The organism is Streptomyces sp. NPDC053079, assembly GCF_044546695.1.
Lineage (GTDB): Bacteria > Actinomycetota > Actinomycetes > Streptomycetales > Streptomycetaceae > Streptomyces.
Genome location: NZ_JBITZJ010000002.1, coordinates 779,659 through 837,329 on the forward strand (window position 1 = coordinate 779,659; position 57,671 = coordinate 837,329).

Here is a 57,671-nt window from a genome sequence, read left to right on the forward strand (position 1 = left end):
ACGACAGCCGGGAGTTCGGGACGGTGCCGGAGGAGTTCGTGGTGGCCCGGGCCTGGGTGCGGCTGCGCCGGCCCCCGCGGGCGGGTCAGCGGTCGGCGGGGGCGCTGCTGTCCTGGGCGGCCTCGGCCGTACGGTCCGTACGCTCCGCCCCGTCGGCCGCGTCTCCCGGGCGCTCGCTCTCCAGGCGCTTGCGGGCGCGGTAGGCCGCGACGTTGGCGCGGGTGGCGCAGCGGTCGGAGCAGTAGCGCCGCGAGCGGTTGGTCGAGGTGTCCAGGTAGGCGTTGCGGCAGGGCGTGGCCTGGCAGATGCCCAGGCGGTCGACGCCGTACTCGGTGAGGTGGACGGCCAGACCCATGCTCGCGGTGGCGGTGTAGGTGGCTCCGGCGTTGGCGGCGTGGTCGGCGATGTGCATGTGCCACTTGGGGCGGCCGTCCTCGTCGCGGTACTCGTGCCCGGAGATCTGCGGGCTGACCGGGAACTCCATCAGCAGCGCGTTGAGCAGGTCCACCGCCCGTACCTCGTCGCCCTCGGCCGCCGCCTCGAAGACCGCGCGCAGCCGGCCCCGCACCGACCGCAGCCGGGTCAGGTCGCCGTCGGTCAGCCGGCGGGCGGACTGGGCCGCCGGGCCGAAGAGCTCGCGCGCCGCCTCCAGCGAGGTGAGGGTGTCGACGCCCCGGGCCGGCTGCTCGGTGTTGACCAGCCGCACGGCGAAGTCCGAGTAAGAGGCCAGTTCCACTGTCGGTCCTTATGCAGAGGCTGTGGTCGCGGAGAGCGGTCGGACGCGGCCGTTCCGTAATGCCCGTTCCTCCTTCGAGGGTATTACAAACCGGGGGTGGTTTGCTGCAAACGGAACGGCGCGGGGGCACGGCCGGTGAGGCCGTACCCCCGCGCCGCGGGGCTTCCGTGGAGCGCCGGTGCCGGTCAGAGCACCTTCGACAGGAAGGACTTCGTGCGCTCGTGCTGGGGGTTCGTGAGCACGTCGCGCGGGTTGCCCGACTCGACGACGACGCCCTGGTCCATGAAGACCACGGAGTCGCCGACCTCGCGGGCGAAGCCCATCTCGTGGGTGACCACGATCATCGTCATGCCGTCCTCGGCGAGGCCGCGCATGACGTCCAGGACGTCGCCCACCAGCTCGGGGTCGAGCGCCGAAGTGGGCTCGTCGAAGAGCATCAGCTTCGGCTCCATCGCCAGCGCCCGCGCGATGGCCACGCGCTGCTGCTGGCCGCCGGAGAGCTGGGAGGGGTAGTTGCCGGCCTTGTCGGCGAGGCCGACGCGGTCGAGCAGCTTCAGGGCCCGCTCCCGGGCCACGGCCTTCGTCTCGCCCTTGACCTGGATCGGCGCCTCCATGACGTTGGCCAGCGCCGTCATGTGCGGGAAGAGGTTGAAGCGCTGGAACACCATGCCGATGTCCCGGCGGTTGCGGGCCACCTCGCTGTCCTTGAGCTCGTACAGCTTGTTGCCCTGCTGGCGGTAGCCGACCAGCTGGCCGTCGACGTACAGCTTGCCCGCGTTGATCTGCTCGAGGTGGTTGATGCACCGCAGGAACGTGGACTTGCCGGAGCCGGAGGGGCCGATGAGGCAGAACACCTCCCGGGGGGCGACCTCGAGGTCGATGCCCTTGAGGACCTGGACCGCGCCGTAGGACTTGTGGACGCCCTCGGCCTTCACCATCGCGGTCATGCGCTGACACCTCCGGGGGAACGGTGGCTGAAGGTGGACAGGTTCTTCTTGACCTTCTGCCACGGGGTGAGCGGCAGGCTGCGCAGCGAGCCACGGGCGTAGTGCCGCTCGAGGTAGAACTGGCCGACGCTGAAGACGCTGGTCAGGATCAGGTACCAGGTGGCGGCCAGGAACAGCATCTCCACTGTCGCACCGGTGGTCTGTCCGATGTCGGACGTGGAGCGCAGCAGCTCGAGGTACTGGGCCGCGCTCGCCGCCAGCGACGAGGTCTTGAGCATGTTGATGAACTCGTTGCCGGTCGGCGGCACGATCACGCGCATCGCCTGCGGCAGCACGATCCGGCGCATCGTCTTGCTCTGGTTCATGCCCAGCGCGTGCGAGGCCTCGGTCTGTCCTTCGTCGACCGACTGGATGCCCGCGCGGACGATCTCCGACATGTACGCGGCCTCGTTGAGCCCCAGGCCGAGCAGCGCGGCCATGAAGGGGGTCATGAAGTCGCTCATCTCGTCCCGGTAGATCGGGCCGAGGTTGATGTACGGGAAGATCAGCGCGAGGTTGAACCACAGCAGCAGCTGGACGAAGACCGGGGTGCCCCGGAAGAACCAGATGTATCCCCAGGCGACCGATGAGGTCACCGGGTTCTTCGACAGCCGCATAACGGCCAGCACGATGCCGAGGACCAGGCCCAGCACCATGGCGAGGACCGAGATGAGGACGGTCTTGCCGAGGCCGGAGAGGACCGTGGAGTCGAAGAGGTAGTCCGGGATGGCGCTGTAGTTGACGTTCGCCGTGGCGAAGGCGTTCACCAGCAGGCCCAGCAGGGCCAGGACGACGACGGCGGAGGCCCACCGTCCGTAGTGCCGGACCGGGATCGCCTTGATCGCCTCGGGCGCGACGGAGGTCCTGGCCGGGGCCGGCTTGTCCGCCGGCTCCGCCTTGGAGGCCGCCTTTTCGGTGGAGACCTTCTTGGCGGCGTCCTTCTTGGCGGCGGCCTTCTCGGTCGAGACCTTCTCGGCGGCGGCCTTGTCGGCGGGCTCGGACTCGGGCTTGGCCTCAGGCTCGGCCTTGGCCTCGCGTTCCGGCTTGGCCTCGGCGGCCTTCTTCGCAGACTCGGGCTCGGAGTCGGGCTCGGAGTCGGAGTCGGAGTCGGACTCCGGCTTCGGCTCCGGCTCGGAGGCGGCCTTGTCAGCGGACTCCGGCTCGGACCCGGCCTTCTTCGCGGGCCCGGTCTCGGACTCGGGCTCCGGCGTGGACGCGGCCTCGACCTCGGGCTCCGGAGTGGACTCGGGCTCCGGCTTGTCGGGCTTGTCGGGGGAAGCAGTCACGGATGATGCCTTTCAGCGTTGCCGTACGAGGGGGGACAGGGAGGCAAGCGGGTCAGGAACCGCCGTTGATCTTGACTTCCTTGACGGCGCCGGCGTCGACGCCCCAGGTCTTGACGACCTTCTCGTACGCACCGTTCTTGATGATCGCTTCAAGGGCTTCCTTGAGCGCGTCCCTCAGCTGGGTGTTCTCCTTCGAGACGGCGATGCCGTACGGGGCGGCCTCCACCTGCTCGCCGACCGACTCGAAGTCGTTGCCGCCGCCGGAGGTCTTCACCGCGTAGGCCGCGACGGGGAAGTCGCTGGAGACGGCGTCGACGCCACCGGCCTTCAGGCGGGTCTGGGCCTCGAGGTCGGTGTCGAACGCCTCGATGGCGATCGTGTCCTTGTCGTCCTTCTCGCACTTCTCGGACTGGGACTTGGCCAGGTCGTGCGAGACGGTGCCCCGCTGTACGGCGATCTTCTTGCCGCAGAGGTCTTCCCAGCTCTTGATGTCCTTGGTGTCGCCCTTCTTGGTGTAGAGCGAGACACCGGCGTTGAAGTAGTCGACGAAGTCGACGCCCTCGGCGACCTTCTTCTTGGTCTTGGGGTCGATGCCTTCCTGGCGGTCCTTGGTATCGGTCATCGCGGACATGGCGATGTCGTACCGCTTGGAGCGCAGGCCCGTCAGCAGGGCGTCGAAGGTGCCGTTCTGGAAGTCGACCTTCACGCCGAGTTCCTTGCCCATGGCGGCGGCGATGTCGGGGTCGATGCCGACGACCTTGCCGTCCTTCTTGAACTCGACGGGCGGGTAGGCGATGTCGGAGCCCACCTTCAGGACGCCGGCGTCCTGGACCTTCTTCGGCAGCTTGCCGAACAGGGGGGCGTCGGAGCCCTTCGCGCTCGCGGCGCCGTTGCCGGAGGTCGTCTTGTCACGCTGGTCGCCACAGCCGGTCAGCAGCAGGGTGCCGGCGACCGCGATCGCGCCGGCCGCGGCCAAACGACTCCTGGCAGCGGTCGGGCGGGGGGTGGTGCTTGCGGTCATTGCTGGTCCTCCTGCGGGTGAGGGGGGATATCCGACTGGTAACGCTGCAATCACGCAATACACGGCCGAATGCCGCAGCACACTTCCTCGTGCGCCGCGACCTCGTGCGGTCTGCGCATCTTGCCATCCGGACTGCCCCATTCGGGGGGCCAGCCATGTCAAAATCGGATAACGGGTGATCGACAAGTCCTACACAACGGTTCGCACCCTTTTGCCTCCGGTGTCTCTTCTGTGCACCTTCTGATCACGAGACCCACATCACGTGCGCGCCGTCTCACTTCCTGGACACCCCGGCGCATCCGTCACCAGTTGACACGTTCCGGACGGCATCCGGGCCGGGGGGCGTGCCGCATCGAGCCGGAACTCACTCGTCGGCCGTAGCGCTCATTTGATAGAAATGCCAGCTACACCCCTCATCCGGGGCTCAGGGCGCGTGTGTGCGGCGCGTCCGGTGTCCGCACGCCCCCCGTGGTGGTCATCCGACCTCCCGGGCCGTGGACACGGTGCCCGACCCGTCCCCACACCTCAGGGGCGGCTACCCTCGACAGGAATTTCGACAAAGGGGTCAAAAGTGGCAGCGGAGATCGTGAATCCTCCCAGCGGCAGTGGTGCGGACGACGGAGCTCAGGAGGAGTTCTTCGATCCGGCCTTCGCTCTGCACCGTGGCGGAAAGATGGCGGTCCAGGCGACCGTCCCGGTGAGGGACAAGGACGACCTTTCCCTCGCCTACACGCCGGGCGTCGCCAAGGTGTGCAGCGCCATCGCCGAACAGCCCGAGCTCGTCCACGACTACACCTGGAAGTCCCAGGTCGTCGCGGTCGTGACCGACGGCAGCGCCGTCCTCGGCCTGGGGGACATCGGTCCCGAGGCGTCCCTGCCCGTGATGGAGGGCAAGGCGATCCTCTTCAAGCAGTTCGGCGGTGTGGACGCGGTGCCGATCGCGCTGGACTGCCGGGAGGTGGACGAGATCGTCGAGACCGTCGCCCGCCTCGCGCCGTCCTTCGGCGGCATCAACCTGGAGGACATCTCCGCCCCCCGCTGCTTCGAGGTCGAGCGCAAGCTCCAGGAGCGCGTGGACATCCCCGTCTTCCACGACGACCAGCACGGCACCGCCGTCGTCACGCTCGCGGCCCTGCGCAACGCCGCGCGGCTGACCGACCGTGCGCTCGGCGACCTGCGCGCCGTGATCTCGGGCGCGGGCGCCGCCGGAGTCGCCATCGCCCGGATCCTGGTCGGGGCCGGCATCGGCGACGTGGCGGTCTGCGACCGCAAGGGCATCGTGTCGCAGGACCGCGAGGACCTCACCGACGTCAAGCGCGAGCTCGCCGGCTTCACCAACAAGGCCGGCCTGTCCGGCTCCCTGGAGACCGCGCTGGACGGCGCGGACGTCTTCATCGGCGTCTCGGGCGGCACGGTCCCCGAGCCGGCGGTCGCGCGGATGGCGAAGAACGCACTGATCTTCGCCATGGCCAACCCCACCCCGGAGATCCACCCGGACGTCGCCCACAAGTACGCGGCCGTGGTCGCCACCGGCCGCAGCGACTACCCGAACCAGATCAACAACGTGCTCGCCTTCCCCGGCATCTTCGCCGGTGCCCTGCAGGTGCGTGCCTCGCGCATCACCGAGGGCATGAAGCTGGCCGCCGCCGAGGCGCTGGCCGCCGTGGTGGCGGACGAGCTGAGCGCGGAGTGCGTGATCCCGTCCCCCTTCGACGAGCGGGTCGCCCCCGCCGTGACGGCGGCCGTCGCCGCCGCCGCACGCGCCGAGGGCGTCGCGCGCCGCTAGCGCGCTGAGCCGCCCCCGGCGCCGGGGCGGTCGTACGGGGGCCGGACCGGCTGCGGTCCGGCCCCCGTCGCGTTCACCGCGGACGGCGCGCGAAGAGGTCGTAGACCTTGTTGGTGTCGCCCGGCACGAGGTTGTCCGCCCCGCTGCCGAAGACCACCGTGCGTCCGGCGAGGTCGACCGCGTCGACGCTCGAGTGGGCGTTGGCCTGCGCCCCGTCGTGCGCGACGCTGATCCGCTCGACGGCACCGGTCGTGAGGTCCCGGACGAACACGTCGTCGCTGCCGTTGGTGTCCCCCGGCACCAGGTTGGCGGCGCCCGAGGTGAAGACCACCCGGTTGTCGGCCGTCATGACCGCGCCGTAGGAGGCGCCGTCGGCCTGGGAGCCGTCGGCGGCGAGGCTCAGCCGCCGGGTGACGCCGGTGCGCAGGTCCCTGGCGAAGACGTCCGCCTTGCCGTTGGTGTCGTCCTTCACGACCTCGGCCGAGCCGCTGGAGAACAGGGCGTAACGCCCGTCGGGGCTCAGGCCGATGCTGTTGTCGGCCGCCGCGGGGCCGCCGTCGAGACGCCGGGCGGCCAGCTCGGTGCGCCCGGTGCGCAGGTCGTGCACGTAGAACGTGCGGGCCCGCGGCTTCCACAGCCCCTTCTCCGTCTCCGGGGCGAGGTCGGACAGGCTCTTGAAGCCGACCTTGCTGCCGTCCGCGCTGATCACGGGGGAGACGGAGAAGCCGTCCGCCTGACCGCCGTCGCTGGTGACGCTCACGCGCTCGGTCGTGCCCTTCACACGGTCGCGGACGAAGACGTCCGTCTGTCCGTTGGTGTCGCCGGGCACCAGGTCGTCGCGGTTGGACGCGAAGGCGACGTAGCGGCCGTCGGCGCTGATGGACGGGGACGCGCTGTGGGCGGGCTTCGTGCCCTTGTTCTCGACGAGGACCTCGGTCCGGCCGGTCTTCCGGTCGCGGATGAAGACGTCGTAGTACCCACCGGGGTTACGGTTCGGCGCCAGATTGGTCGCCTCCGAGTCGAAGGCGACGTAGCGGCCGTCTCCGCTGATCGAGGCCGTCCAGGACTGGTTGTCGGCCAGGGTCCCGTCGCTGGCGACGCTGGCCGGTTCGATCCGGCCGGTCCGCAGGTCCTTGACGTAGATGCGGCGGCCGGCCGTGGTCGTGCCGGGCACCAGCGTGGTCGCCAGGGACTCGAAGGCGACGTAGCGGCCGTCGGCGCTGACGCTCGCGCCGATGGTCTCGGCGTCCGCCTGGGCGCCGCTCGCGGCGACGTTCACCCGCTCGGTCCGCGGCGCGCGGTGCTCCGCGGACGCCGCCGCCGTGGGCAGTACGGCCACGCAGCTCGCCGCCGCTGTGGCCAGGACGACGCCGCGTCTCGCGGTGCGACGTGGACGGTCCGGTGTCACTTCAGCCTCCGCAGGAAGACGTCGGATGTCTTGTTGGTGTCGCCGGGCACGAGGTTGTCGGCGTAGCTGCTGAAGACGAGGTTGCGGCCCGCCAGGTCCACGCCGGGGCCGTAGCTTTCGGAGTTCCCCTGGGCCCCGTCCCCGGCCAGGCCGACGCGCTCGACGGCGCCGGTCGCGAGGTCCCGTACGAACACGTCGGCGCTGTCGTTGGTGTCGCCGGGTACGAGGTTGGACGCACGCGAGCTGAAGTACACCCGCCGGTTGTCGGCGCTCATGACCGCGTCGCCGGAGGAGTCGTCGTTGGCCTGGGTGCCGTCGGCCGCGACGCTGAGGCGCTGGGTGACGCCCGTCCGCAGGTCCCTGGCGAAGAGGTCGTCGACGCGGTTGGTGTCGTCCTTCACGACGCCGGTGGAGGCGGAGGCGAAGAGGGCGTGGCGTCCGTCGGGGCTGAGCCCGACGGGCCCGCTGACCGCCGCGGGCCTGCCGTCGAGACGCCGGGCGCCCAGTTCCGTGCGTCCGGTGCGCAGGTCGCGGACGTAGAAACCGCGGGGCCGCGGGGCCTGGGCCGACTCCCCGGCGGCGATGTCCTTGGGCGTCAGGCCGGGTATCGCGTTCTCGAAGCCCACCGTGCCGCCGTCCGCGCTGATCACCGGCCGGTCCGAGAAGCCCGGCAACGGCGTGCCGTCGGAGGCCACGCTCACGCGCTCGGTGGTGCCCTTGCGGCGATCGCGGACGAAGACGTGCGCCACGTTGCCGGTCTCCCCGGGGACCAGGTCGGTCCGGGAGGAGACGAAGGCGACGTAGCGGCCGTCGGCGCTGATGGCCGGGGCGTAGCTGGACTTCTTCTGCCCCTGCCCCCGCTCGAGGAGGCCCTCGGTCCGTCCTGTCACCCGGTCACGGACGTAGACGTCGATGTAGCCGGGGTCGCGGCCCGGGGCCAGATTGGTCGCCCGCGACGCGAAGACGACGTACCGGCCGTCTCCGCTGACCGACGCGTCCTCCGCGGGGGCGTCGGGCTGGGTGCCGTCGCCGGCCACGCTGACCTGGTCGGCCCTGCCGGTCCGCAGGTTCTTGGCGAACAGCTGCTCATGGCGCGTGGTGGTGCCGGGCACCAGGTTGGTCGCCGACGAGTGGAAGACCACCACCCGGCCGTCGGCGCTGATCTTCGCCCCCTGCGACTCCCGGTCGCCCTGGGCGCCGTCGGCTGCCACGCTCACCCGCTCGGTGCGGGGCGCGCGGTGCCCGTCCCCGGCGGCCGCCGCCGCGGTTCCGGGCAGGAAGGCCGCGCAGCCGCCCATCAAGGTCAGCGCGGCGGTACGTCTGAGGTAACGCATTTCTCTCCCTTACGGGATGTCATGTGCGGACAAGCCGGAAGCCAACCGCGCCGCTCGCGGCCCGGTCAACGAGGACGGGCGTCCTCCGCGCCCAATACGCCCGTTGCGGGAGGGACCGCTGGACGGACGCGGCGCGTGTCACACCGCCGCGACGTTCCCTCGCTGTGCCCCGGGGGCTAGGTTCGGCTCATGTTCGCCGCCTACGCCGCACGCATCGACCGTGACCAGCCGCTGAACGGCCTCGAGTTGGGGGAGCGCCCCGAGCCCGAGGCGCGGCCCGGCTGGACGACCGTCAACGTCAGGGCCGCCTCCCTCAACCACCACGACCTGTGGTCGCTGCGTGGCGTGGGCCTCGGCGAGGGGGCGCTGCCGATGATCCTCGGCTGCGACGCCGCCGGGACCGACGAGCAGGGCAACGAGGTCGTCGTCCACTCCGTCATCGGTCAGACGGGCCACGGCGTGGGCCCCGACGAGCCCCGCTCGATCCTTACCGAGCGCTACCAGGGCACCTTCGCCGAGCGCGTCACGGTCCCCGCCTGGAACGTGCTGCCCAAGCCGAAGGAGCTCTCCTTCGAGGAGGCCGCCTGCCTGCCCACCGCCTGGCTGACGGCGTACCGCATGCTCTTCACCAACGCGAACGTGCGCCCCGGCCAGAGCGTCCTCGTCCAGGGCGCCGGCGGCGGGGTGGCCACGGCGGCCATCGTCCTGGGCGCCGCGGCCGGCCTGCGGATCTTCGCGACCAGCCGCGACGAGGCCAAGCGCAAGCGGGCCGTCGAGCTGGGCGCGGAAGCCGCCTTCGAGGCGGGGGCACGGCTCCCGCACCGGGTGGACGCCGTCATCGAGACCGTGGGCGCGGCCACCTGGTCGCACTCGGTGAAGTCCCTCAAGCCCGGCGGCACGCTCGTCATCTCCGGCGCCACCAGCGGCGACCGGCCGGCGGCCGCCGAGCTGACCCGCATCTTCTTCCTGGAGCTGAAGGTCGTCGGCTCGACGATGGGCACCAAGGAAGAGCTGGCGGACCTCCTCAGCCTCTGCGCGACCACGGGCGTACGCCCGCTGATCGACTCCGTGCTGCCGCTCGATCGGGCCCGCGAAGGCTTCGAAAAGATGTCCAGCGGCGATCTGTTCGGCAAGGTGGTCCTGACGGTATGAACGACGGATGCCGAAGAGACGCTTGCGCACGGCGGCGTTCCTCGCCGTAACCGCTGTCCTGGCACTTCTCGCCCCCACGGCCGAGGCCCGTACGGACCCCGGCATACCCCGGCTGACCGACGGGTCCGGCCGCGCGCTGACCCTGCGCGGCTGGAACCTCGCCGACAAGGAGAACCGGGGCGAGCGGGCCCTGGACGACATCACCGAACGCTCCCTGCGCGACCTCGCCGCGCACGGCTTCAACTTCGCCCGCCTGGCGGTCTTCTGGGACGACCTGGAGCCGGAGCGCGGCCGCTACAGCGAGCGCTACCTGCGCAAGATCGAACAGGTCCTCGACTGGGCCGCCCGCTATCGCGTCCGCGTCGTCATCGACGCCCACCAGGACATCTACGGCCCGGCGTTCGGCACCCACCGGGGCATCCCCGCCTGGGCCACGCGCACCGACGGCCTGCCCTACAAGCCGCACCCGGACGACTGGTTCGCCGAATACTTCGAGCCCGCCGTGCAGGCCGCCTTCGAGCACCTCTACGAGGACGAGGACCTGCGCCGCGCGCAGAGCGGCATGTGGCGGGTCCTGGCAGGGCGCTTCGCGCACCACCCCGCCGTGTTCGGCTACGACCTGATCAACGAGCCGATGGGCCGGATGCGGCCGGGCGAGGACATGTTCGAGGCCGCGCGCCGCATCGAGGCCACGCAGATCACTCCGATGTACAACCGCATCGCGGACGCGATACGCGAGGTCGACCGGCGCCACTGGCTCTTCATCGAGCCCACCCCGGCCGCCGGCGAGGGCAAGCGCACGGGCCTGGGCCGCGTGGACGACCCGAAGGTCGTCTACGCGCCGCACTTCTACAACGCCGCGATGGAGGCGGGCCGGGACTACGACCCCGCGTCGGGCTGGCTGGAGCGCTACGAGGCGGAGATCGTCCACTACCCCCGCGAGCACCGGGTGCCGATCGTGGTCGGCGAGTGGGGCCCGCTCAACAGCGGGCTGCCCAACATGGGCCGCTTCTACGAGGACGCCATCGCCTCCATCGGCCGGTACGCCTCCGGCTGGGCGAGCTGGCAGTGGTGCTACGGGGGCGGCTACTGCGCGCTCGAACGGGACGGTGTGCGGTTCCAGCCGAACAAGGAGCGGACGGTGCGGGCGTATGCGGCGGCGGTGGCGGGGGTGGTGCGGGGGGAGTCGTATGAGGAGGGGCGGTACCGGTTGGAGTACGTGCCGGGTTCCTGGGGGGTGACGGAGGTTTCGGTGCCGGCCCTGGCAGGGGGCTGGCGGGTTTCGGTGGCGGGGCCGGCGTGGGCGGAGGCTTCATCCGTGCCGCCGGGTAAGGCGGGGACGGTACGGGTGCGGGCGCTGGGCGGTGGCGCGGTCACCGTGACAGTGACGTCACGGTAGGAACCGGGGGCGGTGCAGGTCCGCTGTTCCGTTGTGCCCACCCTCCCCCAGCTACCGCTGGGAGGTGCCCCCAGCCCTGCGGAACGATTGCCCACAACGGTGGGGAGGGGGCGGGGTGGTGTGGGGCCTGGCAGGGGCGTAAAGCGTGATTTGCGGGCCAAGTTCGGGGTGCCGTTGGGAAACGCCGCGTACGGCCCGTAAATCATGCAGCCCCAGAAGGCCCCGCACCACCCCGCCCCCGGCCCTCACCAAGCACCGCACCGACACGGGCCGCAGCCTCCGCCAAGTGGCCCCGCACCTCCTCCAACTGACTCGCCGTCACTCCGAAGTCCCGCGCCGCGTCCCGGACCTCGTCCCGGAAGCGGTCCAGCAGACGGTCCAGCTCGCGCAGCGGTTCCTTCGAGGCGGACTGGCCCGCCAGGGCGCCCAGTTCCTTGGCCAGGGCGCCCACGCCCTCCACGATGCCCGAGGGCCAGTCCCCGTGCCGCGTGTGCTCCTTGACCTGTTCCCGTACGCGCAGCACCTCTTCCCGCGCCTGCCACGCCTGCCGGCGGGCGCTCTGGGCCTCTTGGCGGGCGCGGCGGCTCTCCTCCTTCGCCCGGCGCGCCTGTTCCTTCCACTCCTCCCTGGCCCGCCGCAGCTCCTCCTTCGCCCCGGCGAAGTAGTCGCTCGCGGCGCCCCCGGCGCCCCCCGCATCCGTGCGCGCCTGCCGCGCGGCCTCCCGCATCTCGCGCCGCAGGTCACCGGCCGCCCCCCGCACGTCCTCGCGGATGTCCGCGGCGAGGGCGGCGACGGAGTCGCGGATCTCCAGCTCCAGGTCGGCCAGCTCCCCCTGCCGGTCGGCGAGTTCGGCCCGGCCGGCGTCCGTGATGGAGTACACCTTGCGGCCGCCCTCGGTGGCGTGCGTGACCAGGCCCTCGGCCTCCAGCTTGGCCAGCCGGGGGTACACGGTGCCGGCGGAGGGCGCGTACAGCCCCTGGAAGCGCTCCTCCAGCAGGCGGATGACCTCATAGCCGTGGCGCGGCGCCTCGGCGAGCAGCTTCAGCAGGTACAGGCGCAGTCGGCCGTGGGCGAAGACGGGAGGCATCAGAGGACCTTTCCCTGGGCGGGGGCGTCGGCGGGCTCGTCCTGCGACGGCGGGCGCCGCAGCAGCGCGACGGCACCGGAGACGGTGGTGACCTTCAGTCGCCCCCGGCCCGCGCCGAGCGTGCCGGTGATGCGCTTGGCGCCCCACTGCCCGCTGATGCGCAGGTCCTCGAAGGCGCAGGAGACCCGGCCGCTGGTGGTGTTGGCGTCCACCTCGGCGCCGACCTCGGCGTCGGCGGGGTGCGGCAGCCGCACGGCGACCTCGCCGGAGACGCTGGTGAGGCTGAGGGTGGGGTCGGCGACGGAGCCCGAGACGTCGACGAGCATGTCGCCGCTGACGGATTCGGCCCTGACCGTGCCGCCGGCGCTGTCGAGGAGCGTGAGGTCGCCGGAGACGGAGTTGAAGCGCAGGTCCCCGCCGAGGGACTGGCCCTGCAGGCCCCCGGTGACGGTCTCCGCCCTGACCGCGCCGCTCACGCCGACGAGCGTGGTGTCGCCGGAGACCCCGCGGACGTCCGTGGCGCCGGAGATGCCGGAGACGACGGCCGTGGCGCCGACGACGCCGACCTCCACGCGGGTGGCCGTGGGGACGGTCAGCGTCACGGTGACGCTGTGCTTCCACGTCCTGGGGTCGAGCCAGGTGAGGAAGTTCTTCCAGGGCAGGTCCCGGTAGGCGACGGTGAGGGTGCCGCGCTCGAGGGTGACGTCGAGGGGCGGCCCCTCGATGTCGGACAGCTCGAGCCGCGCGGGGCCGCCGTCGGTGCCGACGACGTTGACGGTGCCGCCCGCGATGCGCACCTTCAGCGCCGTGACCGGCTCCTCGAACGTGAGCTTGTGCGGATCGGCGATCGACCACTCAGACTGGCCCGGCATGTCCGGCCCTCCTCGGGAAGCAGGCCCCGACGCAACATATCGCGTCTTGGACTCAACACGATATATCGCGGTCCGGGGAAGTCAAGGGGCGTCGGCGTGGCTTAGCGTTGACGCATGTCCGCTACTGATCACAGCCGGGCGGCGGGGGTACTGCTGCTCTGCCGGGCCGAGCCCGACCGTGTCCGACCGTCCGCGCAGCTCCTGCGCGAGCCGCTGCTCCTCGCCCCGGCGGGCGACGGGTGGAGCGTGCTGGTGCCGGGGGAGGAGTCCTGGCAGGAGGAGGACACCAACCTCGCCGCGATCACGGCCGAGTGGGCGCACGCCCTGACCGTCGCCGAGACCTGGCCGGCGGTCGGACTGTGGTGGGACGAGGAGGGCGCGGGCTTCGTGGTCGCGTCGGGCTTCCGCCGCACGGTCGGCCACACCTGGCTCGCGGACGGTTCCCCGCTGGGGGAGGAGAGCGCGCTGACGGCCCTGCGGGCCCGGCTCGGCCTCGACCCGGTGCTGGACGCCGAGGCGTTCGACCGGCTGACGCACCCGGACTCCGACGCGGACGCCCCGGCCCGGGTGCTCGGTCTCATCGCGGTGCTCGCCCGCGCGGGCCTGCAGCTGCCGGCGGGCCTCACCCCGGGCTCGCCCGCGCGGGAACTGCGGACGGCGGCCGGGGCGGCCCCGGCGGCGGAGCCGGTGGAGTGGCCCGGATGGCGCGAGGCGGTGCGGACCGGCCTCGACGCCTCGGAACAGGGCCTGCTGGGGGAGTGGATACGCGGCCCGAAGGCACGGGCGCTGGGCGCCGCGGAGCTCGCGACGGGCCTGTCGCTGCTGGTCTTCGCCCGGCGTGGGCGCGGGTCCCGGCGGGGCTGGGCGGTGGCGGGCGCGGTGCTCATGGCGGACGGCGCGCTGACGATCGCCTACGACGCGTGGCGCGCCCGCGGCGGCCCGGCTCGGTAGCGGAACGGGTTCCGGGGCCGAGCCCCGGAACCACGGCGCCTACTCGTCGTCGTCCTCGTCGTCGAGGCGGGCCAGCCACGTCGCGAGGCGCTCGACCGGGACCTCGAAGTCCGGGTTGAGGTCGACGAACGTGCGCAGCTGTTCGGCCACCCAGCCGAGGGTGACCTCCTCCTCGCCCCGCCGGTTCTCCAGCTCCTCGATGCCGCGGTCGGTGAAGTACAACGTGTTCTCCGTCGGTGATGGTCAGGGGTGGGTGGACGGTCCCGCCCAGGATAGGCGGCGTACGCCCGGCGGCCTTGGCCAGGACCTCTCGCGCCGGTGCGATCAGAGGACTAGCCTGCTGCATCATCTGCGTAACGGGGGTGGCGGGTGGCTGACGGGATCACGCAGGTCCGGCTCGACGACGGCACGGTCGTCTGGGCGCGGGTCACGGAGCCGCAGGAGCTGCGGGGCGGAGCCTCGGGGAGCGGATACGAAGACTCCAGCCCGGGGCGGCGCGTGGCCGACATGGCGGGAGGGCTCGCCGACGTCGCCCGGGGCGTCGTGGGGTCCCTGCGCATGGGACTCGCCGCGGCCCGGCCGCACGAGGTCACGGTGGAGTTCGGCATCGAGCTGTCCGCCCGGGCCGGGCAGGTCATCAGCCTCATCGCCGACGGCGACGGCAAGGCCTCGATCAAGGTGACGCTCACCTGGACCGAGCGCGGCGACGGGAGCCCGGACGCGCGCGGGGACGGGGGCGGCGCTCCTTGAGCGCCCTGGACGGAACCGTGCGCCGTGCGGTCGTACGCATCTCCGCACCCGGCGGCGGGTATGACCGCACCGGCGCCCGGTTCTGGGGCAGTGGCTTCTTCATCGCCCCCGGATGGGTCCTGACCTGCGCCCACGTCGTGGGGAACGGAGGTGGTGACGTGCTGCGCGGAGCGGCGGCCGTCGACATCACCGATGCCCGGGACCGCACGAGCGAGGGCCGGGTGGCGCTCGCCGTGCCCTTCCCGGACGACCCCGACCGCCCGCCGAGGCCCTGGGGCCTGCCGGACCTGGCGCTGGTGGAGGTGGCGGGGGCCGACGACGCCGAGTGCCTGTGGCTCAGCGACCGTTCGGCGATCGTGCCCGCGCCGATCAGCCTGCACGGCTGGTCGCAGGACACCGGCGAGCTCGCCCTGCGCTTCGGCCTCGGCACCGCCAACGGCGGCGACGGCAGGGACGGCGCCGCGATGCTGCTGCGTGGCGAGATCCCGGTCGAGGGCTGCTCGGGCGGACCGGTCGTGGACACCGGACGGGGCGCCGTCATAGGAGTCAGCAAGGCCCGCGGCAAGGACACCGCGGGCCTGGCCGTGCCGATCACCGCCCTGCGCCGCATCGCCAACGAACGCCCCGGCCGCGACCGGCTGCACTCGATCATCCGCGCCCACGACCGCCACCACCTGCGCCGCTACCGCACCGTCGGCACCGGCGGCAGCTGGACGGGCCTGCAGCAGGCGCTGCGCCCGCCGCCGGGTGACGGCTTCACGCCCGTCCTGCGCACCCACCTCTTCGCCCGGCTCGCCGACCTGACCCAGCCCGAGACGCCCGGCGAGGTGATGCTGCTGGTCGAGGCGGCCAAGCGGCGGGTGATCCAGGCCCCGTACCAGCCCGGCGTCGAGCACGACCCGCGCACCTGGCGGGAGGGCGTGGGGCTGCTGTACGACCTGCGCGACGGCGGCGACCGGGCGGGACGGGCGAAGGACGGGGGCCCGGACCGGGACCTGGAGCTGGAGGCCGTACTGCTCTACGCGGCACGGGTCGCGGCGGCCGTGAGCCGGCTCGGCCGGGGACCCGACCTGGCGCCGCTGCGCGAGCTCGGCACCTGGCTGGAGGGACAGGCCGAGCCGCTGCCCGACGTCATACGGGAGGACATCCACCAGATCCTGCACGGCGGCGCGGACGAGGCGAACGCGGCGGAGGGGACGGGCGGGACGGACGGGCCGCGTGGGAGCGCCCCGCCGGGCACCGTCGAGCTGCGCAAGCCCGAGCGCCGGGACCTGGCACCCGGCGCGGCCGCCGCGGCCCAGGCCCGGGCCCGCGCGGACGTGCTGGTCGAGATCGACCAGCCCCTGTACGGCGACCTCTACCGCTGGCGGGTGAAGCTGCTGCTCGAGGACGGCGTCGTCACCCCGCTGCGCGCCGACGAGGACGGGGTGCCCCGGACCCGGCTGCGCGAGAAGCTGCGCGAGCCGATCGCCGAGGCGCTGCTCCAGGGCGACGCGGGCGAATACCTGGCGGCCCTGCACATGGTGCTGCCGCGCGAGTTGTTCGACGAACCGCTGGACGCCTGGCAGCTGACTCCGCCCGGAGCCACCGCCGAGGGCTTCGACCCGCACACGATGCCCCTGGGACAGCGCCGCGTGGTGGTCGTACGGGACCGCCGGCGCCGCGACCGCCCCGCGATCCCGGAGTGGCGCCGGCGCTGGGGCGGTACGACCCGGGGTCCGCTGACCGCCGTACCGCTGCGGCGTGAGGCGCCGGTGAAGGGGCACGACGGGCCGGGCCGCGAGGGCGGGCACGCGGCGTACGGGCGGCTGTCCGACGCCCCCGATACGGCCGTACCGGTGTACTGCGGCGAGGTGGCGGCGGGCGCGGGCGCCACCGCCATGGACGCGGCGCTCGCCGCCGGGCACGCCGTCGTGATCTGGCGCAGATGCGCCACCGGCCATGCGGATTGCGCCGAATTCCATCGGGAGGTTTCCCGACTTGTGTTCGAGGCGAAGACCGCCGAGGGACTCCACCGGCGCATCCGCAACCTCCGCATCCGCTGCGCCGACCCCGACGCCCCCGACCCCGAAGCGCTGTGGGCACGCTCGATTGCCCTGCTCTTCGACTCGCCGTTCCATCCGCCGCTGCCCGACACGCCGTTGTACGCCCCCGGCGCCCGCCCCGACGACCCGCCATGACGGCACGTCACCCGCCGTACGGGGGAGTGCGGCAGGGGTCGGCAGGGCACCGGCCGGGCCGGTACCTTCGACCGGGGACCCGCAGCGGGGGCGCGGGGGACGGTACCGGCCCGGCAGGGCAGGCCCAGGGGCATCACCAGCTACAAGGAGCCCGATGTGAACGATTGGCGCATCTACCGCGGAGCCGGCCTGCCGCACGACGGAGTACGCCGGCTGCCGCCGCCCCCGCCCTGGCGGGACTTCGCTTCCTCGGGCCCCGACGCCGGGGCGGGCACCGACCCCAGCGCCGCGCGCAGGCTCGGAGTGCTGCGCCGCCTGGTGGAGAACCACCACCCCCGCCCCGAGGAGGTGGAAGCGGTCAACGCTGCCCTCTATCTGCGCCGCCCCCTCCTGGTCACCGGGAACCCCGGCACCGGCAAGTCCACCCTGGCCCACGCCGTCGCCCACGAACTCCAGCTGGGCCGGGTGCTGCGCTGGCCCATCGTCAGCCGCTCCACCCTCCACGACGGCCTCTACCACTACGACGCCATAGCCCGCCTCCAGGACGTCCAGCTCGAACGGGCGGGCGGCGCCCCCGGACAGCGCCGCTCCATCGGCTCCTACCTACGGCTCGGGCCGCTCGGCACGGCCCTGTTACCCGCCCCGCAGCCCCGCGTGCTCCTCGTCGACGAGTTGGACAAGGGCGACCTCGACCTGCCCAACGACCTCCTCAACGTCCTGGAGGAAGGGGAGTTCCGCCTCCCGGAGCTCGAGCGGATCGCCGACCTCGAACCGGAGGTCGACGTCCTCACCGACGACGGCGGGCGGGCCACGGTCACCGGCGGCCGGGTGCGCTGCACCACCTTCCCGCTCATCGTGCTCACCTCCAACGGCGAGCGCGACTTCCCCGCCGCCCTGCTGCGCCGCTGCATCCAGCTCACCCTCGAGGCGCCCGGCGAGGAGCAGCTGACGGCCATGGTCAGGGCCCACCTCGGGGACGACGCGGTGACCGACGGCGACGCCCTCATCCAGCGGTTCCTCGACCGGGAACCGGGCGAGGTGATCGCCGCCGACCAGTTGCTCAACGCCCTCTTCCTCACCCAGCACGCGCCCCGCACCGAGCGCGTCACACGCGACCGGCTCGCGGACATGCTCATGCAGCCCCTGGACCGTCCGAGGTGATGAGAGATGACGGCGCCCCCCGGCCGGCGGCTGGGAGAACTGGTCGCGCGGCTGCGGGCCGCCGACTGGGAGCTGTCGGCCGAAGAGCTGGCCGACGCCCTCTGGCTGGCCCAGTGGGTCGGTACCGGGACGACGGCGGGGCGGCCCCGGGCCGGGGACGCCGACGCCGGTGAGCCCCCCGGGCCCGCCGGCCGCACCCAAGACCTCATCGGCCCCCCGCACCCCGGCGACCCCGGGGAACGCGAGCGGCCCGGCCACCCCGGCACACCGGACGCCCGGCGCCGCGAGGACCGCGCGGAGCGTGCGGCGCGGCGCCGCGCCGAGCGCTCGGGCCCGGTGTCCGTGTACGTCCCGCGCGGCGGTTCCGCCGCGCCCGTGGACGCCTTCCCGATCCGCGTCCCCATGGCCTCGTCCCTGCCCGGACTGCTCGGCCTCCAGCGCGCCCTGCGCCCCCTGCGCGGCTACCGCTCGCTCGCCGCGCCCACGCCGGGCCCCCTCGACGAGGACGCCACCGCCGACTGCGCCGCCCGCACCGGCATACTCCAGCCCGTCCACCGCCCGGAGACCCGGCGGGCGGTCTCCATGCAGCTGCTGATGGACACGGCCCCCTCCATGGCCGTCTGGGAGCGGATGCTGGAGGAACTGCGCCAGACCTGCGCCCAGCTGGGCGTCTTCCGCGACGTCCAGGTGCGCTACCTTCACCGGGGCGACGACGGCACGCCGCTGGTCGGCACCACCGCCGCGCCCGGGGCCCCCGGGGAGGCCCGCCACCTGCGGCCGCGCCCCGCCGACCAGTTCCGCGACCCCACCGGGCGCCGGCTCACCCTGGTGATCAGCGACTGCGTGGGCGCCCTGTGGCAGGAGGGCCGGGCCCAACGCCTGCTCCACCACTGGGCGCTGACCTCACCGCTGGCGGTCGTCCAGCCCCTGCCGCCCCGCCTGTGGCCGCGCACCGCGCTGCCCGCCGACGCCGGGCTGCTCGCCCGCGACCCCGCCACCGGCGGCAGGCTGCACTTCGACCCCCAGGGCTACGGACCCCCGCCCGGCCGCGGCGCCCTGCCCGTACCGGTCCTGCTGCCCACCCGCGACGCCCTGGGCACCTGGGCCCGGCTGCTGTCCGGCCCCGGCCGCACCACGGTGCACGGCGCCGCCGGCTGGGTGCTGCCCCACCACCCCGCCCGGCCCGCCCCCGCGCCCGGCGAGCGCGCCGCGCGCGGCGCCGACGACCTGCTCAGGTCCTTCCGCGCGGCCGCCTCGCCGGGCGCGCTGCGCCTGGCCGTGCACCTGGCGGCCGTCCCCCTGACCCTGCCGGTCATGCAGATCGTCCAACGGGCGATGCTGCCGGACACCGGCCCCATGGAACTGGCCGAGGTGCTGCTGAGCGGGCTGCTGTGGCGGCTGCCCGGAGCGGGCCCCGGACCCGGGGGCGGACAGGGGTACGAATTCGCCGACGGCGTACGGGAGATGCTGCTGCAGTCGCTCGACCAGAGCGCCGCCGCCCTCGTGCTCAAGCACTGCTCGGACTACGTCGAACGCCACTTCGGCAAGAGCGCCCGCAACTTCTCCGCCCTCGCCGCCGCCCAGCTCTCCGGCCGGCCCCCGCGGGACGACGCCGCCGGAGCGGACGCCCGCGTCCGCACGGAGCCCGCCGCACCGGCCGAGCCGGAGCTGTTCGCCGAGGTGCCCGCCCGCGTGGTCCGCTGGTACCAGCCCGTACCCGTCGAGAGCGGCCCCGTGGGCGAGGCCGAGCGGCTGCTGCGCCTGTGGCACGTCCAGGCCGACCCCACCCTGCTCCACGAGGCCCGCGCCCACGCCGCACCCGCCGCCACCGCCCCGCCCACCGGGGGCGGCGCCGGCGAGGGGATACGGGCCCGCCTCGTCCTCGGCGAAGTGCTGCGCGCCCTCGCCGGCACCGAGTCCGTACGCCACGACCCCGCCCAGCGGCACGCGATTCTCACGGAGGCCGTCGCCCTGCTCACCGAGGCCCACGACCACACCGAGCCCGGCACCGGCCGGCACACCGCCGCGGCCCTGGAACTGGCCGCCGCCCACCACGACCGCTGGCTCGCCGACGGCGACCGCGACCAGCTGCTCGCCGCCGAACGGACCCTGCGCGCCCTGCCCCCCGGCACCCCGGCACGCCATCTGCGCCTGGGCCGGACCCTGCTCGCCCTGGCCCGCACCGGCCCCGGCCCCGGCGCCGCGCCCCGGGCCGCCGAAGCCGCCGCCGAACTGCGCGCCGCCTGCGAGCTGCTGGAGGCCGCCGAGGCGCCCGACATCCAGCGCTGCGCCGCCCTCCTCGACCTCGCCCGGGCGCTGCGCCACTGCGGCGCGCCCGCCGCCGAGGCCCTCGCCGTCCTGGACCGCGCCCGGGCGGCCGCCGTCGACGACGCCCAGGAGCTGTACTGCCGCATCGAACAGGCCCGCGCCCACGCGGCGGCCGGGAGCCGGCCGGAGACGGACGACGCCTACGCCGCGGCGGTGTCCCTGGCCGGCCGCGACAGCGTCCTGCGGTGCGAACTGCTCCTGGAATGGGGCGAGTCGCTGCTGCGCCACGCCCAGGAAGCCGACGGGCCACCGGCCCCCGACGCGGTCGCCCGTGCCGAGGCGGTGCTGCGCGAGGCGTTCGCGGTGAGCCCCGGCAGGTCGCCGCTGCGGACGCGGACCCAGCTCCTGCTCGGCCGCGCCCTCGTGCTGCGGTTCGCACGGCAGGGCTTCCCGCCCGACCTCTACGAGAGCTGCCATCTGCTGGAACAGGCGGCCCGCCACGCCCCGGACGGCGCCGACCGCGCCGAGGCATGGCTGGAGCTGGGCATCGCCCGGCTGGCGCTGAGCGAGCGCCAGGGCACCGCCCCCCTCGCCGACGCCGCCGCGGCCTTCGACGCGGCGGCCAAGCAGGCCGCCGGCCTGCCCACGCCCGACGGCCCCGGCTCGGTCACCGCGGCCCGCGCCCTGCACCGCTACGCCGACGTCATGGAACGCATGGGCCTGCGCCGCGCCGCCCTCGCCGCCTACCGCGACGCCCAGCGCCACTGGCGCGACCTGACGGCCCGGCTGGCCCCCGTCCCCTGGGCGGAGGTCGCGGCGACCCGGGAGAGCGTGGCCCGCCTCACCGACGACTGAGCCGGATGTCCGGTCCTGATCCGAACGTGTTTCCGGCTTACGGGCCATGGGAAGAACCGTGCAGCCGCGGGGGGCCGCTCCCGGCGGACGGCGGCAGGGAGGAGCGAGAGGTGCCTGAGCACAAGTACGCCGCTACGGCCGAACGGAACGGCTCCGCAGAGGTGCCGTCCCTGCCCGACCTCACGGGCACGGGGCTGCGGTCCCTGCGGACGGACAGAGACCCGCACCTGGCGGCCGCGGTGGAGCGCGCCCTGTCGTTCCCGGCCGAATTCGGGGAGACCTGGTACTCCGACAGCACCGAGGCCGGCCTGTGGCACGCGACGCCGGAAGCCACCGACCGCCCGGCCCCGGTGCCGGGGCCCACGGGGCGCCGAAGCACCCCACCGCCGTCCCGCCGCGGGGCGGACGCCGGGCCGTGACGGGGGACGACGGAAGCAGCCGAGCGGCCCCGGCCGGGGGCCGGTACGGGGAAGCGCCCGTGCGGCAGGAGCGCGGGGTCGTCCCGCTGCGGGGGCCGGGGGCCGCCGCAGGCCCGGGTACACCGGCCGGGACCGGGACAGAGGAAGCCCCCGCGATGCCGGACCGCACCGCCGTCCCGTCACAGAGGTCCGGCCCCGCCGCAGGCCCGGGCGCCCCCGCCGGGGCCCGGCACGGCGGAGCCCCCGACGCCCTGTCGCCGCGGCACCCGGGCCCCGCCGCGCTCGCCCGGCTGGCGCGGACGCGGTCCGGGCCCGGGGATCTCCGTCTCCTCCTCGACGGCGCCCACAGCCGGCGGCTGGTGCTGCTCAAGTCCCTGCTGACGCGGCTCGAACGGCGCCCCGGCGCTGTGCCGGGACCCGTCCTCGAACGCTTCGAGGCGCACTGGCGGCTGCTGGAGCGCGCCGAGGCCCGCGACCCGCGCGCGGTGCGCGACACGCTCGGGTACCCGTCGGTGGGCACGTGGCTGACCCGCACCCTGACCGCCCCCGACGGGGACGCCCTCGCCCACTGCCTTGAGCACTTCGGGTCCGTCGCCGCGGCCGCCGCCCTGCGGTCGGGCGAGCGCTTCACCCTGGACCTGCCGGCCCCCGGCGGCCGGCTCGCCCTGCCCGGCACCGGGCTCGTGGAGAGCGGCGACCCCACCCTGCGGCTGACCGCCCACGGCCGCACCGCCCACCTCACGGCCGGGGGCCGCGCCGGACCCGTACTGCTGCGGCTGCCGGGCCGGACGTCCGGCGCCGGCACCGGCTGGCGGGGCCTCGCGCGACTGCCCGGCAGCGGCGCGTTCCTCGACGACCTCGACCCCTACCGGGCCCCGGCCGAAGGCGTCGGCAGCGCCGCCCTGCTCGCCGCCGGCCCCGACCGGACCGCCGACGAGCCCTGGACCCGGCGCTGGAGGGCGGCGCTCGCCCTGCTGCGGGCCACCGACCGGGCCCGGGCCGCGGAGGTGACGGGGCTGCTGCGCTGCGTGGTGCCGCTCGCCCGCCCGGCCCCCCACGGGCGGGGCGGCCCGAAGGTGAGCGCCACGTTCCGGGCGGCGCCCGGCGCGGTGTTCGCCACCCTCCCGGACTCGGCGGCGGACCTCGCCGAGGTCCTCGTCCACGAGACCCAGCACAGCAAGCTGTCCGTCCTCCACGACCTCCTGCCGCTGCACGAGGCCGGGCCGCGCGAGGTCTACCGCGTGGCATGGCGCCCCGACCCGCGCCCCTTCGCCGGCGTCCTCCAGGGCACGTACGCCCACCTGGCCCTGGCCGACTTCTGGACCCGCGCCGCGCTTCGGGCCCCCCTCGCGCCCGGCGCCCGGCGTGGCGCCCGCACGCGCCGCGATTCCTACCTCCGGCAGGTCGCGGAAGCCCTCCCCCTCCTGCTTGAATCGGCTGAACTGACGGAGGCCGGGCGGCAGTTCGCGACCGGCATGGACCGGCACCTCGCGGCCCTGACGCGGGCGGCCGGCGAGCGCGCCACAGCATTTGGCGCTATGTCACCATTTGGTGACGTACGGTAATCTTGCCTCCGCGCCGGCTCCCGGCCGGCGCGGTGCGAAGGAACAAGGGAGACGTGCGGATGGCCACGCAGCGGCAGACGGCCGGCACCGGCGCGCAAGGGCGGGACAGCGAGCACTTCGTCGTCGTCTTCGCCGGCTTCCACCGGCCCTGGGCCACCTGGATCGCCCACCGGCTGGAGAGCCACGGCCACCGCGTGACCCTCCACCGCTGGGACCCGCCCCGCGAAGTGCCCCTGGAGAGCGCCCTGGGCGACCTCCTGCTGGCCTCCGGCCGGATACTGCTGGTCCTCAGCGACTGGTTCTTCCAGCTCGGCCCCCGCCCCGAGGCCGAGTGGAACGAGGCCCTGCGCGGCATCGTCCACGCCAACTCCGAGCGGTTCGCCGCCGTCAACCTCACCAACCGCGCCCTGCTGCCCGCCACGACCGTCCTCGAGCCCGTCGACCTGTGGAGCGTGGGCGCCCAGGAGGCCGAGCGCCGCCTGCTGAGCCGGCTGGGCCTGCCGCCCGCCCCCGCCCGCCGCCCGCTGCCCGCCGGACCCGGCTCCCGCTACCCCAACGACCCCCCGGCCGTCTGGGGCGAGGTGCCCCGCCGCAACGTCCGCTTCACCGGCCGCGACGACCTCCTCAACCGGCTCCAGCAACGGCTGATGGACGCCGACCAGGGCACGGCCGTCGTCACCCTCGTGGGCATGGCCGGCATCGGCAAGACCCAGATGGCCGCCGAGTACGCCCACCGCTTCAGCTCCGACTACGACGTCGTGTGGTGGGTCAACTCCGACACCCGCGGCACCCTGCGCGAACGCCTGGGCGAACTCGCCCCCGAACTGGGCCTGGCCGCCGGCTCCGAACCCGGCGAACGCATCCGCGCCGTCCAGGAGGCGCTGCGCCGCGGCGACCCGTACGGCCGCTGGCTGCTCATCTTCGACGGCTGGGACGACATCGACACCGCCGGGGACCTGCTCCCCGAGGGCCCCGGCCACGTCCTGATCACCTCCCGCAACCGCAGCTGGAGCGAGAACCGGACGAACCTGGTCGAGATCCCCGGGTTCGAACGCCACGAGAGCACCGGCTACCTCATGCGCCGCGCGCCCCGCATCACCGCCGCCCAGGCCGACGAGGTCGCCGCCGAGCTCGGCGACATCCCGCTCGCCCTCGTCCAGGCCGCCGCCTGGCTGGGCGAGTCGGACATGGCCGTCCCCGACTACCTGCGCATGGTCCGCGACGGCGAACTGTCCGAACTGGCCGACCAGGGCGGCTTCGACGGCGTCCCGCGCTCCTCCCTCACCTCCTGGTCGATACTGATCAACCGGCTCCGCGACTCCCAGCCGCACGCGGTCGAGCTGCTCTCGCTGTGCGCCGCCTTCGCCCCCGGCCGCATCCCCATCGGCCTCGTCCGCCACCTGCGGCCCGCCGAACTGCCCGAGGGTCTCGCCTGGCTCACCAGCGACCTCACCGGCTGGACCCGGGCCCTGGACACGCTCGTCAACTACTCCGTCCTCACCCGGGACACCCGCAGCGCCCTCGCCGGCGAGGAACCGGGCCCGGAGCAGGAGTCGGTGCACATGCACCGCATCGTCCACGACATCGTCGCCCGCCTCACCCCGCCCGAGGACCGTAAGCTGCACCGCCAGGTCGTCCGCCGCACCCTCGCCGCGGCCGACCCCGGCAACGCCCAGGACTCCCGGCTGTGGCCCCGCTACGCCGAGCTGCTGCCCCACCTCGAGCCCGCCGGCGCCCTGACCAGCCGCAACGAACGCGTCCAGGAGACCGTGCTGAACCTGCTGCGCTACTGCTACCGCAGCGGCGAGTTCCGCACCGGCGTCGAGCTGGCCGAGCAGGTGCGCGAGCACTGGTCGGAGCTCTGCCCGCCGGAGCACCCGCGCATGGTCGAGCTCAGCACCCAGCAGGGCAACATCCTGCGCGCCAACGGCGCCTTCCGCGCCGCCTACGAACTCGACCGCGAGATGCTGGAACGGCTGCGCGCGACCCCGGGCCACGACGGCGCCGGCCTGATGACCGCCACCAGCTGCCTCGCCGCCGACCAGCGCTACCTCGGCCAGTACGCCGAGGCCCTGCAGACCCAGCGCGAGGTCCTGGAGACCGCCCTCGAACTCTTCGGCCCCGACGACTACCTGACCCTGCTCGCCCAGCACAACCTCGGCGCGGGGCTGCGGCTGCTCGGCCGCTACACCGAGGCCTACGACATCGACCTGGAGACGCTGCGCAAGCGCGAGTCCCTGCTGCGCGCCCGGCACGCCGCCACCCTCGTCTCCGGCATCGCCTGCGCCCGCGACCTACGGCTGATGGGCCGCTACCGCGACGCTCTGGCCCGCCAGGAACTCGGCATGCGGCTGCACATCCAGACCCTGGGCCCCCAGCACCCGCAGACCCTGCGGGCCCGGCACAACCTCGTCCTGTGCGAGCGGCGCGCCGGCTCCCCGCAGGACGTGGGCGGCGCCATGGCCAGCCTGCTCGAACAGACCGAGCAGGTGCACGGCCGAGGGCACTACGCCACCCTCGGCCTCCTCGTCGACTACGGCAACTACGCCCGCGAACACGGCGACCTGCAGCAGGCCAGGGACCTCAACGCCGAGGGCGAGCACGGCTTCCGCGAACTCCTCGGCCCCGCCCACCCCATCAGCACCGGCATGCTCTCCAACACCGGCCTCATCCTGCAGGCGGCCGGCGACCGCGCCGAGGCCCTGACCATGTTCGAAGCCGCCCTCGCCGGCCTCTCCGCCACCCTCGGCCCGGACCACCCCTGGGTCCTGGGCTGCGCCCTCAACACCGCCGGCGGCCGCAACTTCACCGGCCGCCTCGACAGCGCCCAGGAACTCAGCCGCGACACCCTCCGCCGAGCCCGCCACTCCCTGGGCCCGGACCACCCCCTGACCCTCTCCTGCGAGGTCGCCCTGGCCATGGACCTCCGCGGCCTGCGCGAACACGAGGAAGCCGGCAAGGTCGAGGAAGACGCCCTCCAACGCCTGACCCGGACGCTGGGGGCGCAGCACCCGCACACGCTGTCGGCGCGGCAACGGGTGCGGCCTTACTGGGACTTCGAGCCGTATTTGGGGTGAGGGGGGTGTGCTCGGAGCTGCGGCTCGGGCGTCAGTCCCGGGGGAATTCGTCCGTGGTGATGGTCAGCCCAACGGCAGCCCCACACCCCAACGACGTGGACAGGCGCCCGGACACGCCCGGAGCCCGGCCCCCGCGTCCGCGGGAACCGGGCCCGTGCCCCGGCCGCGTCCGTCACGCCGCGACCGGGACCTCCGGTTCCGCCGTGGTCGTGGCCGGCGTCAGGGCCAGCTGCAGGACCTGGCGGACGTCGGAGACGGGGTGGACGTCGAGCTTCTCCAGGACCTCCGCGGGGACGTCGTCGAGGTCGGGCTCGTTGCGCTTGGGGATGACGACCGTGGTGATCCCGGCCCGGTGGGCGGCCAGCAGCTTCTGCTTGACGCCGCCGATGGGCAGGACGCGGCCGGTCAGGGAGACCTCGCCCGTCATCGCCACGTCCGGGCGGACCTGGCGGCCGGAGAGCAGGGAGGCCAGGGCCGTCGTCATGGTGATGCCCGCGCTCGGGCCGTCCTTGGGGACCGCGCCCGCCGGGACGTGCAGGTGGACGCCACGCTCCTTGAAGTCGCCGACCGGCAGCTCCAGTTCGGCGCCGTGCGAGCGCAGGAAGGACAGGGCGATCTGGGCGGACTCCTTCATGACGTCGCCGAGCTGTCCGGTGAGCGTCAGGCCCGCGCCGCCGGTCTCGGGGTCGGCCAGCGACGCCTCGACGAAGAGGACGTCGCCGCCCGCGCCCGTGACCGCCAGGCCCGTCGCCACGCCCGGCACCGACGTGCGGCGCTCGGCCGGGTCCTGGGCCGACTCCGGGGTGTGGTGCGGGCGGCCGATCAGCGGGCGCAGCTCCTCCACGCCCACCGTGAAGGGCAGCTCCCGCTCGCCCAGTTCGTGCTGCGCCGCGATCTTGCGCAGCAGGCGGGCCACCGCGCGCTCCAGGGTGCGTACGCCCGCTTCGCGCGTGTACTCGCCGGCGAGCTTGCGCAGGGCCTCGTCCTCCAGCACGACCTCCCCGCTCTCCAGGCCGGCGCGCTCCAGCTGGCGGGGCAGCAGGTGGTCGCGGGCGATGACGACCTTCTCGTCCTCGGTGTAGCCGTCGAGGCGGACGAGCTCCATGCGGTCCAGGAGGGCCTCCGGGATGGCCTCCAGGACATTGGCCGTCGCCAGGAAGACGACGTCCGACAGGTCGAGCTCGACCTCCAGGTAGTGGTCGCGGAAGGTGTGGTTCTGGGCCGGGTCGAGGACCTCCAGCAGGGCCGCCGCCGGGTCGCCGCGGAAGTCCGAGCCGACCTTGTCGATCTCGTCGAGCAGGACGACCGGGTTCATCGAGCCGGCCTCCTTGACCGCCCGGACGATCCGGCCGGGCAGCGCGCCGACGTACGTGCGCCGGTGGCCGCGGATCTCGGCCTCGTCGCGGACGCCGCCGAGGGCCACGCGGACGAACTTCCGCCCCATGGCGCGGGCGACGCTCTCGCCCAGCGAGGTCTTTCCGACGCCGGGCGGGCCGACGAGCGCGAGCACCGCGCCCCCGCGCCGTCCGCCGACCACGCCCAGCCCCCGGTCGGCGCGCCGCTTGCGCACCGCCAGGTATTCGGTGATCCGCTCCTTGACGTCCTCCAGGCCCGCGTGGTCGGTGTCGAGGACGGCCTTGGCGCCGGGGATGTCGTACGCGTCCTCGGTGCGCTCGTTCCACGGCATCTCCAGGACCGTGTCGAGCCAGGTGCGGATCCAGCCGCCCTCCGGGCTCTGGTCGGAGGCGCGCTCGAGCTTGTCGACCTCCTTGAGCGCGGCCTCGCGGACCTTCTCGGGCAGGTCAGCGGCCTCGACGCGGGCGCGGTAGTCGTCGGACTCGTTCTCCGGGTCGCCGTTGAGTTCGGCGAGCTCCTTGCGGACGGCCTCCAGCTGGCGGCGCAGCAGGAACTCGCGCTGCTGCTTGTCGACGCCCTCCTGGACGTCCTTGGCGATGGACTCGGCGACGTCCTGCTCGGCGAGGTGGTCGCCGAGCCACTTCACGGCGAGCTTGAGGCGGGCCACCGGGTCGGCGGTCTCCAGCAGCTCGACGCGCTGGGCGACGGTGAGGAAGGGGGAGTAGCCGGAGTTGTCGGCGAGCTGGCCGACGCCGTCGATCTGCTGGACGCGGTCCACGACCTGCCAGGCGCCGCGCTTGCGCAGCCAGCTGGTGGCCAGCGCCTTGTACTCCTTCATCAGCTCGGTCACCGCGCCCGGCAGGGGGTCGGGCGTGACCTCCTCCATCAGGGTGCCCTCCACCCACAGCGCGGCGCCCGGGCCGGTCGTGCCGGCGCCGATCCGCACCCGGCGGTCGCCGCGGATCAGTGCGCCGGGGTCGCCGTCGGAGAGGCGCCCCACCTGCTCGACGGTGCCGAGCGTGCCCACTCCCGCGTACGTGCCGTCGACGCGCGGAACGAGCAGCACCTTCGGCTTGTTGCCGGAGGAGGCGGCGGCCTGCGCGGCCTCCACGGCGGCTCGTACCTCCGCGTCCGAGAGGTCCAGCGGTACGACCATGCCGGGCAGGACCACCTCGTCATCGAGCGGCAGCACGGGCAGGGTGAGCGGTGTCGACATCGAAGCCATGATCTCCCCTTCGGCAGGCAAGTTGAGCTATGCCGACTCAATGCTTGCCGCCGTCCGGATGTTCCCCGTCCTCCGCCCGTTCGCTCTGAGCGATCAAGCCGGGAAGGCCCGCCGGTAGTCCGTCGGCGTCACCCCGAAGTGCAGCGCGAAGTGCCGGCGCAGATTCGCCCCCGTCCCCAGCCCGCTCAGCTCGCTGATCCGCTCCACCGACAACGCCGTCGACTCCAGCAGCGACTGGGCCCGCGCGAGGCGTTGGGTGAGCAGCCACTGCAGCGGCGTCGCGCCCGTGGCCGCGTGCAGCCTGCGGTGGAGCGTCCGTGGGCTCGTCCCGGCCCGGCGGGCCAGGTCGTCGACGGTCAGCGGCCGGTCCAGGTGCGCGGTGGCCCACTCCAGTACGGGCGCCAGGCCGTCGTCGTCGGTGGCGGGTACGGACAGGTCGACGAACTGGGCCTGGCCTCCGGGCCGGTGCGCGGGCACGACGAGGCGGCGGGCCAGCTGGTTGGCGACGTGCGCGCCGAGGTCGCGGCGCACCAGGTGCAGGCACAGGTCGAGCCCGGCGGTGACCCCGGCGCTGGTGAGGACGTCACCGTCGTCGACGTAGAGGACGGAGTCGTCCACAGCGACGCCGGGATGGCGCCGCGCGAGCTGTTCGGTGTGCATCCAGTGGGCGGTGGCGCGGCGGCCGTCGAGGATCCCGGCCGCGGCGAGCGCGAAGGCGCCGGCGCACAGGGACACCATGCGGGCCCCGTCGTCGGCGGCGCGGCGCAGCGCGGTCAGGAGATCCGGGGGCAGCTCCCGGTCGCCGTCGACGCAGGCCTCCGGCACCGAGGGGACGATCACGGTGTCCGCGCCGGCCAGGCCCTCCAGCCCGTGGGGCGTGCGCAGCGCGAAGCCGCCCGCCCCTGCCCGCGCCCGGGCCCCGCTGTCCCCGGCGCCCCCCGCCGAGCACAGCCGCAGGTCGTACCAGGGGTCGGCCAGGTCGTGGTGCGGGATGCCGAAGACGGTGCAGACCACCCCCAACTCGTACAGGTCCCAGAAGGGGACGTCGTCATCGATCACGACCACGGCGACGGTTCCTGCGCTCATGCCCCGCAGCCTATGGCAGGAATTTTTCGACGCACGGCAGTCCTGCCACTGTCGGCGGCAGGCGGGCGGTGCGAGCGTGGTCCCACTTGATCAACAACGGGAGGAACCATGACCGCTGTCACCGTTCTCGGCCTGGGCCAGATGGGCTCCGCCCTGGCCGGCGCGTTCCTGGCCGCCGGCCACACCACCACCGTCTGGAACCGTTCGGCCGCCAAGGCCGACGCCCTGGTGGCGCGGGGCGCCGCCCGCGCGCAGTCGCCCGGCGCCGCCGTCGCCGCGAGCGAGCTCGTCGTGGTCTGCGTGACGACCTACGACGACGCCCGCGCCGTCCTCGGCCCGGTCGCCGGCGCCCTGGCCGGGCGCACGCTCGTCAACCTCACCTCCGGCTCGCCGGAACAGGCCCGCGAGAGCGCGGCGTGGGCGGCGGAGCACGGCGCCGACTACCTCGACGGGGCGATCATGACGACCCCGCCGGGCATCGGCAGCGCGGAGTTCATGCTGCTGTGCAGCGGCTCGCCGACGGCGTTCGCCGCGCACCGGCGGACGCTGGCGAGCCTGGCCGACCCCGTGGACCTCGGCGCCGACCCGGCGCTGGCCTCGCTGTACGACACGGCGCTGCTCGGCCTGATGTGGTCGGCGCTCAGCGGCTGGCTGCACGGCGCCGCGCTGACCGGCTCCGAGAAGGTGAGCGCGGCCGACTTCACCCCGGTGGCGATCCGCTGGCTCACGGCGGTCACGGGCTTCATGAGCACGTACGCGCCCCAGATCGACGCGGGCCACTACCCGGGCGACGACGCCACCCTCGACATCCACCTGGCGACGATGGACCACCTCGTCCACGCCAGCGAGGCCCGCGGCCTGGACGTCGAGCTGCCGCAGCTGCTCAAGGCGTTCACCGCCGAAGCCGTCGCGGCGGGGCACGGCGGCGACAGCTACGCCCGTCTGATCGAGGTCGTACGCGCCGGGGGCCGCGCGTGAGCGCCCCGGCACCGGCGCGGGACGCGGAGGGCGCCGTGCTCACCACGGCCTCGTGGGCCGCGCTCGTGGTCGCGGCCGCCGAGGAGTGCACGGCCGCTCTTCAGGCGGGCGCCGACGGGGACTGGTCGCGTCCCGCCGGGGGGCTGGACTGGTCCGCTCACGCGACCCTCGACCACCTGGCGCTCGGCCTCGTCGGCTACGCGGGCCTGCTGACGGCCCGGCCCACCGACCGCTACATCGCGCTGTTCGCCTCGCTGGACCCGGCGGCCCCGCTCTCAGCGCGCCTGGAGGGCATCCGCATCGCGGCGGCGCTCCTCGCCGCCACCGTCCGCGGCGCGGGGCCCGGGGACCGGGCCTGGCACCCCTGGGGCCACTCCGACGGACCCGGCTTCGCGGCCATGGGCGTGGTGGAGACCGTCGTCCACACCCACGACATCGCGCGCGGACTGGGGCTGGAGTGGACCCCGCCCGACGGGCTCTGCGCGCCCGCCCTCCGCCGGCTCTTCCCCGACGCCCCGGCCGGCCACCCCGCCGGCCGCACCCTCCTGTGGTGCACGGGGCGGGACGTACTGCCGGGGCAGCCACGGCGGCAGGAATGGCAGTGGGACGGCAGCGTCCGCTGAGGCGTCGGGGTCCACGGCGCCCACCGAGCCCACCGGCTCGTGCGCGCGTGCGATCCGCCGCTCGCCCTCGCGGACGAGCGGCACACAGGCGAGGCCCGTCAGCAGGGCTATGGGATGGCCCCAGCTGGCGAGCGGGTCGACGAGCTCGATCAGGTCCTGGGCGCACATCGCGCCCGCCACGCCCAGCAGGGCCCACCTGCCGCGGGCCGGCAGCAGTCCGGACAGGGCGCCGACGCAGGCCATCAGGCCGAAGCTGATGCCGTAGTCGAGGCGGTGCAGGGCGCTCTCCGGCAGCCTCCCGGCCGCGACCGCGCCCGCCACCGGCAGCTCCGTGGCCAGCGTCGCCAGGACGTGCCCCACCAGGAAGACCCCGGCCGTACGGGCCCCGCCGACGCGCCGTTCGAGGGAGGTGAGGACGAGGACGAAGGCCACGCCGTAGGCGGAGTACAGCCCGCCGGCCACCCACAGGGCGCTGGCGATCAGGACGAACAGCGGACGGTCGGCGAGGTGTGCCGCGTCGGTGCTGGAGTCGCGCAGCAGCTGATCGACCGTGGCCTCGTCGCCGAAGTCGGCGTAGACGGCCGTGGCCAGCAGGATCAGGGCGTAGAAGAACGTGAAGGGCGTGCCCGTAGGGGTGGGCAGGAGCCGGCGTAGGCCGCGCAGTGCGCGTCTGCCGCGTCCGTCGGGGGCGGCTATCGCGTCGGCGTCAACCGCAGTCACTCGGCCAAGCCCCTTTCCGCGCAGCCCGTCCGGCGTTCGGTACCAAGACTTTGCCGGGCTCTCCGGGCAGTCCTCCGCGCCCGTCCGTTCTAGAACATTAAGGTGCACAGCCATCCGCAGAATCAACCTCTGGCCGTGACTCCGGTCACCCTTGTCAACCTCTTGACGCCACGGCGCGTCGGCCGGGTGACCGACGACTTCAGGAGGCTCGCATGACTGTCCCGAATGTCCGGCACACCGATGATCGCCAGGCCTGCGGCGAGGCGCCCGTGGTGCTCGAGCGGCGCGACGGCCCGTACGGCGAGATCGTGCTGCGGCGGCGGGGAGCGCACCACGAGATCATCGCCAACGGCTGCTTCCTGATGGACACCGCCGACGGCCGCTCCGAGCGCCGGCTCGTGGACGCGGCGCTGGCCGCCCTGCCGCCCGGGCGCGAGCGTCCAGCCGTCCTGATCGGCGGACTCGGCGTGGGTTTCTCCCTGGCCAGAGCGGCATCCGCACCCCGGTGGGGCCGCATCGCGGTCGTCGAACGCGAGGGCGCGGTCATCGACTGGCACCGCACCGGTCCGCTCGCCGCGATCTCCGGGGAGGCGCTCGCCGACCCGCGCACGGAGATCGTCCACGCCGACCTCCTGGACCACCTGCACGGGCCCGGGCCCCGCTACGACGCGTTCTGCCTGGACATCGACAACGGCCCCGACTGGACCGTCACCGAGGGCAACGCCGGCCTCTACTCGCCGGGCGGCCTGGCCGCCTGCCGGGCGCGCCTGACGCCCGGCGGGGTGCTCGCCGTATGGTCCGCACAGCCCTCCCCGGCATTCGAACAAGCCCTCCGGAATGCCGGATTCGCCGGGGTAATTACTGAAGAGATCACCGTTGCCCGAGGCGTCCCGGACGTCGTCCACCTCGGCATCTGTGCCGCGTAGCCGAGGCCCGCCGAGTCCCCGTACCCTGCCTTCCACACCTGCAGGACTGGTAGCGAAAACGCTACGGGAAGACGCTAGGGGCGGGGCGCATGGAGCAGACACACATCGGCCCGAGCGGCGCCGCAGCCTCTGCCGGGGCACAGCGCCGGGTACTGATCGTCGAGGACGACAGGACGATCACCGACGCCATCGCGGCCCGGTTGCGGGCCGAGGGATTTCAAGTACGTACCGCGGGGGACGGGCCCGCGGCCGTGGACACCGCGGAGGCGTGGCAGCCGGACCTGCTGGTCCTGGACGTCATGCTGCCCGGCTTCGACGGCCTGGAGGTCTGCCGCAGGGTGCAGGCGCAGCGGCCCGTGCCGGTACTGATGCTCACCGCGCGCGACGACGAGACCGACATGCTGGTCGGGCTCGGCGTCGGGGCGGACGACTACATGACCAAGCCGTTCTCGATGCGCGAGCTGGCGGCCCGGGTGCACGTCCTGCTGCGCCGGGTGGAGCGGGCGACGCTGGCCGCGCACACGCCGCGCAGCGGCATCCTGCGCCTGGGCGAGCTGGAGATCGACCACGCGCAGCGCAGAGTGCGGGTGCGCGGCTCGGACGTGCACCTGACGCCGACCGAGTTCGACCTGCTGGTCTGCCTGGCCAACACCCCGCGCGCGGTCCTCTCCCGCGAGCAGCTGCTGGCCGAGGTGTGGGACTGGGCGGACGCCTCGGGCACCCGGACCGTGGACAGCCACATCAAGGCACTGCGCCGGAAGATCGGGGCGGAGCGCATCCGTACGGTCCACGGGGTCGGCTACGCATTGGAGACCCCGGCGGCATGAGCGGTTCCCTGCCCGGCGACCGGCAGCCGCCACCGGGCCTGTGGGGCCGCATATGGGAGGCGCTGCGGCCGCTGGACCCGTACCGGTCGGTGAAGGCGGCCCTGGGCGCGCTCGTCATCGGGTCGGTGGTGATCACGACCCTCCTGGTCTTCGTCGCGCTCCACTCGGCGACCGAGATCCGGGTGATCACCATCTTCTCGATCATCGCGTCGCTGTTGATCACCCAGTTCGTGGCGCACGGCGTGACCGCCCCGCTGGACGAGATGACCGAGGTCACCCGTTCGATGGCACAGGGCGACTACACCCGGCGGGTGCGGGCCGCCCGCCGGGACGAGTTCGGCGACCTGGCCATCGCCTTCAACCGGATGGCGGCGGACCTGGAGGCGGTGGACACCCACCGCAAGGAGCTCGTCGCCAACGTCTCGCACGAGCTGCGCACCCCCATCGCGGGGCTGCGGGCGGTGCTGGAGAACGTCGTGGACGGCGTCTCGGCCGCCGACCCGGAGACCATGCGCACCGCGCTGAAGCAGACCGAACGGCTGGGCCGGCTGGTCGAGCAGCTGCTGGACCTGTCCAGGCTGGACAACGGGGTCGTGCCGCTGCACGCCCGGCGCTTCGAGGTGTGGCCGTACCTGGCCGGGGTGCTGAAGGAGGCGAGCATGGCCAGCGGCAGCGGATCGTCGCCGCGCGCCCGCAAGGACGTCCACCTGCACCTGGACGTCTCGCCGCCGGAGCTGACGGCGCACGCGGACGCGGAGCGGCTGCACCAGGTGGTGGCCAACCTGGTGGACAACGCCGTCAAGCACAGCCCCCCGCACGGCCGGGTGACGGTACGGGCCCGCCGGGGCGAGGGGGCCCAGTCGCTGGCCCTGGAGGTCCTGGACGAGGGGCCCGGCATCCCCGAGGCCGAGCGGCACCGGGTCTTCGAGCGCTTCAACCGGGGCCCGTACGGCAAGCAGGGTCCGGGCAGCGACGGCGGCACGGGCCTGGGCCTGGCCATCGCCCGCTGGGCGGTCGACCTGCACGGCGGGAGCATAGGGGTGGCCGAGTCCCCACGGGGCTGCCGCATCCGGGTCACTCTTCCGGGCGGACCTCGCGAACAGAGTTGACGTAGGGTCGGTAGGTGGGAGCACACATCCAACCGGATGCGGGGCATGCTTCGGCGAACCCTGGAAGCCCGGGGAGAATCGGAACCTCCGGGTTTTCCCGCCTGGTCATGCCCCGAAACCCGGGGCAGAGTGTGACTTAGGCGACGACTGGCCCGGGTGGCCTGCATCTAAGGTCCCGACAGGCGTAGCCTTTATTCCCGCTGTCCACCACCTTAGGAAGCGGAAGAGGGCGGTTGCCGCCGTGTCGCCACAGTCCCCCAACACCTCGAGCGTCTCGACCGACCAAACGGGGCAGGCCAAGAGTCCTGCCGACGTGTTCGGTCCCAATGAGTGGCTCGTCGACGAGATCTACCAGCAGTACCTCCAGGACCCGAACTCGGTCGACCGAGCCTGGTGGGACTTCTTCGCCGACTACAAGCCGGGCACTGCGGGGGCCACGCCCCCGCAGCCGCTGACCGGGGTCGAGACCCCCGGCACCCCCGCTGCGCCCACCGCGCAGCCCGCGGCGGCTCCGGCCGCCGCACAGCCGAGCGCGGCACCCGCCGCCCCGGCAGCACCGGCTCCCGCCGCCCCGAAGGCGGCCCCGGCCGCCCCGCAGGCCCCGGCGAAGCCCGTCGCCAAGACCCCGGCCGCCAAGCCGGTCCCCGCCGCCAAGCCGGCCGAGCCGGCCGCCGGCCCGGAGCTGGTGACGCTGCGCGGTCCGTCCGCCGCGGTCGCCAAGAACATGAACGCCTCGCTGGAGCTGCCGACGGCCACGTCCGTCCGCGCCGTCCCGGTGAAGCTGCTGTTCGACCAGCGCATCGTCATCAACAACCACCTCAAGCGCGCCCGGGGTGGCAAGGTCTCCTTCACGCACCTCATCGGCTACGCCATGGTGCAGGCGCTGAAGCTGATGCCGTCGATGAACCACTCCTTCATGGAGAAGGACGGCAAGCCCACCCTCGTCAAGCCCGAGCACGTCAACCTGGGCCTGGCGATCGACCTGGTGAAGCCGAACGGCGACCGCCAGCTCGTGGTGGCGGCCATCAAGAAGGCCGAGACCCTGAACTTCTTCGAGTTCTGGCAGGCCTACGAGGACATCGTCCGCCGCGCCCGCGTCGGCAAGCTGACGATGGACGACTTCACCGGGGTCACCGCGTCGCTGACCAACCCCGGCGGCATCGGCACCGTGCACTCCGTGCCGCGCCTGATGCCCGGCCAGGGTCTGATCATCGGCGTGGGCGCCATGGACTACCCCGCCGAGTTCCAGGGCACCTCGCAGGACGCCCTGAACAAGATGGGCATCTCCAAGGTGATGACCCTGACGTCGACCTACGACCACCGGGTCATCCAGGGCGCCGCCTCCGGCGAGTTCCTGCGGATCATGCACCAGCTGCTGCTCGGCGAGAACGACTTCTACGACGAGATCTTCCAGGCGCTGCGCATCCCCTACGAGCCGGTCCGCTGGCTCAAGGACATCGACGCCTCGCACGACGACGACGTCACGAAGGCCGCCCGCGTCTTCGAGCTGATCCACTCCTACCGGGTCCGCGGCCACGTCATGGCCGACACCGACCCGCTGGAGTACCGCCAGCGCAAGCACCCCGACCTCGACATCACCGAGCACGGCCTCACCCTGTGGGACCTGGAGCGCGAGTTCGCGGTCGGCGGCTTCGCCGGCAAGTCGATGATGAAGCTGCGCGACATCCTGGGCGTGCTGCGCGACTCGTACTGCCGCACCACCGGCATCGAGTTCATGCACATCCAGGACCCCAAGCAGCGCAAGTGGATCCAGGACCGCGTCGAGCGCCCGCACTCCAAGCCGGAGCGCGAGGAGCAGCTGCGCATCCTGCGCCGCCTGAACGCCGCCGAGGCGTTCGAGACGTTCCTGCAGACGAAGTACGTCGGCCAGAAGCGGTTCTCCCTGGAGGGCGGCGAGTCCGTCATCCCGCTGCTGGACGCCGTTCTGGACGCGGCCGCCGAGTCCCGCCTGGACGAGGCCGTCATCGGCATGGCCCACCGCGGCCGCCTCAACGTCCTCGCCAACATCGTCGGCAAGTCCTACGCGCAGATCTTCCGCGAGTTCGAGGGCAACCTCGACCCGAAGTCGATGCACGGCTCCGGCGACGTGAAGTACCACCTGGGAGCCGAGGGCGTCTTCACCGGCCTGGACGGCGAGCAGATCAACGTCTCGCTGGCCGCCAACCCCTCCCACCTGGAGACGGTCGACCCGGTCGTCGAGGGCATCGCCCGCGCCAAGCAGGACATCATCGGCAAGGCCGGCACGGACTTCACCGTCCTGCCGATCCAGCTGCACGGCGACGCGGCCTTCGCGGGCCAGGGCGTCGTGGCCGAGACCCTGAACATGTCGCAGCTGCGCGGCTACCGCACCGGCGGCACCGTGCACATCGTCATCAACAACCAGGTCGGCTTCACCGCGCCGCCGGAGTCCTCGCGCTCGTCGATGTACTGCACCGACGTCGCGCGGATGATCGAGGCGCCGATCTTCCATGTGAACGGTGACGACCCGGAGGCCGTGGTCCGCGTCGCGCGGCTCGCCTTCGAGTTCCGCCAGGCGTTCAACAAGGACGTCGTCATCGACCTGATCTGCTACCGCCGCCGCGGCCACAACGAGTCCGACAACCCGGGCTTCACCCAGCCGCTGATGTACGACCTGATCGACAAGAAGCGCTCGGTGCGCAAGCTGTACACCGAGTCCCTCATCGGTCGTGGTGACATCACGCTGGAAGAGGCCGAGCAGGCGCTGCAGGACTACCAGGGCCAGCTGGAGAAGGTCTTCATGGAGGTCCGGGAGGCCGACACGGCCCCCGCCACCATCGAGGCCCCGGCCCCGCAGCCCGAGTTCCCGGTGCACGTGGACACCGCGATCTCCCAGGAGGTCGTCAAGCGGATCGCCGAGTCGCAGGTCAACCTGCCCGAGGCGGTCACCGTCCACCCGCGTCTGCTGCCGCAGCTGCAGCGCCGCGCCTCCAGCGTCGAGGACGGCACCATCGACTGGGGCATGGGCGAGACCCTCGCCTTCGGCTCCCTGCTGATGGAGGGCACCCCGGTCCGGCTCGCCGGCCAGGACTCCCGCCGCGGCACCTTCGGCCAGCGCCACGCGGTGCTCGTCGACCGGGAGACCGGCGAGGACTTCACCCCGCTGCTGTACCTGTCCGAGGACCAGGCCCGCTACAACGTCTACGACTCGCTGCTCAGCGAGTACGCGGCGATGGGCTTCGAGTACGGCTACTCGCTGGCCCGCCCGGACGCGCTGGTCATGTGGGAGGCGCAGTTCGGTGACTTCGTCAACGGTGCCCAGAGCATCGTGGACGAGTTCATCTCCTCCTCCGAGCAGAAGTGGAACCAGACCTCTGGTGTCACCCTGCTGCTGCCGCACGGCTACGAGGGCCAGGGCCCGGACCACTCCTCGGCCCGCGTCGAGCGCTTCCTGCAGCTGTGCGCGCAGAACAACATGACGGTCGCCATGCCGACGCTGCCGTCGAACTACTTCCACCTCCTGCGCTGGCAGGTCCACAACCCGCACCACAAGCCGCTCATCGTCTTCACCCCGAAGTCGATGCTGCGTCTGAAGGCCGCGGCGTCGAAGGCGGAGGAGTTCACCACCGGCGGCTTCCGCCCGGTGATCGGTGACCAGAACGTCGACGCGAACGCCGTCCGCAAGGTCGTCTTCTGCGCGGGCAAGGTCTACTACGACCTCGTCGCCGAGCGGGAGAAGCGCGGCGTGACCGACACCGCCCTGATCCGCCTCGAGCGCCTCTACCCGCTGCCGGGTGCGGAGCTCCAGGCCGAGATCGCCAAGTTCCCCAACGCCGAGAAGTACATCTGGGCACAGGAGGAGCCGGCGAACCAGGGTGCGTGGCCGTTCATCGCGCTGAACCTGATCGACCACCTGGACCTGGCCGTCGGCGCCGACGTCCCGGCCCGCGAGCGACTGCGCCGGATCTCCCGGCCGCACTCCTCCTCCCCGGCGGTCGGCTCGGCCAAGCGCCACCAGGCGGAGCAGCAGGCCCTGGTCGCCGAGGTCTTCGACGCCTGACCTCGCGTGATCGCCTAGTACGACGGCACCGGGCCCCCACCGCTTCGGCGGTGGGGGCCCGGTGGCGTTTCCGGTGGGGTCACAGGGCCCCGGCTGTGCTCAGCCGCCAACGGCGGAGGTGGTAGGCGGTCCGCGAGATCAGCAGAGCCGCCGAGCGGTCGGCCCTGGCCCGGTCCGCGTCGGACGGGGTCCGCGCGTGCGGCAGGCCGGGGGGCCGCAGGGCGCCGTAGCCGGTGAAGCGCCGGGTTGCGTTCGTCCCGGGTCGCCAGACGCAGGGCGGTGGCGGGGGCCTCCCACGTGAGGCCGCCGCCGGGGCGTTCGAGGTGGACCAGGCACGGAGCGTGGTAGTTCGCAGAGATCGTGGAGGGATGTACCACGCTCCGTGGTAGTTAGTGCTTGATGCCCAGGTGAGCGGCCATCTCGCGCATGTCCTGCGTCAGTGTGCGCTTGCGTGATGCCAGGAGGTCGCTCATGACGTAGCGGGCCATGGGCTGGTGCGTCAGCCACTCGCCGGAGTTCCGACGCAGCTGATCGAGCTCGCTCATGGCGTCCTGGTGGGAGCCGAGGGTCACATGTGCCTTGGCCACGTCGAGCCGGTGACGGCCCCAGCTGTTCACGCCAGGATTGCCGTACGCGCTGATGGCCTTCGTGCTCAGAAGGCCGTCGTCCGCGCGGCGCAGCACCCCACGTGCGTCGTCCGCGATCGACAGATCTTCCACGACCTTCAGCTCCGCCGTCACCGGGCCGAAGTTCCCCCAGTTCTGGCCGAAGACGCAGAACTGCTTGCCGAGCGCGCTCGCCGCTGTGCCCGCCATCCTGCGCGCCTCCCGGGCCTCCTGCGGGCGGTTGTTGCGTACGGTCGACGACGCCACGCGCAGCCACAGCTCGCCCCAGACAGCCAAGTGTCCCGGACTGGCCTGCGAGATACGCGGCTCCATCTCCGCCGCAGTGACAGCGGCGAGATGCTCGCTCTCGTCGAACCGGTCCTGGCGCAGCAGCAGCCAGCACATGCCGACGACACCGGTGGCGGTGGTGAGCGTTTGACCGGTCTCACGAGCGAGGCGGATGCCCTCGGCGAGGGCGTAGTACGCCATGTCGTACTGGCGTACCTGCGTGAGGTACTTGCCCGCGAGCAGGAGCGCGTGCGCCCGCACGATCACCGCCTGCTGCCGTTCCTCGGCCTCCGCAACGGCAACGGTCGCTTCGGTCGAGCGCAGAAGCCTCGGCAGCCTCTTCGCGACGGAGCCGTACCGGTCCGCCTGATAGAGCGCGTCGCTGTCCGCGATCTCCCGGCGGAGTACGGTGAGGTCGCCTGCCTCGCCTGGATCCGTCAGAGGCGCGGCCAGCCCGACCGGCGGCATCAACGCCTTCCGCAGCTCCACCAGATACCGCCGGTTCGCCTCGTCGCCGAGGCCCGACTCGTGGGCAAGTCCCTCCTGGCTGAGGCCTGCCGCGCGGCGGAACTTCCTGACGTTGTCTGCCAGACCTGACGACATGAGCTTCACCATCCCCTCACCAAGAGGCTATGCCCGCAGGGGACTTGCCCGCACCGACCCGGTGTTCGAGTCACCCTGACTGCCCATGGTCAGGCGGAGGCAGATCCCACCCCTCCGGTTGCTCCGCAAGGCAGCCCATCGGCTTTCGGCCGAAAGGCGCCCCCCGGAACGCACACCCCATTGATCGGTTCCCACCACGCCTGTTGCATGTCCCCCGACCAAAGATGTTCCGGCGTTCCGGCATGTACGGAGGGGGAATCCTTGCGTAAGCCCAGAGCACGTTCAGGAAGATCGGCCGCGAAGAGCGGGATAGCGGGGGCGGCAGCGCTGGTGGGCGCTGCCGCCCTTGTCGTATCCGCGGTGCCCGCACAGGTGTTCGCGGTGCAGAAGGGCGGGGATCCCGCCGAGGTGATTCCGGGGAAGGGAACCTCCACCCCCTCCCTGGTCGACGGCATCCGGGAGGGTGCGAAGGCCGGCGCGAGCCCGGCCGACGCGGCGCGCGGGCACCTCGCGGACAAGCGGAGCAGGTACCGCATCGCGGATCCCGGCCGTGATCTGAAGCCCATTCAGACGCTCACCAGCGGTGCGGCCGAGACGGTGCGGCTCCAGCAGAAGCACCGCGGGATCGACGTACTGGGCGGCCAGTACGTCGTGCGGATGGAGAAGAGGGACGGCAAGCGCGTCGTCACCGGCACCTCCGGGAAGTACTTCACCGGTCTGAAAGCCGACACCAAGGCGGAGGTCGGCGAGGAGCTGGCGGTGCGGCGGGCCGTCGGCGCGACGCTCTCGCGGCTCGGCGGCAAGAAGCTGGGCAAGGCCGACGTGGCCGCCGCCAAGGGCGGGCGGACCAAGGCCGCGGCGTCGCTCAGCGGCACGGCACGCGGCCTGGTCGTGCTGCCCAAGGGGGCGGGGGTGCTCGCGCACCACGTCACCGTGCGCGGCGCGGACCCGGCCACGGGACAGCCCGTGCTGCAGGAGGTCTACATCGACGCCAAGGCCGGCTTCCCGGTCCTGCAGTACAGCGGGATCAAGACCTTCGGCACCCCGAAGTCGCCCGCCGCGCCCGGCACGGGCGCCAAGGAGGCCGGCGAGGGCAAGGCCCCCGCGGCCGGTGACCGGCATCCGGGCGTCGCCGGGTCCGGCGTGAAGTACGACGGCACCACCGTCGAGCTCGGGCTGTACTTCGACACCGCGCGCGGCGAGTACGTCATGCGCGACCACTCCCGGATGTGGGACACGAGCAAGAACGTGCTCGCCACCTGGGACGCGCGCGGCAAGGACGTCACGGAGACGAACGGCCGCTGGCCCGAGGGCATCAAGGAGTTCGGCTCCAAGGGGCCGCAGTTCGACAAGGACGCCACCGAGGCCGGCGCGGTCGACGCGCACTGGGCCGCCGGCAAGGTCTACGACTACTACAAGAAGGCGCACGGCCGCGACGGCCTCGACGGCCGCGGCTCGGCCGTCAACTCCCTCGTCGGCGTGACCTACTTCGACATGCCGTACGTCAACGCCTTCTGGGACGGCACCAAGATGGTGTACGGCTCGGGCGACGAGGAGCACCGCACGCTCTCCGCCGACCTCGACGTCGTGGGCCACGAGATGACGCACGGCGTCGTCGAGAACACCGCCAACCTCGTCTACGCCGGCCAGTCGGGCGCCCTCAACGAGGCGATCGCCGACTACTTCGGCAACGCCATCGCGGTGGACGCGGCCGGCATGTCGATGGACGACCCGAACGCGGGCCTGATGGGCGGCAACCTGTGCCGGACGAAGTCCCCGCGCGAGTGCGCGCTGCGCGACCTCAACGACGGCGCCACGACGTCCAAGAACTTCCTGGGCGTCGCCTTCGGCAGTGACAACGGCGGTGTGCACCTCAACTCGACGATCTTCTCGGGCGCCCTGTGGGACATCCGTGAGGACCTCGGCCGCACCCTCGCCGACAAGATCGCCTACAAGGCGCTGACGGAGTACATGACGCCGCTCGACGGCTTCACCGAGGGCCGCGACGCGGTCATCGCCGCGGCCAAGGCCCTCAAGGTCTCCGCCAAGGACCTGAACGTCGTCAAGCGCTCGTTCAACGCCCACGGCATCGTGCCCAACTGGGAGCAGGCCCTCGGCGTCGACACCGACCTGCTCCTGGGCAAGCTCAACACCGCCGCCGTCGGCGTGGGCGCGGGCGGCGGCTGGTGGGCCACGTCCAAGTCCAACGACGACGGCACCGAGGCGTACTCGGTCTACGCCGGCCGCACGGACGGCAAGGGCACCCCGAAGCTGATGAGCCCGAACGACGGCCGCTACCACGTCGAGCCCGCCACCGACGGCAAGAGCGTGGTCTGGCTGGCGTACGGGTCGGCGGGCACGGACGTGCTGTCCCGGCCGCTGGCCGGCGGCCCGGTCAAGAAGCTCTACGGCACCACCGACACCGTCCGCGGCCTGCGGGTCGAGGGAGCGGTGGTGACGTTCGAGACGATGGACGGCGACGGCGGCCGGCACGTGGGCTACGTGCGCACCGGCGACAAGCAGCCGACCTGGGTGGACGAGCGCCGGGCGGAGCTGGGTTCGGCCCTGCCCTCGCTCAGCGGCGGGCGGCTGGCCTACGCCAAGATCTACCCCGACGGCGACGCCTACAGGATGGGCGTCGAGGTGCTGGACCTCAAGAGCGGCCAGAAGAAGCTCATGAGCCAGCTCGGCACGCCCGAGGGCATCGGCCAGACGGCCGTCACCGGCAAGCACGTCCTGTGGATCGCCGACGAGGTCGTCGACGACGGCCAGGTGGCGGTGCGGCGCGCCAACCTCGACGGCACGGGCACGGTCGACATCAGCAAGGAGAAGGGCGCCGACGCGCTCCACGCCCTGGACCTGACAGCCTCCGACGACGCGGTGACCGTCACCGCGCAGCTGCCGGACTCTACGTACCGCAACGAGACGATGGCCAAGCTCTGGCAGTTCGGCGCCGACGCCACCCCGGCGCGGGCGCGCGTCTCCTGCAACCGCGGCGAGCAGACCGGCGCGGCGGCGGCCGGCGGCAGGCAGGTGGTGTGGATCGACGGCACCACCGGCTCCACCGACCTGGTGACCCGCACCCGCCCCGCGGGCCGGTGCGGCTAGCCGCCGACGGGTGAACGAGGCGGGCCCCCGGCGCCGATGTGCCGGGGGCCCGCCGTCGTCCGGCCGCGCGGCCCGGTCAGCCGTAGGCGAGCGACTTGAGCCGGTTGTACGAGCCGTTGAAGCGGTCGTGGTCGCCGACGGTGGGGCCGGTGTCGGTGTACTGCCAGAAGGTGTAGAAGTCCCAGCCGTTCGGGAGCTCACCGGAGGAGGAGCCGTAGCGCGGCACCCACAGCGGGTTGTACTTGCCGAATCCGCCGTAGTTGCCGGTGCACTTCTTCCACCACGCGGTCGAGGTGTAGATGACCGCGTCGCGTCCGGTGTGACCCCGGTAGGTGTCGAGGAAGTCCTCGATCCAGTCGATCATCCGGCCCGTGCTCAGCCCGTAGCAGGTGCTGCCGTAGGGGTTGTACTCCATGTCGAGCACGCCCGGCAGCGTCCAGCCGTCGTCCGTCCAGCCGCCGCCGTGGTCGACGAAGTAGTCGGCCTGGGTGGCGCCGCCGGAGTTGCCCGGCAGCGCGAAGTGGTACGCGCCCCGGATCATGCCCGCGTCGTACGGGCCGTTGTACTGCTGGGCGAAGTACGGGTTGGTGTAGCTGGTGCCCTCGGTGGCCTTGGTGTAGGCGAATCTGACGCCGCTGCTCCAGAGCTTGGACCAGGAGACGTTGCCGTTGTGGCTGCTGACGTCCACGCCGTGGACCGAGGCGCTGCCCGCCAGCGGGAAGTCGGGCACCGAGAGGTTGGGGAGCGAGAGGCCGGGCAGCGAGGAGCCCTTGGCGGCCAGGCCGCGTTCGCCCTCGTGGGCGCGGACGGTCGAGCCCATCCAGTCCCGTTCGGGGTGCGTCGGACGGCTGTTGTTTCCGGCCACCGCGGCCGCGGTTCCGGGGAGGGTGACGAGCAGGGTGAGTGCGGTCAGCAGGGAGAGGAGGATGGCCGCCGCTGTGGGGGGATGCGGTCGGCCCGGGCCGGAGTGGTGCTCGGGCATGAGGTGCCTCCGAGGCCATGGTGGGGGGAGTATGCGGGGGAGTTCAACGGTCACCGCATTGGTATGACCATGTCATTTATCAAGCTACGGGCGTAGCCGTGGCCCGCGATAGAGACCCGGGGTGCTGCCGTTGGTCTAATCCTGCGAAATACTGAGGGAGCTGCGGCTACCCGCTGCGGCGGGACGTTTCTTTCAGCGGCTGAAAAAGCAGGAGAGGGCCCGACGTGCACGAGACCAGTACCCCGCCTCCCGAGGAGGGCGGTCCGATCGCCGGCGACGGCAGTGGTGTGGACCAGGCCTTCCTCGCCCTGGAGCGCGAACTGGCCGTCTTCCTGCGCCGCGCCCGTGCCTCCTCCGGCGAACTGGCCCGCGAGGTGCACCCCGATCTGGAGCCCGCGGCCTACGGGTTGCTCGTCCGCCTCGAGGAGGCCGGCCAGCAGCGCGCCACCGACCTCGCCGCCTACTTCGGCGTCGGCAAGGCCACCATGAGCCGCCAACTGCGCGCCCTGTGCGAACTCGGCCTCATCGTCCGCGACCCGGACCCCGCCGACGGCCGCGCCTCGCTGGTGCAGATCACCGACGAGGGCCGCGCCCGCTTCACCCGCGTGCGCGACGCCCGCCGCGCCCAGTACATGAGCAAGCTCGCCGGCTGGGACCGCACCGAGGTCGCCGAGCTCGCCCGCCTGCTCCACCAGCTGAACGAGCGCGCCGAATCCTGACCGGCCCCCCGGGCACGCCCCGGGGTACGGTCCACGGCCCGGCACCGGGCGAGGTCTACAGCTCGGCATAGACGGCCGCCGCGTCGTCGTACGGTTTGCCGCGCCGGAAGGCCCGGCCCTCGGGGTCCGCCCGCTCCGCCCCGCGCACCCGGTCGATCAGCGCCCGGGGCCCCTCCTTCGCCAGGAGCGCGAAGCACTCCGGCCAACCGCCCCCGCCGAACACCTCGACCCAGCGGGACGCGCCGTCGCTGAGCGCCGCCAGCGCGCGCACCTCGGCGCGCGCCGTGGCGCCCGTGACCGCGCGGGCGGCCACGGCCGGGTCGGCGGCGGCCGTGAAGAAGCCCCCCTCGGCGTTGCGCTGGGCGTCCGTCACCCGGCCCCGCGCCGCCAGCCGGGCGATCCGGTCGTCCAGCACGGCCGTCACCGTGCCGTCCACGCCCTCGATCAGCAGCGCGGAGTCGGACAGCACCAGGTGCTCCACCCGCGCCGTGTCCCAGCGCGCCAGCACGACGGTCGCCTGCGGGGTGAGCCGATGGGTCAGGTCGCAGGTGTCCCGGTGGGCGTCCGCCGTCCGGGCCACCGCGGCGGACAGACACCCCTCCAGCGTCAGATCCCGCCGTGCGGCCGCCAGTTCGAGCAACGCGCCGCCGAGCCGCGCGGTGAACCACGGGACGCCGTGCGAACAGCCCGACGCCCCGTCCGGCGGCGGGGTCACCCCGTCCAGCAGGACGAGGACGCCCCCCTCTCCCGAGGCGGGCACGGCGACGGACGCGAAGTCCTCGTTCGGCCGCCCGGGATCCCCGGGCTGAGCGGCGAGTTCGATGCGCATGCGGCCAGTGTGCCGGATGCCCGAATTTCCGCGTCGGTTGACGCGCATCCTTCCGGCGCGCCGGGCGGTTTACCTGATGGAGCACTTGCCGGGGGAATGCGGTGGGTGTCACCAGCAAGGGGCCACCTGGGTGGGGCACGGACGACAGCAGATTGCGAGCCACGGTGCGGAAGAAGCGGCTTCGCGGCGGCAAGCGCGAACAGCAGACCACAGGAGTGCCGGAGCGCACCGCCCGCGTACGCAACCGGCTCATCGCCTCCGTCGCCGTCGTCTCCCTCGCGGCCCTCGGCGCGAGCGCCTTCGGCATCGCCGACGCCATACGCGACCTCGGTGACTCCCGGCACCTGGCCGCCCTCGCCAAGACCGGCAGCGGCGCCGTCGCGCTCGCCCACTCCCTGGCCGACGAGCGCGACGCCATGACCGAGTACGTGGCCGGCGGCCGCGGCGGCGCGCCCTCCTTCGCCGGCGGCGTGTCCGAGGACCAGCGCACCCGCGTGGACCGGCAGATCGCGGAGTTCGCCCCCGGCGCGCCCGACTCCCTGCGACGGCGCCTGGACGACCTGCCCGAGGTCCGCCGCCGCGCCCTGGCCGGCCCCGGCGACGCCCTCGCCGCCTTCACCGCCTACACGGCCACCATCCAGGCGCTCCACGGCCTCGCCGCCGGCCTCACCCACCGGCTGCCCTCGCGCGCCCAGTCGGGTGAAGCCGTGGCCCTGCCCGCGCTCGGGCGCGCCGTCGAGGAGGCCTCCGCCACCCGCGGCCTGGTCCTCGCCGCGCTCGCCGCCCGCGGCACCCAGGCGCAGCTCGCCCTGACGGCCCAGCAGACCGGCCTGCGGGAGCGGGCCGCGCTCGCCGACTTCCGCCAGCTCGCCCCCGCCGGGCTGCGCGAGGAGTACGCCCGTACGGTCAGCGGCCCCCAGGTCACCGCCGCCGAGGCCCGGCTGGAGCGGCTGTCGGTCCGGCCGCAGCCCACGGCGGCGGAAGTGGAGCGGCCCGGGCCCGTACGGGCGGAGCTGACCGCCCGCATCGACCAGCTGCGCGGCCTGGAATCCGGGCTGACCACGGAGGAGATGGCCCGGCTCGCGGGGCTGCGCGCCCACGACATCACCGCCCTGGAGGTGCGCGGCGCCCTCGCCCTCCTGGCGTTCCTGCTCGTGCTCGGCACCGGCGTCCAGACGGCGCGCTCCGTGACCCGCCCGCTGGCCGCCCTCCGGCTCGGGGTGCGCCGGGTATGCGCCGACCCGGTGGCCAAGGAACAGGTCTCCTTCCGTGGCCGCGACGACGAGTTCGCCGAGGTCGCCCGGTCGGTCAACGTGCTGCACGGCACCGTCGTACGGCTGCGCGAGCGCATCTGCCTCCTCGAGGGCGAGCGCAACCGCCTCGACGTGGCCCGGCAGGACCTCGCCGACGAGCGGGACGCGCTGCGCGGCAAGTTCCAGGAGCTCACCGAGCGGATGGCCGGGCTCTCCGGCCGGGTGCACGCCACCTTCGTCAGCCTCTCGCGGCGCACCCTCGGCCTCGTCGAGCAGCAGCTGACCGTCATCGAGTCCATGGAGGCCCACGAGGCGGACCCCGACCGCCTGGAAGTCCTCTTCAAGCTCGACCACCTCGCCACCCGCATGCGCCGCCACAACGAGAACCTGCTGGTCCTCGCCGGTTCCGAGCCCCGCAGCGGACACTCCGGCGCCGTACCGCTGCTGGACGTCCTGCGCGCCGCCGTCAGCGAGATCGAGCGGTACGAACGGGTGCGCATCCACTCCCTGCCCGCGCGCGCCCAGCTCGTGGGCTTCGCCGCCGACGGTGTGAGCCACCTGGTGGCCGAGCTGCTGGAGAATGCGACGGCCTTCTCCCCGCCGGACGTCCAGGTCCAGGTCTCGGGCTGGCTGCTGGAGAACGGCGAGGTCATGCTCTCCATCCAGGACGAGGGCATCGGCATGGCCCCCGAGCGGCTGGACGAGCTCAACACCCTGCTGGCGGAGGCCGACCCGGACCCCCTGCGCACACAGAGCGGCGAGCGCGGTGAGCCCGTCATGGGCCTCGGCCTGTACGTGGTCGCGCGGCTCGCCGCCCGGCACGGGGTCCGGGTGCAGCTGCGCGAGCAGCGGCCGGGCGGCATCACCGCCGTCGTCGTGCTGCCCGGGCAGCTGCTCTCCGCCGAGCACCCCGCCGTCTCCGACCCCGCCACCGCGCCCCCCGTCCCGGGCGCGGCGCGCACCGCCCCCCACGGCGACCTGCCGGGCGCCGTCGCCGAGGCCAACTCCCACCACCTGCCCGGCCGTGCCCCCTACCCCACGGCGCCGGCGCCCGTACCGGGCCCGCGGCGGCACGCACCCTGGGTCGGGCAGGACGAACAGACCATCGAGCTCACCACGGTGCGCCGGCCCGCCCCGGACCGGGCCGAGCCGCGCACCGACCCCGGCCGCCACGCCCGGCAGGCCGCCCCGCCACCGCCCCGCACCCCCCGCCCCGAGCCGCTGCGCCCCGAGCCCCCACGTCCGGAAGCCCGGCGCCCGGAGGCCGTGCGGCCCGAGCCGCTGCGCCCCGAGGCGAGGCCGGAGCCCGCCCCCGGCCCGGGCACCGTCACCGGCAACGGCCTGCCCAGGCGGACCCCCAGGGTCGTCGCGCAGAAGCCCGTACCGCTGAGCGTGCGCCAGGGCGTGGACGCGGAGGCGCTCCGCCGCAAGCTCGCGGGGTTCCAGCAGGGCGCACGGGAGGGCCGGCGCGAGGTCGAGGCGGAGCTGACGGGGCTTGACCGAGGTACTGATCGGAACCGAGCGGGGGCGCCGGACGAGGGCGGCCCTGTCGAGGAGGCACGCGGTTGACTGCATTTTCCCAGGGGGCGACGCCTGTAACCCCCATTGGCACCACGGGCGTCACTGCCTATGGGCTGAGCGACGAGGCCCGCAATCTGCACTGGCTGTTGACCGACCTGGTCGAGGAGGTGCCGGGCGTGCTGTCCGTCGCCGTCGTCTCCTCCGACGGGCTGCTGCTGCTCTCGTCCTCCCCGGAGCACTCGAGGCCGCCCGGCATCCCCGGCGCCCCGGGCGCCGTCGGGCCGGGGTCGGAGGGGCCGCGCGGCTCCACCGCCGACCTCGCCACGATCGTCGCCGGGCTGGGCAGCCTGACCACGGGCGCGGCGACGCTGATGGACGGCGGCGCGGTCAAGCAGACGATGGTCGCGATGGACGGCGGCGGGCTGTTCGTCATGACCATCAGCGACGGCTCGCTGCTGGGCGTCCACACCGCCCCCGACTGCGACATGGGCATCGTCGCGTACCACATGGCACTGTTCGTGGGCCGGGCCGGACACGTCCTGACCCCCGAACTCCGCCGCGAGCTCCGTCAGTCGGTGGAGGCCGTCAGATGAGCGCCGCAGCTCCCCGGCTGTGTCCGCCCGTCGGCCCCGCGCCGGCGCTCAGGACCGCGCGCGTACGCCCGTACTCGCTCACCGGCGGGTGCACGCGCCTGGGGCACCTCCTGCTCGTGGAGACCTTCGTCGCGGCCCCGCCCGCCGAAGGGCGCGACGCGCCGCCGGAGCCGCCCTCCGGCGGCGGGCTGGCCTCGCGCGTACTGCCCGAGGTGCGCGCCATCGTCGGACTGTGCCGCCGGCTGCGTTCGGTCGCCGAGGTCGCCGCCCTGCTGAAGATGCCGCTGGGCGTCGTGCGGGTCCTCCTCGGCGACCTGGCCGACCAGGGAAGGATCCGCGTCTACGGCACCGGGCACGCCACCGGCCGACCCGACCGCGCGCTGCTCGAAAGGGTGCTGAGTGGACTACGCAGGCTCTGACACGGCGGCGGCCCGCGGGTCCGCCGCGGACCGGGCGCCTTGCTGGCAGACCGACCTGACCCGGGCCCCCGCCGCCACGAAGATCGTCATCGCCGGGGGCTTCGGCGTCGGCAAGACCACCTTCGTCGGCTCCGTCTCGGAGATCACCCCGCTGCGCACCGAAGCGATCATGACGACCGCGGGGGAGGGCGTGGACGACCCCGCGGCCGTTCCGGGGAAGTCGACGACCACGGTCGCCATGGACTTCGGGCGCATCACCCTCGAAGCCGACCTGGTGCTCTACCTCTTCGGTACCCCCGGCCAGAAGCGGTTCTGGTTCATGTGGGACGACGTGGTGCGCGGCGCCATCGGCGCCGTCGTGCTGGTCGACACCCGGCGGCTGGCCGACTGCTTCCCGGCCCTGGACTACTTCGAGAGCGGCGGCCTGCCCTACGTCGTGGCCGTCAACCACTTCGAGGGCACGCACCGCCACACCCCCGAGGCGGTGCGCGAGGCGCTGGCCCTCGCCCCGGACGTACCGGTCGTGACCATGGACGCCCGGCAGCGGATCACGGTCGTCGAGACGCTGCTGACCCTGGTCGGCCGGGCCCTCGAGGTCAACCCCGCGTGAACACCGAACGGAGGCGAGCACACCCGTGCGACGGATTCTCATAGTCGGGGCCGGCCAGTCCGGACTCCAGCTGGCCCTGGGCCTGCAGGCCAAGGGCTACGACGTGACGGTCATGTCCAACCGGACGGCCGAGGAGATCCGCTCCGGGCGGGTCATGTCCACCCAGATCATGTTCCGCACGGCCCTGCGCTACGAGCGCGAACTGGGCCTCAACTTCTGGGAGGGCCTCGCGCCCCGCGTCGAGGGCCTCGGCATCTCGGTGGCCGGCTCCGTCGCCGGCGTGGCCGGCGTCCAGCGCCCCGTCGACTGGGTCGGCCGGCTCGACGGCTACGCCCAGTCCGTCGACCAGCGCGTGAAGATGGCCGGCTGGCTGGACGCCTTCGCCGAGCGCGGCGGCCGGCTCGTCGTCCACGGCGCCGCCGTCTCCGACCTGGACTTCCTCGCCCCCCGCTACGACCTGGTGCTCGTCGCGGCGGGCAAGGGCGAACTGGTCTCGCTCTTCGCCCGCGACCCGGCCCGTTCCCCCTACGCCTCCCCGCAGCGCTCCCTCGCCCTCGCCTACGTCCACGGCCTGGGCCCGCGCGCCGAGCACCCGGAGTACGAGGCCGCCCGCTGCAACCTCGTGCCGGGCGTCGGCGAGCTCTGGGTCATCCCCACCCTCACCACGTCCGGCCGGGCGGACATCCTCTTCTGGGAGGGCGTGCCCGGCGGGCCCCTGGACGTCTTCCACGACATCGACGGCCCCGGCGAACACCTCGCCCGCACCCTGGAGCTGCTGGAGCGGTTCGTGCCCTGGGAGTACGGGCGGGCCACCGAGGTCGAGCTGACCGACGCCCACGCCACGCTGGCCGGGCGCTACGCCCCGACCGTCCGCGATCCCGTCGGCCGGCTGCCCTCGGGCGGGCTGGTCCTCGGCGTGGCGGACGCCGTCGTCGTCAACGACCCGCTGACCGGCCAGGGCTCCAACTCGGCCGCCAAGTGCGCCGCCTCCTACCTCGCCTCCATCCTGGAGCGGGGCGAGGAGCCCTTCGACGCGGACTGGATGCGGACGGCCTTCGAACGGTACTGGGCGTCCGCCCGGCACGTGACCCGGTGGACCAACGCCATGCTGGCGCCGCAGGCCGCGCACGTGCGCGCTCTCCTCGGCGCGGCGAGCGGCCTGCAGCGGGTGGCGGACCGCTTCGCCAACGGCTTCGACGATCCCTCGGACTTCGAGGACTACTTCTTCGAAGAGGCCAAGGCGCAGGCGTACGTCGCCGAGGTGGCGGTGGCCGCCGGCTGACGCCCGCGGGCGGGGCGGCCGCCTAGAACCCCGGTGCGTCCGCCGATCCGTAGCCGGTGTCCGCCCCGGCGTCCGCGTCGTCGGGCAGCTCGGGGAGCACGTAGGAGTCCATCGGGGCCAGGTCCGCGTCCGGCCGCACCGCGCCGAGCAGCGGGTTGGCGGCGATGGGGGAGACCTTGACGCGGGCGCCGGGCCTGGGTGCCTGGAGGACCAGGCCGTTGCCGATGTAGAGGGCCACGTGGGTGGCGTCCTCGAAGTACAGGACGAGGTCGCCGGGGCGCAGCTCGCTCAGGGGCACCCTGGGCAGCGACTTCCACTGCTCCTGGCTGGTGCGCGGGATCATGTCGCCCGCGTGGGCCCAGGCCTGGGAGGTGAGGCCCGAGCAGTCGAAGGAGTCCGGCCCCGCCGCGCCCCATACGTAGGGCTTGCCGAGCTGCCGGAAGGCGTACGCCAGCGCCTTGCCGCCGTCTCTGGAGGGGGCCTGGGGGCCGCCGAGCGCACCGGAGGCGAGCAGCCTGCGCTGGGCGGCGCGGGTGCCGCGCAGTTCCAGCCGGTGGAGCTCGGCGAGCTGGGCGGGGGTCAGCGAGGCCAGCACCCCCTCGACCTCGGCGAGCTTGCGCCGGACGGTGTCCCGCTGCTTCTTGCGGGTGGCGGCGAGGGTCTGCTGGGCGCCCAGCGCCTCACGGGCCCGGGAGGCGAGGGCCGCGGCCCGGCGCTCGCCGTCGGAGAGCCGGTCGACGGTGCCGGCCCGGCGCCCCGCGGCGCGGGTGATCTCATGGCCGCGGTCCAGCGCCCGCCGTGGGTCGGCGCTGAGCAGGAACTCCACATACGGGGACAGGGGGCTGCCCCCGGCACCGCGGTACTGCTCGCGGGCGAGCCGGCCCGCGTCGTTGCGGCTGCCGGTCAGCGCGAGCCGGGCCTCGGCCAGGTCCTCGTTGAGCCGGTCGGCCTCGGCCCGCTTCTCCTTGAGCTTCTCCTCGGTGGCGTTGTAGGTCTCGGTGGCCTCCTCGGCCTTCCGGTAGAGCATCCGGAGCCGGTCCAGCAGGGCGCTGACCGAGCGGTCGGGCGGGCCTGCGGGCGCCGCGCCCGCCAACGGCGCGGGCACGGCGAGCATGGTGCCCGCCAGCAGCGCCGCCGTGCAGACCATGCGCACGAACCGTCCTGACACAGGTTCACCTCCGGTAGCGGGCCGTGATCGGGCCCTTGCGGAGGATCGTGCCACGCGCAGTATGACTAACAGGGGCGCTGTGGGTGAAACCGCCCAATGTGCTGCACTCTTCGGTTGACCGGCCGTCACCCGTGTGGCGGCTAGTGCTCCTGGGGGCCGCGAGACGGGCGGGTCCAGGGCCACCGGAGCCGGCCGGCCCCGGCCTTCCCCTCGGGGTCGTAGACGTACTTCCATCCCTTGGGAAGCCCGAGCCGGCGCGTCAGGGCCGCCGGGACCCGCCGGTAGACGAGCACGGTCGGCGCCCCGCCGTCCTCCAGCGGCGGCACCGGGACCTCGTACACCTTGGGGGGCAGGCCGTTGTGGCCCACGAGCACGGGCAGCACGCGCCCGTCCAGTGGCCCGCCCTCGAAGGGCGTCTCTTCGCTTCTCACGGTGCCCAGTGTCCGTCAGCCCCGCCCGTCCCGCGGTATCAGGTGCCGTGGACGGGGCTCCGGGGCGCCGCGACGCCGGTGCCGGGCGGCCGGAGCAGGTGTCCGGCGTCCGCGACGACCGGTGCGACGCGGCGGGCCAGGTCGCCCACGCGCCCCTCGGCCGGCTCCAGGGCGAGCGCCGCACGGGCCGCCCGCGCGGTCTGCGGGTCGCTCGCCGCCGTGGCCGTCAGCAGCGCCACGAAGTGGTCGACCAGCCAGTCCCGCAGCTCCTCCAGCGGCGGCCGCTTCCCCTCGTCCAACCAGATCAGCGAGGCCGCCTCCACGGCTGTGATCCACGTCCGCACCATCATGCGCAGCCGCACCCCCGGATCGGGCACCGCGAGGTGCTTGAGGATCTGCGCGGCGGCGGCCCTGCGCACCTCGTCGACGATGGCGCCCGTACGGGAGGTCTCCGCGACGCTGCCGCCCTGCAGCAGTGCGCTGAAGCCCGCGTCGTGCTCGTCGACGAAGGCCAGATAGCGGTCCAGCGCGGCGGCGAGCCGGCCGGCGAGGGGGCCGGTCTGCGGCTCGGCGAAGCACAGCTCGAGGTCGTCGGCGGCGCTGCGCAGGGCGGCCTCGTACAGCTGCGGCTTGCCGCCGGGGAAGTAGCGGTAGACCAGGGGCCGGGAGACGCGGGCGGCGGCCGCGACGTCGTCGAGGGAGACGTCCTCGGGCGCGCGGTGGGCGAAGAGCCCGAGTGCCGTGGTGATCAGCTGGGCGCGGCGCTCGTGGACGCTGAGCCTGCGGTAGGAGGCGGTTCCGCTGCCGGTCATGGACGGCAGGGTAACCGGCCCCCGGCTCAGGCCAGCAGGCCGGAGCTCTTCCACAGCCGCCGGCCGACGCCCCGGAGTACCCCGATCTCGTCGAGGAAGTCGGTGAGGCGACGGGCGCCGGTCTGCATCACCTCGCGGCGGTGGGCGCTGGCCCTGACCTGGGCCACGGCCTCGCGGCGGTCGAGGCCGACGTCGGTGTAGACCTGGGGATTGACGAAGGCGACCGAGAAGACGCGGGCCGCCTCGCCCGCGCTGACGCGCGTCAGCTCCCGTTCCCAGCGCGGGCTGGAGGCCATCTGGCGCCGTAACTCCTCGCGCGCGTAGCGCACATGGCGGGCCTCCTCCACGACGTGGATGCGGGTGACGCCGCGCACCAGGGGCTGGACGCGGTCGTCGGGGAAGGTCAGGCGCTGCATGTGGTCGAGGATCTCCTCGCCGAGGAGGGTGCAGGCGAAGGAGCCCGGCGTGGTGGAGACGGTCTTCAGGACGCGGGCCAGATTGTGGTGCAGCCGGCCCACGGGGTAGGCGGGGGCGCCGCCGTGCCGGATCATGCGGGCGAACATGGTGGAGTGCCGGCACTCGTCGGCTATCTCGGTCAGCGCGTAACGGACGTGTGCGCTGGTGACGGGCTTGTCGTAGATGTGACGGACCAGCAGCTGCATCAGGATGATCTCGAACCAGATGCCCAGGGAGGCGAGCGCGGCGGCCTCGTGCCGGGCCAGCTCCATGCGCTGCTCCTGCGGCATCCGCCGCCACATCGGGGTGTCGTAGAGGGAGACGAGCTCCGGCGGCCAGTACCACTTGCCTGGCTCGGGGGGCGCGTCCCAGTCGAGTTCGGCGTCGGGGTCGAAGGAGTGCTTCGCCGAGGAGTCGAGCAACCGCTCGGCGACGCGCTCACGGTCCTTGAGCGGGCCGAGCGCGTCCTGGAGCCGGAGCGGGTGCCCATCAGGCGCGGTCGTCATGGCCGATTCCACCTCATGTTCGAGTTACCCGGGGTAAGTTCTTATGAGACCGCTTGTCAACAAGACCCGTCAAGGGCTGCGGCATCCGACCCCGTACGGGTGATTGACCCCCGGTGAACGTCCGTGTGAGCCTGCCAATCACCCGTGCATGTACGTCGGCAAGGGACAGGAGAGGTCCATGACGACCCATGAGCTCTACACTCAGGCCCCCGACGGCACCGTCTGGGAGGTGCCGGCCAGCGGCGCCGCCCGCTTCGGCTGGGACTACGACGACGGCCGTGAACGGCTCCTCGCCCTCTACCAGAAGGGCAAGGACAAGCAGTGGGACTCCGCCAAGCGCATCGACTGGGACCAGGAGGTCGACCCCTACGACCCCCTCGGCGTGCCCGACGAGAACCTCGTCGTCTACGGCACCCCCTACTGGACCAAGATGAGCGAGGCCGACAAGCGCGAGCTGCGCCGGCACTACGCCTCCTGGCAGTTCAGCCAGTTCCTGCACGGCGAACAGGGCGCCCTGGTCTGCGCGAGCCGCATCGTGGAGTCCGTGCCCGATCTGGACGCGAAGTTCTACTCCGCCACCCAGGCCATGGACGAGGCCCGGCACGTGGAAATCTACAGCCGATTCCTGCACGAGAAGATCGGAATGCTCTACCCGGTCAACCCCAACCTTCAGTCGCTCTTGGACGACACCCTGCGCGACTCCCGCTGGGACATGCCCTATCTGGGCATGCAGGTGTTGATCGAGGGACTTGCCCTGGCCGCCTTCGGAATGCTGCGTGATTCGACCCAAAAACCTCTTCCGAAACAGATCCTCGCCTATGTGATGCAGGACGAGGCGCGCCATGTCGCTTTCGGCCGGATGGCGTTGAGGGACTACTACAAGCAACTTTCGGACGCCGAACTCCGCGAGCGCGAGGAGTTTGTGATCGAGGGCTGCTATCTGATGCGTGACCGGCTGCGCGGCGAGGAGGTGCTGGCCGGGTTCGGCATCCCGGCCGCCGAGGCCGAGGAGCTGAGCGAGCGTTCCGCATACCTCCAGATTTTCCGGAAGTTGCTCTTCAGCAGGATCGTGCCGTGCGTGAGGGATATCGGCCTGTGGGGCGAAAGGCTCCAGCGGGCCTACGCTGACATGGGGGTATTCGAGATGGGGGATGCGAATCTCGATCAACTCATGGCCCAGGACGAGGAGATCGCCGAGGAGCTCGACGCCCGTCGATTCGCCGAAGAGGAAGCCGCCCGCAAGGCCGAGATCGCCGAGGTGATCGGGGAAACGGTCGCGGAAGCGTAACAGTAGTGCGCTAATCGGGGACTTTACATGGACCCGGTGCCTGTCCTGTCTGAATTCTGTGAGCAATGGCGCGTTGCGGAACGTCGTGCGATAGGCGGCCGTCTACGCGGGCAGGGAGCAACACCGGTGCGCGAGGGGGTGTGGGAAGTCCATGGCTCGACTGACTGCCCAGAGGCGGCACATCGCGATCGCAGCAGGAGGGGTACTGGCACTGGCCGGAGTGATATCGGGGACCGTGGCGGTGGCCACGGAGGACTCCGGCGGCAAGGATCCGTTCACCCAGGGGCCGGTGCTGCCGGGCCCCGACGACAAAGGGCGGACGGGCGCGCCGCCGTCGAGCCGGGGGCCGGACCCCGACCCCGGCCCGTCCGGGCCCGTCTCGGCGGAGCTCGCGCACGAGACCGAGCGCGGCGGCAAGAGCGTGGCCCTGACCATCGACGACGGCCCCGACCCGAGGTGGACCCCCCAGACGCTGGCCATACTCAAGCAGCACGGGATCAAGGCCACGTTCTGCATGATCGGGCCGCCGGCCAAGGCCTATCCCAAGCTCGTCAAGCAGGTCGTCGCCGAGGGACACCGCCTCTGCGACCACTCGGTCGACCACAACACCGCGATGGACAAGAGGTCCGAGGAGTACCAGAAGCAACAGGTCCTCGACGCGAAGAAGATGATCGAGGACGTGGCGGGCGGCGGCGTGAAGGTGCGCTACTACCGCGCGCCCGGCGGCGCGTTCACCCCGTACAGCCGCCAGGTCGCGGCCGACAACGGCATGCGGCCGCTGGGCTGGAGCATCGACACCCACGACTGGCAGCGGCCGGGCGTGGAGCGCATCGTCGAAACGGTCAAGCGCGAGATCGGCAACGGCCCCATCATCCTGCTCCACGACGGGGGAGGGGAGCGCAGCCAGAGCGTCGAGGCCCTGGCGCGCTGCATCACCTGGCTCAAGGAGCAGGGGTACGGATTCGACTTCCCGAAGATCTGAGCAGCGCCCCGGGCCGCGCGCCCGGCCATCCGGC

General features: G+C 73.1%; 47 protein-coding genes and 1 pseudogene (2 of these 48 only partly in view). 27 read left to right on the plus strand and 21 right to left on the minus strand.

What is annotated here, in order from left to right; genetic code table 11:
- A protein-coding gene (sodX, locus tag ACIGXW_RS10850) for a nickel-type superoxide dismutase maturation protease (protein WP_071962422.1) crosses the window boundary here: on the plus strand, positions 1–203 show its end. The gene continues 271 nt to the left of window position 1, outside the view; the window shows 203 of its 474 coding nt (coding positions 272–474); its start codon lies off the left edge, out of view; its stop codon occupies positions 201–203.
- On the opposite strand, the gene ACIGXW_RS10855 is transcribed toward sodX, so the two are convergent.
- From ACIGXW_RS10855 to ACIGXW_RS10870, 4 genes are all read right to left on the minus strand, one after another.
- Positions 86–736 carry a CGNR zinc finger domain-containing protein gene (locus ACIGXW_RS10855; RefSeq protein ID WP_399572022.1) on the minus strand — a complete coding sequence of 217 codons (651 nt, stop codon included), beginning with the start codon at positions 734–736 and terminating at the stop codon, positions 86–88. The two genes, sodX and ACIGXW_RS10855, sit on opposite strands and share 118 nt — an antisense overlap.
- Before the next feature lie 185 nt (positions 737–921).
- Positions 922–1,683 carry an amino acid ABC transporter ATP-binding protein gene (locus ACIGXW_RS10860; RefSeq protein WP_399572025.1) on the minus strand — a complete coding sequence of 254 codons (762 nt, stop codon included), beginning with the start codon at positions 1,681–1,683 and terminating at the stop codon, positions 922–924.
- Positions 1,680–2,564 (minus strand): amino acid ABC transporter permease, encoded by an 885-nt coding sequence (locus ACIGXW_RS10865; RefSeq protein WP_071962420.1) that lies wholly within the window; start codon positions 2,562–2,564, stop codon positions 1,680–1,682. Before ACIGXW_RS10865 ends, ACIGXW_RS10860 begins: the two co-directional genes overlap by 4 nt.
- 496 nt (positions 2,565–3,060) lie before the next feature.
- Positions 3,061–4,029: an ABC transporter substrate-binding protein gene (locus tag ACIGXW_RS10870; RefSeq protein ID WP_399572027.1), complete on the minus strand. Its 969-nt coding sequence runs from the start codon at positions 4,027–4,029 to the stop codon at positions 3,061–3,063.
- 571 nt (positions 4,030–4,600) lie between these two features.
- On the opposite strand from ACIGXW_RS10870, the gene ACIGXW_RS10875 reads away from it, so the two are divergent.
- On the plus strand, positions 4,601–5,815 hold the full coding sequence (locus ACIGXW_RS10875; protein WP_071965227.1) for an NADP-dependent malic enzyme: 1,215 nt from the start codon (positions 4,601–4,603) through the stop codon (positions 5,813–5,815).
- 73 nt (positions 5,816–5,888) lie between these two features.
- Here ACIGXW_RS10875 and ACIGXW_RS10880 read toward each other — a convergent pair whose 3' ends face one another.
- The gene (locus ACIGXW_RS10880) at positions 5,889–7,154 is read right to left on the minus strand and encodes a TolB family protein (protein ID WP_399572029.1); all 1,266 of its coding nucleotides are present in this window, start codon (positions 7,152–7,154) and stop codon (positions 5,889–5,891) included.
- Positions 7,155–7,219: 65 nt separating this feature from the next.
- Positions 7,220–8,557, minus strand: coding sequence for a TolB family protein (locus ACIGXW_RS10885; protein ID WP_399572032.1), 1,338 nt, complete (start codon positions 8,555–8,557; stop codon positions 7,220–7,222).
- 189 nt (positions 8,558–8,746) lie between these two features.
- On the opposite strand from ACIGXW_RS10885, the gene ACIGXW_RS10890 reads away from it, so the two are divergent.
- Positions 8,747–9,709 (plus strand): zinc-binding dehydrogenase, encoded by a 963-nt coding sequence (locus tag ACIGXW_RS10890; protein ID WP_360906917.1) that lies wholly within the window; start codon positions 8,747–8,749, stop codon positions 9,707–9,709.
- Positions 9,710–9,716: 7 nt separating this feature from the next.
- Positions 9,717–11,108, plus strand: a complete 1,392-nt coding sequence (locus ACIGXW_RS10895) for a glycoside hydrolase family 5 protein (protein WP_399572034.1) — start codon at positions 9,717–9,719, stop codon at positions 11,106–11,108.
- A gap of 202 nt (positions 11,109–11,310) precedes the next feature.
- Here ACIGXW_RS10895 and ACIGXW_RS10900 read toward each other — a convergent pair whose 3' ends face one another.
- Both ACIGXW_RS10900 and ACIGXW_RS10905 read right to left on the minus strand, forming a co-directional pair.
- On the minus strand, positions 11,311–12,195 hold the full coding sequence (locus tag ACIGXW_RS10900; RefSeq protein ID WP_399572036.1) for a helix-turn-helix transcriptional regulator: 885 nt from the start codon (positions 12,193–12,195) through the stop codon (positions 11,311–11,313).
- A complete protein-coding gene (locus ACIGXW_RS10905; protein ID WP_399572038.1) occupies positions 12,195–13,067 on the minus strand; it encodes a DUF4097 family beta strand repeat-containing protein in 873 nt (290 codons plus the stop codon). Before ACIGXW_RS10905 ends, ACIGXW_RS10900 begins: the two co-directional genes overlap by 1 nt.
- 114 nt (positions 13,068–13,181) lie before the next feature.
- Between ACIGXW_RS10905 and ACIGXW_RS10910 the strand changes: the two genes are divergently transcribed.
- On the plus strand, positions 13,182–14,018 hold the full coding sequence (locus ACIGXW_RS10910; protein ID WP_399572040.1) for a hypothetical protein: 837 nt from the start codon (positions 13,182–13,184) through the stop codon (positions 14,016–14,018).
- A gap of 39 nt (positions 14,019–14,057) precedes the next feature.
- Here the strand turns inward: ACIGXW_RS10910 and ACIGXW_RS10915 are convergent, their stop codons facing one another.
- Entirely contained in the window at positions 14,058–14,240 is a 183-nt protein-coding gene (locus ACIGXW_RS10915) for a DUF6104 family protein (protein ID WP_360906925.1), read from the minus strand.
- Between the two features lie 147 nt (positions 14,241–14,387).
- Here ACIGXW_RS10915 and ACIGXW_RS10920 point away from each other — a divergent pair, with 147 nt between their 5' ends.
- From ACIGXW_RS10920 to fxsT, 7 genes are all read left to right on the plus strand, one after another.
- A complete protein-coding gene (locus ACIGXW_RS10920; protein ID WP_399572043.1) occupies positions 14,388–14,768 on the plus strand; it encodes a CU044_2847 family protein in 381 nt (126 codons plus the stop codon).
- Positions 14,765–16,948, plus strand: a complete 2,184-nt coding sequence (locus ACIGXW_RS10925; protein ID WP_399572045.1) for a trypsin-like peptidase domain-containing protein — start codon at positions 14,765–14,767, stop codon at positions 16,946–16,948. Before ACIGXW_RS10920 ends, ACIGXW_RS10925 begins: the two co-directional genes overlap by 4 nt.
- A gap of 156 nt (positions 16,949–17,104) precedes the next feature.
- On the plus strand, positions 17,105–18,109 hold the full coding sequence (locus ACIGXW_RS10930) for an AAA family ATPase (protein ID WP_399572048.1): 1,005 nt from the start codon (positions 17,105–17,107) through the stop codon (positions 18,107–18,109).
- Between the two features lie 6 nt (positions 18,110–18,115).
- Positions 18,116–21,232 carry an SAV_2336 N-terminal domain-related protein gene (locus ACIGXW_RS10935; RefSeq protein ID WP_399572050.1) on the plus strand — a complete coding sequence of 1,039 codons (3,117 nt, stop codon included), beginning with the start codon at positions 18,116–18,118 and terminating at the stop codon, positions 21,230–21,232.
- 110 nt (positions 21,233–21,342) lie between these two features.
- A complete protein-coding gene (locus tag ACIGXW_RS10940; RefSeq protein WP_071964469.1) occupies positions 21,343–21,651 on the plus strand; it encodes a hypothetical protein in 309 nt (102 codons plus the stop codon).
- Between the two features lie 155 nt (positions 21,652–21,806).
- Positions 21,807–23,216: an HEXXH motif domain-containing protein gene (locus ACIGXW_RS10945; RefSeq protein WP_399572053.1), complete on the plus strand. Its 1,410-nt coding sequence runs from the start codon at positions 21,807–21,809 to the stop codon at positions 23,214–23,216.
- A gap of 59 nt (positions 23,217–23,275) precedes the next feature.
- The gene (gene fxsT, locus ACIGXW_RS10950; RefSeq protein WP_399572056.1) at positions 23,276–26,293 is read left to right on the plus strand and encodes an FxSxx-COOH system tetratricopeptide repeat protein; all 3,018 of its coding nucleotides are present in this window, start codon (positions 23,276–23,278) and stop codon (positions 26,291–26,293) included.
- A gap of 172 nt (positions 26,294–26,465) precedes the next feature.
- Here the strand turns inward: fxsT and lon are convergent, their stop codons facing one another.
- On the minus strand, positions 26,466–28,874 hold the full coding sequence (gene lon / locus ACIGXW_RS10955; protein ID WP_399572058.1) for an endopeptidase La: 2,409 nt from the start codon (positions 28,872–28,874) through the stop codon (positions 26,466–26,468).
- A gap of 93 nt (positions 28,875–28,967) precedes the next feature.
- Entirely contained in the window at positions 28,968–29,960 is a 993-nt protein-coding gene (locus tag ACIGXW_RS10960; protein WP_399572060.1) for a GlxA family transcriptional regulator, read from the minus strand.
- Between the two features lie 108 nt (positions 29,961–30,068).
- Here ACIGXW_RS10960 and ACIGXW_RS10965 point away from each other — a divergent pair, with 108 nt between their 5' ends.
- Positions 30,069–30,938, plus strand: a complete 870-nt coding sequence (locus ACIGXW_RS10965; RefSeq protein WP_399572063.1) for an NAD(P)-dependent oxidoreductase — start codon at positions 30,069–30,071, stop codon at positions 30,936–30,938.
- A gap of 65 nt (positions 30,939–31,003) precedes the next feature.
- Positions 31,004–31,561, plus strand: coding sequence for a maleylpyruvate isomerase N-terminal domain-containing protein (locus ACIGXW_RS10970; protein WP_399572513.1), 558 nt, complete (start codon positions 31,004–31,006; stop codon positions 31,559–31,561).
- A 78-nt stretch (positions 31,562–31,639) separates the two neighbouring features.
- Here ACIGXW_RS10970 and ACIGXW_RS10975 read toward each other — a convergent pair.
- Positions 31,640–32,395 (minus strand): annotated as a pseudogene (locus ACIGXW_RS10975) (rhomboid-like protein); the annotation flags it as partial.
- 98 nt (positions 32,396–32,493) lie between these two features.
- Between ACIGXW_RS10975 and ACIGXW_RS10980 the strand changes: the two are divergent.
- The 4 genes from ACIGXW_RS10980 (at position 32,494) to ACIGXW_RS10995 (ending at position 39,182) form a co-directional block, all read left to right on the plus strand.
- The gene (locus ACIGXW_RS10980; protein ID WP_399572065.1) at positions 32,494–33,207 is read left to right on the plus strand and encodes a spermidine synthase; all 714 of its coding nucleotides are present in this window, start codon (positions 32,494–32,496) and stop codon (positions 33,205–33,207) included.
- Between the two features lie 89 nt (positions 33,208–33,296).
- Positions 33,297–34,034, plus strand: coding sequence for a response regulator transcription factor (locus ACIGXW_RS10985; protein ID WP_360906950.1), 738 nt, complete (start codon positions 33,297–33,299; stop codon positions 34,032–34,034).
- The gene (locus ACIGXW_RS10990) at positions 34,031–35,143 is read left to right on the plus strand and encodes an ATP-binding protein (RefSeq protein ID WP_399572067.1); all 1,113 of its coding nucleotides are present in this window, start codon (positions 34,031–34,033) and stop codon (positions 35,141–35,143) included. The genes ACIGXW_RS10985 and ACIGXW_RS10990 overlap by 4 nt, the downstream gene beginning before the upstream one ends.
- Before the next feature lie 241 nt (positions 35,144–35,384).
- The gene (locus ACIGXW_RS10995) at positions 35,385–39,182 is read left to right on the plus strand and encodes a multifunctional oxoglutarate decarboxylase/oxoglutarate dehydrogenase thiamine pyrophosphate-binding subunit/dihydrolipoyllysine-residue succinyltransferase subunit (RefSeq protein WP_399572070.1); all 3,798 of its coding nucleotides are present in this window, start codon (positions 35,385–35,387) and stop codon (positions 39,180–39,182) included.
- Positions 39,183–39,261: 79 nt separating this feature from the next.
- On the opposite strand, the gene ACIGXW_RS11000 is transcribed toward ACIGXW_RS10995, so the two are convergent.
- Positions 39,262–39,552 carry a DUF6255 family natural product biosynthesis protein gene (locus tag ACIGXW_RS11000; protein WP_399572515.1) on the minus strand — a complete coding sequence of 97 codons (291 nt, stop codon included), beginning with the start codon at positions 39,550–39,552 and terminating at the stop codon, positions 39,262–39,264.
- Positions 39,553–39,571: 19 nt separating this feature from the next.
- Positions 39,572–40,678, minus strand: a complete 1,107-nt coding sequence (locus tag ACIGXW_RS11005; protein ID WP_399572072.1) for a transcriptional regulator — start codon at positions 40,676–40,678, stop codon at positions 39,572–39,574.
- 207 nt (positions 40,679–40,885) lie between these two features.
- Between ACIGXW_RS11005 and ACIGXW_RS11010 the strand changes: the two genes are divergently transcribed.
- Positions 40,886–43,786, plus strand: coding sequence for a M4 family metallopeptidase (locus tag ACIGXW_RS11010; RefSeq protein WP_399572075.1), 2,901 nt, complete (start codon positions 40,886–40,888; stop codon positions 43,784–43,786).
- Between the two features lie 76 nt (positions 43,787–43,862).
- Here ACIGXW_RS11010 and ACIGXW_RS11015 read toward each other — a convergent pair whose 3' ends face one another.
- Entirely contained in the window at positions 43,863–44,768 is a 906-nt protein-coding gene (locus tag ACIGXW_RS11015; protein ID WP_399572077.1) for a lysozyme, read from the minus strand.
- Positions 44,769–44,992: 224 nt separating this feature from the next.
- Here ACIGXW_RS11015 and ACIGXW_RS11020 point away from each other — a divergent pair, with 224 nt between their 5' ends.
- Positions 44,993–45,487, plus strand: a complete 495-nt coding sequence (locus ACIGXW_RS11020) for a MarR family transcriptional regulator (RefSeq protein WP_360906965.1) — start codon at positions 44,993–44,995, stop codon at positions 45,485–45,487.
- 55 nt (positions 45,488–45,542) lie between these two features.
- On the opposite strand, the gene ACIGXW_RS11025 is transcribed toward ACIGXW_RS11020, so the two are convergent.
- On the minus strand, positions 45,543–46,316 hold the full coding sequence (locus tag ACIGXW_RS11025; RefSeq protein ID WP_071964427.1) for a hypothetical protein: 774 nt from the start codon (positions 46,314–46,316) through the stop codon (positions 45,543–45,545).
- Between the two features lie 152 nt (positions 46,317–46,468).
- Between ACIGXW_RS11025 and ACIGXW_RS11030 the strand changes: the two genes are divergently transcribed.
- From ACIGXW_RS11030 to ACIGXW_RS11050, 5 genes are read left to right on the plus strand one after another with little or no spacing between them, the layout of a single operon-like run.
- Positions 46,469–49,138: a nitrate- and nitrite sensing domain-containing protein gene (locus ACIGXW_RS11030; protein ID WP_399572079.1), complete on the plus strand. Its 2,670-nt coding sequence runs from the start codon at positions 46,469–46,471 to the stop codon at positions 49,136–49,138.
- A gap of 35 nt (positions 49,139–49,173) precedes the next feature.
- Positions 49,174–49,683, plus strand: a complete 510-nt coding sequence (locus ACIGXW_RS11035) for a roadblock/LC7 domain-containing protein (RefSeq protein WP_071964442.1) — start codon at positions 49,174–49,176, stop codon at positions 49,681–49,683.
- Positions 49,680–50,102: a DUF742 domain-containing protein gene (locus ACIGXW_RS11040; RefSeq protein WP_399572081.1), complete on the plus strand. Its 423-nt coding sequence runs from the start codon at positions 49,680–49,682 to the stop codon at positions 50,100–50,102. Before ACIGXW_RS11035 ends, ACIGXW_RS11040 begins: the two co-directional genes overlap by 4 nt.
- A gap of 55 nt (positions 50,103–50,157) precedes the next feature.
- A complete protein-coding gene (locus ACIGXW_RS11045; RefSeq protein ID WP_399572517.1) occupies positions 50,158–50,712 on the plus strand; it encodes a GTP-binding protein in 555 nt (184 codons plus the stop codon).
- Positions 50,713–50,737: 25 nt separating this feature from the next.
- Positions 50,738–51,994 carry a styrene monooxygenase/indole monooxygenase family protein gene (locus tag ACIGXW_RS11050; protein ID WP_399572084.1) on the plus strand — a complete coding sequence of 419 codons (1,257 nt, stop codon included), beginning with the start codon at positions 50,738–50,740 and terminating at the stop codon, positions 51,992–51,994.
- A gap of 22 nt (positions 51,995–52,016) precedes the next feature.
- Here the strand turns inward: ACIGXW_RS11050 and ACIGXW_RS11055 are convergent, their stop codons facing one another.
- The 4 genes from ACIGXW_RS11055 to ACIGXW_RS11070 all read right to left on the minus strand — a co-directional run bounded on the left by ACIGXW_RS11055 (position 52,017) and on the right by ACIGXW_RS11070 (position 55,367).
- Complete coding sequence (locus ACIGXW_RS11055) at positions 52,017–53,162, minus strand: NlpC/P60 family protein (RefSeq protein ID WP_399572086.1); 1,146 nt, start codon at positions 53,160–53,162, stop codon at positions 52,017–52,019.
- A 140-nt stretch (positions 53,163–53,302) separates the two neighbouring features.
- Positions 53,303–53,593, minus strand: coding sequence for a hypothetical protein (locus ACIGXW_RS11060; RefSeq protein ID WP_399572089.1), 291 nt, complete (start codon positions 53,591–53,593; stop codon positions 53,303–53,305).
- Between the two features lie 38 nt (positions 53,594–53,631).
- Positions 53,632–54,405, minus strand: coding sequence for a TetR/AcrR family transcriptional regulator (locus ACIGXW_RS11065; RefSeq protein ID WP_071964418.1), 774 nt, complete (start codon positions 54,403–54,405; stop codon positions 53,632–53,634).
- A gap of 26 nt (positions 54,406–54,431) precedes the next feature.
- Entirely contained in the window at positions 54,432–55,367 is a 936-nt protein-coding gene (locus tag ACIGXW_RS11070; RefSeq protein ID WP_399572091.1) for a diiron oxygenase, read from the minus strand.
- Positions 55,368–55,545: 178 nt separating this feature from the next.
- On the opposite strand from ACIGXW_RS11070, the gene ACIGXW_RS11075 reads away from it, so the two are divergent.
- Both ACIGXW_RS11075 and ACIGXW_RS11080 read left to right on the plus strand, forming a co-directional pair.
- Complete coding sequence (locus ACIGXW_RS11075) at positions 55,546–56,655, plus strand: ferritin-like domain-containing protein (protein ID WP_399572094.1); 1,110 nt, start codon at positions 55,546–55,548, stop codon at positions 56,653–56,655.
- 151 nt (positions 56,656–56,806) lie between these two features.
- The gene (locus ACIGXW_RS11080; protein WP_399572097.1) at positions 56,807–57,637 is read left to right on the plus strand and encodes a polysaccharide deacetylase family protein; all 831 of its coding nucleotides are present in this window, start codon (positions 56,807–56,809) and stop codon (positions 57,635–57,637) included.
- On the opposite strand, the gene ACIGXW_RS11085 is transcribed toward ACIGXW_RS11080, so the two are convergent.
- Positions 57,597–57,671: the 3' portion of a hypothetical protein gene (locus ACIGXW_RS11085; RefSeq protein ID WP_399572100.1), read on the minus strand. 531 nt of this gene lie beyond the right edge of the window; the window shows 75 of its 606 coding nt (coding positions 532–606); its start codon lies beyond the right edge, outside the window — the gene reads right to left on this strand; the stop codon is at positions 57,597–57,599. The genes ACIGXW_RS11080 and ACIGXW_RS11085 overlap by 41 nt on opposite strands.

Coding starts and splice junctions, on each gene's coding strand:
- ACIGXW_RS11040 (WP_399572081.1), top strand. CDS start 49,680: ATGAGCGCCGCAGCTCCCCGGCTGTGTCCGCCCGTCGGCCCCGCGCCG.
- lon (WP_399572058.1), bottom strand. CDS start 28,874: ATGGCTTCGATGTCGACACCGCTCACCCTGCCCGTGCTGCCGCTCGAT.
- ACIGXW_RS10860 (WP_399572025.1), bottom strand. CDS start 1,683: ATGACCGCGATGGTGAAGGCCGAGGGCGTCCACAAGTCCTACGGCGCG.
- ACIGXW_RS10905 (WP_399572038.1), bottom strand. CDS start 13,067: ATGCCGGGCCAGTCTGAGTGGTCGATCGCCGATCCGCACAAGCTCACG.
- ACIGXW_RS10900 (WP_399572036.1), bottom strand. CDS start 12,195: ATGCCTCCCGTCTTCGCCCACGGCCGACTGCGCCTGTACCTGCTGAAG.
- fxsT (WP_399572056.1), top strand. CDS start 23,276: ATGGCCACGCAGCGGCAGACGGCCGGCACCGGCGCGCAAGGGCGGGAC.
- ACIGXW_RS10965 (WP_399572063.1), top strand. CDS start 30,069: ATGACCGCTGTCACCGTTCTCGGCCTGGGCCAGATGGGCTCCGCCCTG.
- ACIGXW_RS10980 (WP_399572065.1), top strand. CDS start 32,494: ATGACTGTCCCGAATGTCCGGCACACCGATGATCGCCAGGCCTGCGGC.
- ACIGXW_RS10895 (WP_399572034.1), top strand. CDS start 9,717: ATGCCGAAGAGACGCTTGCGCACGGCGGCGTTCCTCGCCGTAACCGCT.
- ACIGXW_RS10885 (WP_399572032.1), bottom strand. CDS start 8,557: ATGCGTTACCTCAGACGTACCGCCGCGCTGACCTTGATGGGCGGCTGC.
- ACIGXW_RS11025 (WP_071964427.1), bottom strand. CDS start 46,316: ATGCGCATCGAACTCGCCGCTCAGCCCGGGGATCCCGGGCGGCCGAAC.
- ACIGXW_RS11080 (WP_399572097.1), top strand. CDS start 56,807: ATGGCTCGACTGACTGCCCAGAGGCGGCACATCGCGATCGCAGCAGGA.
- ACIGXW_RS11005 (WP_399572072.1), bottom strand. CDS start 40,678: ATGTCGTCAGGTCTGGCAGACAACGTCAGGAAGTTCCGCCGCGCGGCA.
- ACIGXW_RS10990 (WP_399572067.1), top strand. CDS start 34,031: ATGAGCGGTTCCCTGCCCGGCGACCGGCAGCCGCCACCGGGCCTGTGG.
- ACIGXW_RS10935 (WP_399572050.1), top strand. CDS start 18,116: ATGACGGCGCCCCCCGGCCGGCGGCTGGGAGAACTGGTCGCGCGGCTG.
- ACIGXW_RS11015 (WP_399572077.1), bottom strand. CDS start 44,768: ATGCCCGAGCACCACTCCGGCCCGGGCCGACCGCATCCCCCCACAGCG.
- ACIGXW_RS10985 (WP_360906950.1), top strand. CDS start 33,297: ATGGAGCAGACACACATCGGCCCGAGCGGCGCCGCAGCCTCTGCCGGG.
- ACIGXW_RS11065 (WP_071964418.1), bottom strand. CDS start 54,405: ATGACCGGCAGCGGAACCGCCTCCTACCGCAGGCTCAGCGTCCACGAG.
- ACIGXW_RS10945 (WP_399572053.1), top strand. CDS start 21,807: ATGCCGGACCGCACCGCCGTCCCGTCACAGAGGTCCGGCCCCGCCGCA.
- ACIGXW_RS10910 (WP_399572040.1), top strand. CDS start 13,182: ATGTCCGCTACTGATCACAGCCGGGCGGCGGGGGTACTGCTGCTCTGC.
- ACIGXW_RS11010 (WP_399572075.1), top strand. CDS start 40,886: ATGTCCCCCGACCAAAGATGTTCCGGCGTTCCGGCATGTACGGAGGGG.
- ACIGXW_RS10890 (WP_360906917.1), top strand. CDS start 8,747: ATGTTCGCCGCCTACGCCGCACGCATCGACCGTGACCAGCCGCTGAAC.
- ACIGXW_RS11070 (WP_399572091.1), bottom strand. CDS start 55,367: ATGACGACCGCGCCTGATGGGCACCCGCTCCGGCTCCAGGACGCGCTC.
- ACIGXW_RS10870 (WP_399572027.1), bottom strand. CDS start 4,029: ATGACCGCAAGCACCACCCCCCGCCCGACCGCTGCCAGGAGTCGTTTG.
- ACIGXW_RS10960 (WP_399572060.1), bottom strand. CDS start 29,960: ATGAGCGCAGGAACCGTCGCCGTGGTCGTGATCGATGACGACGTCCCC.
- ACIGXW_RS11075 (WP_399572094.1), top strand. CDS start 55,546: ATGACGACCCATGAGCTCTACACTCAGGCCCCCGACGGCACCGTCTGG.